Source organism: Gemmiger formicilis (assembly GCF_018784445.1).
Taxonomy (GTDB): Bacteria; Bacillota; Clostridia; order Oscillospirales; family Ruminococcaceae; genus Gemmiger.
On sequence record NZ_WQOH01000045.1, the window covers coordinates 57,672 to 115,342 of the forward strand.

49 protein-coding genes and 1 other annotated feature (1 of these 50 only partly in view) are annotated in these 57,671 nt (G+C 58.6%); of the genes, 23 read left to right on the forward strand and 26 right to left on the reverse strand.

From position 1 onward, the window contains the following. The 4 genes from GPK89_RS11805 to pepF form a co-directional block, all read left to right on the forward strand. On the forward strand, window positions 1-3,588 hold the 3' portion of the coding sequence (locus tag GPK89_RS11805; protein WP_215693384.1) for a DNA-directed RNA polymerase subunit beta. Its footprint begins 237 nt before the window's first position; only the last 3,588 of its 3,825 coding nucleotides appear in the window; the start codon falls outside the window, past its left edge; it ends in the stop codon at window positions 3,586-3,588. A gap of 46 nt (window positions 3,589-3,634) precedes the next feature. After that, window positions 3,635-7,357, forward strand: a complete 3,723-nt coding sequence (gene rpoC / locus GPK89_RS11810) for a DNA-directed RNA polymerase subunit beta' (protein WP_215693386.1) — start codon at window positions 3,635-3,637, stop codon at window positions 7,355-7,357. A gap of 134 nt (window positions 7,358-7,491) precedes the next feature. Then, window positions 7,492-7,842, forward strand: a complete 351-nt coding sequence (locus tag GPK89_RS11815) for an arsenate reductase family protein (RefSeq protein WP_215693388.1) — start codon at window positions 7,492-7,494, stop codon at window positions 7,840-7,842. 46 nt (window positions 7,843-7,888) lie between these two features. Then, a complete protein-coding gene (pepF, locus tag GPK89_RS11820) occupies window positions 7,889-9,691 on the forward strand; it encodes an oligoendopeptidase F (RefSeq protein ID WP_215693390.1) in 1,803 nt (600 codons plus the stop codon). A 179-nt stretch (window positions 9,692-9,870) separates the two neighbouring features. Here the strand turns inward: pepF and GPK89_RS11825 are convergent, their stop codons facing one another. Then, window positions 9,871-10,317, reverse strand: a complete 447-nt coding sequence (locus GPK89_RS11825) for a hypothetical protein (protein WP_215693392.1) — start codon at window positions 10,315-10,317, stop codon at window positions 9,871-9,873. A 482-nt stretch (window positions 10,318-10,799) separates the two neighbouring features. On the opposite strand from GPK89_RS11825, the gene rpsL reads away from it, so the two are divergent. The 8 genes from rpsL (at window position 10,800) to GPK89_RS11865 (ending at window position 18,767) form a co-directional block, all read left to right on the forward strand. After that, on the forward strand, window positions 10,800-11,225 hold the full coding sequence (gene rpsL, locus GPK89_RS11830; RefSeq protein ID WP_078784251.1) for a 30S ribosomal protein S12: 426 nt from the start codon (window positions 10,800-10,802) through the stop codon (window positions 11,223-11,225). 109 nt (window positions 11,226-11,334) lie between these two features. Next, entirely contained in the window at window positions 11,335-11,805 is a 471-nt protein-coding gene (gene rpsG / locus GPK89_RS11835; protein ID WP_147610546.1) for a 30S ribosomal protein S7, read from the forward strand. Window positions 11,806-11,829: 24 nt separating this feature from the next. Continuing rightward, entirely contained in the window at window positions 11,830-13,956 is a 2,127-nt protein-coding gene (gene fusA / locus GPK89_RS11840; RefSeq protein ID WP_215693394.1) for an elongation factor G, read from the forward strand. A 107-nt stretch (window positions 13,957-14,063) separates the two neighbouring features. Continuing rightward, complete coding sequence (gene tuf / locus GPK89_RS11845) at window positions 14,064-15,269, forward strand: elongation factor Tu (RefSeq protein ID WP_215693396.1); 1,206 nt, start codon at window positions 14,064-14,066, stop codon at window positions 15,267-15,269. Window positions 15,270-15,742: 473 nt separating this feature from the next. Then, window positions 15,743-16,402 (forward strand): amino acid ABC transporter permease, encoded by a 660-nt coding sequence (locus GPK89_RS11850; protein ID WP_215693398.1) that lies wholly within the window; start codon window positions 15,743-15,745, stop codon window positions 16,400-16,402. Then, window positions 16,383-17,051: an amino acid ABC transporter permease gene (locus tag GPK89_RS11855; RefSeq protein WP_215693399.1), complete on the forward strand. Its 669-nt coding sequence runs from the start codon at window positions 16,383-16,385 to the stop codon at window positions 17,049-17,051. The genes GPK89_RS11850 and GPK89_RS11855 overlap by 20 nt, the downstream gene beginning before the upstream one ends. A 12-nt stretch (window positions 17,052-17,063) precedes the next feature. Then, window positions 17,064-17,813 (forward strand): amino acid ABC transporter ATP-binding protein, encoded by a 750-nt coding sequence (locus GPK89_RS11860; protein WP_252261654.1) that lies wholly within the window; start codon window positions 17,064-17,066, stop codon window positions 17,811-17,813. A gap of 78 nt (window positions 17,814-17,891) precedes the next feature. Further along, window positions 17,892-18,767 (forward strand): transporter substrate-binding domain-containing protein, encoded by an 876-nt coding sequence (locus tag GPK89_RS11865; RefSeq protein WP_215693400.1) that lies wholly within the window; start codon window positions 17,892-17,894, stop codon window positions 18,765-18,767. Between the two features lie 252 nt (window positions 18,768-19,019). Here GPK89_RS11865 and GPK89_RS11870 read toward each other — a convergent pair whose 3' ends face one another. From GPK89_RS11870 to GPK89_RS11885, 4 genes are read right to left on the reverse strand one after another with little or no spacing between them, the layout of a single operon-like run. Further along, window positions 19,020-19,994: a pectinesterase family protein gene (locus GPK89_RS11870; protein WP_215693401.1), complete on the reverse strand. Its 975-nt coding sequence runs from the start codon at window positions 19,992-19,994 to the stop codon at window positions 19,020-19,022. Further along, on the reverse strand, window positions 19,994-20,821 hold the full coding sequence (locus GPK89_RS11875) for a sugar phosphate isomerase/epimerase family protein (protein WP_215693402.1): 828 nt from the start codon (window positions 20,819-20,821) through the stop codon (window positions 19,994-19,996). Before GPK89_RS11875 ends, GPK89_RS11870 begins: the two co-directional genes overlap by 1 nt. Before the next feature lie 12 nt (window positions 20,822-20,833). Next, window positions 20,834-21,985 (reverse strand): glycoside hydrolase family 88/105 protein, encoded by a 1,152-nt coding sequence (locus GPK89_RS11880; protein WP_215693403.1) that lies wholly within the window; start codon window positions 21,983-21,985, stop codon window positions 20,834-20,836. 3 nt (window positions 21,986-21,988) lie between these two features. Continuing rightward, a complete protein-coding gene (locus tag GPK89_RS11885; RefSeq protein ID WP_215693404.1) occupies window positions 21,989-23,542 on the reverse strand; it encodes a glycoside hydrolase family 28 protein in 1,554 nt (517 codons plus the stop codon). 131 nt (window positions 23,543-23,673) lie between these two features. On the opposite strand from GPK89_RS11885, the gene GPK89_RS11890 reads away from it, so the two are divergent. Continuing rightward, entirely contained in the window at window positions 23,674-24,537 is an 864-nt protein-coding gene (locus tag GPK89_RS11890; protein ID WP_215693406.1) for an AraC family transcriptional regulator, read from the forward strand. A gap of 243 nt (window positions 24,538-24,780) precedes the next feature. Here the strand turns inward: GPK89_RS11890 and GPK89_RS11895 are convergent, their stop codons facing one another. From GPK89_RS11895 to GPK89_RS11915, 5 genes are all read right to left on the reverse strand, one after another. Beyond that, window positions 24,781-25,641: a carbohydrate ABC transporter permease gene (locus GPK89_RS11895; protein WP_215693408.1), complete on the reverse strand. Its 861-nt coding sequence runs from the start codon at window positions 25,639-25,641 to the stop codon at window positions 24,781-24,783. A gap of 13 nt (window positions 25,642-25,654) precedes the next feature. Then, window positions 25,655-26,563, reverse strand: a complete 909-nt coding sequence (locus GPK89_RS11900; protein WP_215693410.1) for a carbohydrate ABC transporter permease — start codon at window positions 26,561-26,563, stop codon at window positions 25,655-25,657. Between the two features lie 121 nt (window positions 26,564-26,684). After that, window positions 26,685-28,073 carry an ABC transporter substrate-binding protein gene (locus tag GPK89_RS11905; protein WP_215693411.1) on the reverse strand — a complete coding sequence of 463 codons (1,389 nt, stop codon included), beginning with the start codon at window positions 28,071-28,073 and terminating at the stop codon, window positions 26,685-26,687. Window positions 28,074-28,533: 460 nt separating this feature from the next. Beyond that, on the reverse strand, window positions 28,534-29,142 hold the full coding sequence (locus GPK89_RS11910) for a thymidine kinase (protein WP_215693413.1): 609 nt from the start codon (window positions 29,140-29,142) through the stop codon (window positions 28,534-28,536). 138 nt (window positions 29,143-29,280) lie between these two features. Beyond that, window positions 29,281-29,922 (reverse strand): redox-sensing transcriptional repressor Rex, encoded by a 642-nt coding sequence (locus GPK89_RS11915; RefSeq protein WP_215693415.1) that lies wholly within the window; start codon window positions 29,920-29,922, stop codon window positions 29,281-29,283. A 249-nt stretch (window positions 29,923-30,171) separates the two neighbouring features. Between GPK89_RS11915 and GPK89_RS11920 the strand changes: the two genes are divergently transcribed. The 4 genes from GPK89_RS11920 to GPK89_RS11935 all read left to right on the forward strand — a co-directional run bounded on the left by GPK89_RS11920 (window position 30,172) and on the right by GPK89_RS11935 (window position 34,481). Then, window positions 30,172-30,879 carry a ClpP family protease gene (locus GPK89_RS11920; RefSeq protein ID WP_215693417.1) on the forward strand — a complete coding sequence of 236 codons (708 nt, stop codon included), beginning with the start codon at window positions 30,172-30,174 and terminating at the stop codon, window positions 30,877-30,879. A gap of 183 nt (window positions 30,880-31,062) precedes the next feature. Continuing rightward, on the forward strand, window positions 31,063-31,383 hold the full coding sequence (locus GPK89_RS11925) for a PadR family transcriptional regulator (RefSeq protein WP_215693419.1): 321 nt from the start codon (window positions 31,063-31,065) through the stop codon (window positions 31,381-31,383). Continuing rightward, window positions 31,380-32,585 (forward strand): HAAS signaling domain-containing protein, encoded by a 1,206-nt coding sequence (locus tag GPK89_RS11930; RefSeq protein WP_215693421.1) that lies wholly within the window; start codon window positions 31,380-31,382, stop codon window positions 32,583-32,585. The genes GPK89_RS11925 and GPK89_RS11930 overlap by 4 nt, the downstream gene beginning before the upstream one ends. A 390-nt stretch (window positions 32,586-32,975) precedes the next feature. Further along, the gene (locus tag GPK89_RS11935; protein WP_215693424.1) at window positions 32,976-34,481 is read left to right on the forward strand and encodes an IMP dehydrogenase; all 1,506 of its coding nucleotides are present in this window, start codon (window positions 32,976-32,978) and stop codon (window positions 34,479-34,481) included. Window positions 34,482-34,786: 305 nt separating this feature from the next. Here GPK89_RS11935 and GPK89_RS11940 read toward each other — a convergent pair whose 3' ends face one another. Together GPK89_RS11940 and GPK89_RS11945 are read right to left on the reverse strand one after the other, a co-directional pair. Next, window positions 34,787-35,563, reverse strand: a complete 777-nt coding sequence (locus GPK89_RS11940) for an HAD family hydrolase (RefSeq protein WP_215693425.1) — start codon at window positions 35,561-35,563, stop codon at window positions 34,787-34,789. 104 nt (window positions 35,564-35,667) lie between these two features. Then, a complete protein-coding gene (locus GPK89_RS11945; protein ID WP_215693426.1) occupies window positions 35,668-36,804 on the reverse strand; it encodes a hypothetical protein in 1,137 nt (378 codons plus the stop codon). A 269-nt stretch (window positions 36,805-37,073) separates the two neighbouring features. After that, window positions 37,074-37,323: a binding site (T-box leader), on the forward strand. An 80-nt stretch (window positions 37,324-37,403) separates the two neighbouring features. On the opposite strand from GPK89_RS11945, the gene GPK89_RS11950 reads away from it, so the two are divergent. From GPK89_RS11950 to leuB, 4 genes are all read left to right on the forward strand, one after another. Further along, a complete protein-coding gene (locus GPK89_RS11950) occupies window positions 37,404-39,071 on the forward strand; it encodes a 2-isopropylmalate synthase (RefSeq protein ID WP_215693428.1) in 1,668 nt (555 codons plus the stop codon). Window positions 39,072-39,212: 141 nt separating this feature from the next. Beyond that, window positions 39,213-40,472 carry a 3-isopropylmalate dehydratase large subunit gene (leuC, locus tag GPK89_RS11955; RefSeq protein ID WP_215693430.1) on the forward strand — a complete coding sequence of 420 codons (1,260 nt, stop codon included), beginning with the start codon at window positions 39,213-39,215 and terminating at the stop codon, window positions 40,470-40,472. A 3-nt stretch (window positions 40,473-40,475) separates the two neighbouring features. Beyond that, window positions 40,476-40,958, forward strand: a complete 483-nt coding sequence (leuD, locus tag GPK89_RS11960; protein WP_215693432.1) for a 3-isopropylmalate dehydratase small subunit — start codon at window positions 40,476-40,478, stop codon at window positions 40,956-40,958. 119 nt (window positions 40,959-41,077) lie between these two features. Continuing rightward, window positions 41,078-42,148, forward strand: coding sequence for a 3-isopropylmalate dehydrogenase (gene leuB / locus GPK89_RS11965; protein WP_215693434.1), 1,071 nt, complete (start codon window positions 41,078-41,080; stop codon window positions 42,146-42,148). Between the two features lie 141 nt (window positions 42,149-42,289). On the opposite strand, the gene GPK89_RS11970 is transcribed toward leuB, so the two are convergent. The 12 genes from GPK89_RS11970 to GPK89_RS12025 all read right to left on the reverse strand — a co-directional run bounded on the left by GPK89_RS11970 (window position 42,290) and on the right by GPK89_RS12025 (window position 54,078). Continuing rightward, complete coding sequence (locus tag GPK89_RS11970; RefSeq protein ID WP_215693436.1) at window positions 42,290-42,985, reverse strand: hypothetical protein; 696 nt, start codon at window positions 42,983-42,985, stop codon at window positions 42,290-42,292. 3 nt (window positions 42,986-42,988) lie between these two features. Further along, window positions 42,989-43,318, reverse strand: a complete 330-nt coding sequence (locus GPK89_RS11975; RefSeq protein WP_215693438.1) for a PadR family transcriptional regulator — start codon at window positions 43,316-43,318, stop codon at window positions 42,989-42,991. Between the two features lie 220 nt (window positions 43,319-43,538). Continuing rightward, window positions 43,539-44,552, reverse strand: coding sequence for an acyltransferase family protein (locus tag GPK89_RS11980; protein WP_215693439.1), 1,014 nt, complete (start codon window positions 44,550-44,552; stop codon window positions 43,539-43,541). After that, window positions 44,549-45,088 (reverse strand): hypothetical protein, encoded by a 540-nt coding sequence (locus tag GPK89_RS11985; protein ID WP_215693440.1) that lies wholly within the window; start codon window positions 45,086-45,088, stop codon window positions 44,549-44,551. Before GPK89_RS11985 ends, GPK89_RS11980 begins: the two co-directional genes overlap by 4 nt. Window positions 45,089-45,091: 3 nt before the next feature. Beyond that, a complete protein-coding gene (locus GPK89_RS11990) occupies window positions 45,092-46,480 on the reverse strand; it encodes a hypothetical protein (RefSeq protein WP_215693441.1) in 1,389 nt (462 codons plus the stop codon). Window positions 46,481-46,498: 18 nt separating this feature from the next. Beyond that, window positions 46,499-48,001: an MBOAT family O-acyltransferase gene (locus GPK89_RS11995; protein ID WP_215693442.1), complete on the reverse strand. Its 1,503-nt coding sequence runs from the start codon at window positions 47,999-48,001 to the stop codon at window positions 46,499-46,501. Window positions 48,002-48,028: 27 nt separating this feature from the next. Next, window positions 48,029-48,388 (reverse strand): DUF2304 domain-containing protein, encoded by a 360-nt coding sequence (locus GPK89_RS12000; RefSeq protein WP_215693443.1) that lies wholly within the window; start codon window positions 48,386-48,388, stop codon window positions 48,029-48,031. Further along, window positions 48,385-49,104 carry a glycosyltransferase family 2 protein gene (locus GPK89_RS12005; protein WP_215693444.1) on the reverse strand — a complete coding sequence of 240 codons (720 nt, stop codon included), beginning with the start codon at window positions 49,102-49,104 and terminating at the stop codon, window positions 48,385-48,387. The genes GPK89_RS12000 and GPK89_RS12005 overlap by 4 nt, the downstream gene beginning before the upstream one ends. Window positions 49,105-49,300: 196 nt before the next feature. Next, complete coding sequence (locus tag GPK89_RS12010) at window positions 49,301-50,518, reverse strand: glycosyltransferase family 4 protein (protein WP_252261655.1); 1,218 nt, start codon at window positions 50,516-50,518, stop codon at window positions 49,301-49,303. A 21-nt stretch (window positions 50,519-50,539) separates the two neighbouring features. After that, complete coding sequence (wecB, locus tag GPK89_RS12015; RefSeq protein WP_215693445.1) at window positions 50,540-51,715, reverse strand: non-hydrolyzing UDP-N-acetylglucosamine 2-epimerase; 1,176 nt, start codon at window positions 51,713-51,715, stop codon at window positions 50,540-50,542. Between the two features lie 105 nt (window positions 51,716-51,820). Beyond that, window positions 51,821-53,020, reverse strand: a complete 1,200-nt coding sequence (locus tag GPK89_RS12020; RefSeq protein WP_215693446.1) for a capsular polysaccharide biosynthesis protein CapF — start codon at window positions 53,018-53,020, stop codon at window positions 51,821-51,823. Next, entirely contained in the window at window positions 53,017-54,078 is a 1,062-nt protein-coding gene (locus GPK89_RS12025; protein ID WP_252261656.1) for a polysaccharide biosynthesis protein, read from the reverse strand. Before GPK89_RS12025 ends, GPK89_RS12020 begins: the two co-directional genes overlap by 4 nt. Before the next feature lie 172 nt (window positions 54,079-54,250). Here GPK89_RS12025 and pepT point away from each other — a divergent pair, with 172 nt between their 5' ends. Together pepT and GPK89_RS12035 are read left to right on the forward strand one after the other, a co-directional pair. After that, complete coding sequence (pepT, locus tag GPK89_RS12030) at window positions 54,251-55,465, forward strand: peptidase T (protein WP_215693449.1); 1,215 nt, start codon at window positions 54,251-54,253, stop codon at window positions 55,463-55,465. Window positions 55,466-55,714: 249 nt separating this feature from the next. After that, on the forward strand, window positions 55,715-56,206 hold the full coding sequence (locus GPK89_RS12035; protein ID WP_215693451.1) for a CarD family transcriptional regulator: 492 nt from the start codon (window positions 55,715-55,717) through the stop codon (window positions 56,204-56,206). Between the two features lie 211 nt (window positions 56,207-56,417). Here GPK89_RS12035 and GPK89_RS12040 read toward each other — a convergent pair whose 3' ends face one another. Then, the gene (locus GPK89_RS12040; RefSeq protein WP_215693453.1) at window positions 56,418-57,083 is read right to left on the reverse strand and encodes an SdpI family protein; all 666 of its coding nucleotides are present in this window, start codon (window positions 57,081-57,083) and stop codon (window positions 56,418-56,420) included. Next, on the reverse strand, window positions 57,070-57,354 hold the full coding sequence (locus GPK89_RS12045; protein ID WP_215693454.1) for an autorepressor SdpR family transcription factor: 285 nt from the start codon (window positions 57,352-57,354) through the stop codon (window positions 57,070-57,072). The genes GPK89_RS12040 and GPK89_RS12045 overlap by 14 nt, the downstream gene beginning before the upstream one ends. Window positions 57,355-57,671: the final 317 nt, after the last annotated feature.

Sequence of the window (57,671 nt, forward strand, 5' to 3'; positions counted from 1 at the left end):
AAAGAATGTAAAGAGCGGGATGCCACGTATGCGGCACCCCTGTACGTCACTGCCCGTCTGTTCAACAAGCAGACCGGTGAGGTGAAGGAGCAGGAGATTTTCATGGGCGACTTCCCGCTCATGACCGATGCCGGCACCTTTATTTCCAACGGTGCAGAGCGTGCGATCGTCTCTCAGCTGGTCCGTTCCCCCGGTGTTTTCTATGGCTCCAGCAAGGACCGTACCGGCAAGGACCTGTTTACCGCCACCATGAACCCCAACCGCGGCGCATGGCTGGAGTATGAGACGGATTCCTCCGATGTGTACTATGTCCGCATCGATAAGAACCGCAAGCTGCCGGTCACCACGCTGCTGCGTGCCCTGGGCCTGTCCACCGATGAGCAGATCAAGCAGTTCTTCGGCGACTCTGAGCCGAAGATCAACGCCTCTCTCGAGAAGGACATCACCCACAACACCGAGGAAGGCCTGCTGGAGGTTTACCGCAAGCTGCGCCCCGGTGAGCCCCCGACGGTCGAGAACTCCCGCGCCCATCTGAACAACCTGTTCTTCGACCCGCGCCGCTACGACCTGGCTCGTTTCGGCCGCTACAAGATGAACAACAAGCTCAGCCTGACCCGTCGCATTGCCGGCTACAAGGCTGCTGAGGATATCATCGCCCCCCTGACCGGCGAGCTGCTGGCCGCCAAGGGCGAGAAGATCAACATGGCCAAGGCTGAGGAAATCGACAACGCCGGTGTCACCCGCGTCGTCATCCTGGTCGAGAAGAAGGGCGAGGAGCCGCGTCCGTTCATCGTCATTTCCAACGGCTGCGTCAACGCCCAGAATTTCTTCAGCTTTGACGTTGAGGCCGAGGCCGGTGTCAACGAGCGTGCCAACTTCGCCGAGATCCGCAAGATCCTCGACACCACCTCTGACGTGGAAGAGCAGAAGGAGCTGCTGCGCCAGAACCACGATGTTCTGATCAGCCGCACCGTCACCGTCGATGACATCTTCGCTTCCGTCAACTACCTGTTGGGCCTGGATCACGGCATCGGCACCACCGATGAGATCGACCACCTGGGCAACCGCCGCGTTCGCAGCGTCGGTGAGCTGCTGCAGAACCAGTTCCGCATCGGCTTCTCCCGCATGGAGCGCGTCATCCGTGAGCGCATGACCTTGCAGAACCAGGAGAACGGCGAAATCACCCCGCAGAGCCTGGTCAACATCCGCCCGGTCGTCGCCGCCATCAAGGAGTTCATCGGTTCCAGCCCGCTGTCCCAGTTTATGGACCAGAACAACCCCCTGGCCGAGCTGACCCATAAGCGTCGTCTGTCCGCTCTGGGCCCCGGCGGTCTGTCCCGTGACCGCGCAGGCTTCGAGGTCCGCGACGTTCACTACACCCACTATGGCCGTCTGTGCCCCATCGAGACGCCTGAAGGCCCGAACATCGGTCTGATTTCCTACTTGGCTACCTACGCCAAGATCAACAAGTACGGCTTTGTCGAGGCCCCCTACCGCAAGGTGGACAAGGCTACCGGCACCGTCACCGATGAAGTTATCTATATGACCGCCGACGAGGAGGACGAGTACATCGTCGCCCAGGCCAACGAGCCGCTGGATGAGAACAACCACTTCGTCCGTACCCGCGTTTCCGGCCGTCACCGCAACGACATTCAGGAGTTTGAGGCCTCTCAGGTCGACTTTATGGATGTTTCTCCCCGCATGATGGTTTCCGTCGCTACGGCCTGCATTCCGTTCCTGGAGAATGATGACTGTAACCGTGCTCTGATGGGCTCCAACATGCAGCGCCAGGCCGTGCCTCTGATGGTCACCCAGCAGCCGCTGGTCGCCACCGGCATGGAGTACAAGGCTGCAACCGACTCCGGTGTCTGCGTCCTGGCCGCCCACGACGGCACGGTTGAGTATGTGGATGCTGAAAAGGTCGTTGTCCGCTGCGCAGACGGTTCTGCCGATACCTACGAACTCATCAAGTTCATGCGCTCCAACCAGGGCAACTGCAACAACCAGCGCCCCATCGTCAACGTGGGCGAGACCGTCAAGGCCGGCGACGTGCTGGCGGACGGCCCCGCGACCCGCAACGGCGAGATCAGCCTGGGCAAGAACGCCCTGGTCGGCTTCATGACCTGGGAGGGCTACAACTACGAGGACGCCGTTCTGCTGAACGAGAAGCTCGTCCGCGAGGATGTCTACACCTCCATCCATATCGAAGAGTACGAGACCGAGGCCCGCGACACCAAGCTCGGACCTGAGGAAATCACCCGCGATATCCCGAACGTCGGCGACGACGCTCTGAAAGATCTGGACGACCGCGGCATCATCCGCATCGGTGCTGAGGTCAAGACCGGCGACATCCTCGTCGGCAAGGTCACCCCGAAGGGCGAAACCGAGCTGACCGCCGAGGAACGCCTGCTGCGCGCCATCTTCGGCGAGAAGGCCCGCGAAGTCCGTGACACCTCCCTGCGCGTGCCCCACGGTGCCTACGGCATCGTTGTTGACGTCAAGGTCTTTACCCCCGAGAACAGCGACGAGCTGCAGCCCGGCGTGCGTATGTGCGTGCGCTGCTACATCGCCCAGAAGCGTAAGATCAGCGTCGGCGATAAGATGGCCGGTCGTCACGGCAACAAGGGCGTTGTTTCCCGCATCCTGCCGCAGGAGGATATGCCCTTCCTGCCCGACGGCACCCCGTTGGACATCGTGCTGAACCCCCTGGGCGTTCCTTCCCGTATGAACATCGGTCAGGTGCTGGAAGTCAACCTGGGCTATGTCGCCAAGGCGCTGGGCTGGAAGGTCCAGACCCCCGTTTTCGACGGCGCACACGAGTCCGACCTGCGTGACTGCTTCGCCGAGGCCCGCGAAAAGTGGCATGGCGAGAACGCCCCCGAGTACCCGACCCACCTCGACCGCTTGATGGGCGAGAAGGGCCACGTCATCGACTTCTCCAAGATCGACCTGACCGACGACGGCAAGACCACCGTTTACGACGGCCGTACCGGCGAGCAGTTCCCCAACAAGGTCACGGTAGGCTATATGTACTACCTCAAGCTGCATCACCTGGTTGACGATAAGATTCACGCACGTTCCACTGGCCCCTACTCCATGGTCACCCAGCAGCCTCTGGGCGGCAAGGCACAGTTCGGCGGCCAGCGCTTCGGCGAGATGGAAGTCTGGGCGCTGGAAGCCTACGGCGCCGCTTACACCCTGCAGGAGATTCTGACCATCAAGTCCGACGACGTCGTGGGCCGTGTCAAGACCTACGAGGCCATCGTCAAGGGCGAGCCGATCCCGCGCCCCGGTATCCCCGAGAGCTTCCGCGTTATGCTCAAAGAGCTGCAGAGCCTGGGCCTGGATATCGTTGTGCAGGATAAGGAAGGCAACGCCGTCGATATGCGTCAGGAGTTTGACGATGATGACAGCAGCTTTGAGAACAATGACTACGACCTGGGCGACAACGTCATGGTCGAAAGTGAGCTGCAGGACGATTACAGCGTCAAGGATGCCGACGAAGGCTTTGACGATGATCTGGACGAGGATGCAGGCCCCACGGCTGACGACCTCGCTGCGATCGAGTCTGATTCCTTCGACGACTGATTGAGAGTGTATCGTGTGTCATATTGAATTTGAGAGGGTTCGCTGAATGGAAAATAAAGAATTCGATTCTATTAAGATCGGCCTTGCCTCCCCGGACCAGATCCGTGCCTGGAGCTACGGCGAGGTCACCAAGCCCGAAACCATCAACTACCGCACCCTGAAGCCGGAGCGCGACGGCCTGTACTGCGAGCGCATTTTTGGACCTACCAAGGACTGGGAGTGCCACTGCGGCAAGTACAAGCGCATCCGTTACAAGGGCAAAATCTGCGACAAGTGCGGCGTTGAAGTCACCCGCGCCAAGGTCCGCCGTGAGCGCATGGGCCACATCGAGCTGGCTGCACCGGTTTCCCACATCTGGTACTTCAAGGGTATTCCCAGCCGCATCGGCCTGATGCTGGACATCAGCCCCCGCCAGCTGGACAAGGTGCTGTATTTCGCCAACTACATTGTCACCGACCCCGGTTTCACGCCGCTGGAGAAAAAGCAGCTGCTGACCGAGCGCGAGTACAAGGAAATGCGCGAAAAGTACGAGGATACGTTTGAAGCCGGCATGGGTGCTGAAGCCATCCAGAAGCTGTTGGCTGAGATCGACCTCGACAAACTGAGCAAAGAACTGCGCGAAGAGTTGGAGCATGCCAACGGCCAGAAGCGCGTCCGTCTGCTGAAGCGCTTGGAGTGCGTTGAGAGCTTCCTCGAGAGCAACCAGCGCCCCGAGTGGATGATCATGACGGTCATCCCGGTCATCCCGCCGGATCTGCGCCCCCTGCTGCAGCTGGACGGCGGCCGTTTTGCGACCTCCGACCTGAACGATCTGTACCGCCGCGTCATCAACCGCAACAACCGCCTGAAGCGCCTGCTGGAACTCGGTGCGCCTGACATCATTGTCCGCAACGAGAAGCGTATGCTGCAGGAGGCTGTGGACGCCCTGATCGACAACGGCCGCCGCGGCCGCCCGGTCACCGGTGCCAACAACCGTGCTCTGAAGTCCCTGTCCGATATGCTGAAAGGCAAGCAGGGCCGCTTCCGCCAGAACCTGCTGGGCAAGCGTGTTGACTACTCTGGCCGTTCCGTCATCGTCGTCGGCCCCGAGCTGAAGATGTACCAGTGCGGTCTGCCTAAGGAGATGGCCCTCGAGCTGTTCAAGCCCTTCGTCATGAAGGACCTGGTCGAGAAGGAGAAGGCCAACAACATCAAGTCCGCCCGCAAGATGGTCGAGCGCGCCCGCCCTGAGGTCTGGGACTCCCTCGAGACCGTCATCAAGGGCCACCCGGTCCTGCTGAACCGTGCACCTACGCTGCACCGTCTGGGCATCCAGGCCTTTGAGCCTGTCCTGGTCGAGGGCCGTGCCATCAAGCTGCACCCCCTGGTCTGCACTCCCTTCAACGCCGACTTCGACGGCGACCAGATGGCTGTCCATCTGCCGCTGTCCACCGAGGCCCAGCGCGAAGCCAAGATGCTGATGCTGGCCTCCGGCAACCTGCTGAAGCCCTCTGACGGCGAGCCCGTCACCGTGCCCACGCAGGATATGATCCTGGGCAGTTACTACCTGACCCTGGTCAACCCCGACGATAAGGGCCACGGCAAGATCTTCCGTGATGAAGCCGAGGCTATGATGGCCTACTCTGAGGGCCTTATCACCCTGCAGGCACCCATCAAGGTGCGCCGCACGATGGTCTTTGACGGCGTGGAGGAGACCGGTCTGGTCGATACCACGATGGGCCAGATCATCTTCAATAACCCCATCCCGCAGGATCTGGGCTATGTCGACCGCACCGACCCGGCAACGAAGTTCGACTACGAGATGAACCCCCGCACGCTGAAGATCGCTTCCGGCGGCAAGAGCGACAAGCTGACGAAGAAGGGCCTGCCCGACATCATCAGCCGCTGCCTGACCAAGCATGGCACCAAGACCTGCGCCATGATGCTGGATCAGATCAAGGCCCAGGGCTACAAATACTCCACCCTGTCCGCTATCACCGTCGCCGTTCCCGATGCTATCATGCCCGAGGAAAAGCCGGAGATTCTGGCTGCCGCTGACAAGAAGATCGAGAAGGTCATGAAGAACTTCAACCGCGGCCTGATCTCCGACGAGGAGCGCTACCGCAAGACGGTCGAGATCTGGCAGGCCGCCACAGAGGAAGTCTCCGAGGCTCTGAGCAACAACCTGAAGAAGAACCACCAGCGCAACCCCATCTATATGATGTCCGATTCCGGTGCCCGTGGTTCTATGGACCAGATCAAGCAGCTGGCCGGTATGCGCGGCCTGCTGGCGAACACGGCCGGTAAGACGCTGGAAATGCCTATCCGCGCCAACTATCGTGAAGGCCTGAATATCCTGGAATACTTCATCTCTTCTCGAGGCGCTCGTAAGGGCCTGGCTGATACCGCTCTGCGTACTGCTGACTCTGGTTACCTGACCCGCCGTCTGGTTGATGTCTCCCAGGAAGTTATCATCCGTGAGGAAGACTGCCACGCAACCGAGGGTATCTGGGTCCGCGAGATCAGCGAGGGCAACTCCGTCGTTGAGAGCTTCAAGGAGCGCTTGAACGGCCGTTACTCCCTGCATGATGTCCATGATCCTGCCACTGGCGAGCTGCTCGTCAGCAAGGACAAGATGATGGATATGTTCGACGCTGAAAAGATCGTCAACGCCGGCATCACCGAGCTGGAGATTCGCTCCGTCATGACCTGCCGTGCGCATGTCGGCGTCTGCGCCCGCTGCTATGGCTCCAATATGTCCAACGGCCAGTGCGTCAAGGTCGGTGAGTCTGTCGGTATCATCGCTGCTGAGTCCATCGGCGAGCCCGGTACCCAGCTGACCATGCGTACCTTCCATACCGGCGGTATCGCATCTGCCGAAGATATCACCCAGGGTCTTCCTCGCGTTGAGGAATTGTTCGAGAGCCGCCGTCCCAAGGCCATGGCTATCATGACTGAGATTGGTGGTACTGTCCACATCGACGACACCAAAAAGAGCCGCCATGCCGAGATTACCGGCGTGGACGAGAACGGCGCCCCTGTCACGAAGAGCTACCTGATTCCCTTCGGCCAGCGCCTGAAGGTCATGGAGGGCGACGAGGTCGCCAAGGGTGCTCTGCTGACCGAAGGCCATGCGTATCCGCAGGATATCCTGGCCGTCCAGGGCCCCATCGCTACCCAAAACTACCTCATCAGCGAGGTTCAGAAGGTTTACCGTCTGCAGGGTGTTGACATCAACGATAAGCATATCGAAGTCATCGTCCGCCAGATGATGCGCAAGGTTCGCCTGGAGGATGTCGGCTCTGCTGATCAGATCATCGCCGAGCTGGATACCCTCAAGAAGAACGGCCAGATCGAGGGCGCTACCGAGACCGCCGTCAACGCAGGCCTCGAGGCTGCCAAGCTGCTGGATTGCCTGAGCACGACCCGCTTCCTGAACGGTGGCGTTGTCAACCGCCGCGATGTGATGATCGTGAACGAGGAAATTCAGAAACGCATCGACGCAGGCCAGACCGACCTCAAGCTGGTCCAGGCCAGCCAGGTGCTGCTGGGCATCACTAAGTCTAGCCTGGCTACCGACTCCTTCCTGTCCGCCGCTTCCTTCCAGGAGACCACCCGTGTCCTGACTGAGGCTGCCATCAAGGGCAAGGTCGACCCGCTGGCCGGCCTGAAGGAGAACGTCATTATCGGTAAGCTCATTCCCGCCGGTACCGGTCTGCCGGAGGTCGAGGAGGAGCTGGTCCAGGCAGAGATCGCCCGTGACGCTGCCGAAGCCGCCTACGACCACTAATCCATAAAAAGTAAAGTGCCCCACCGCTAACCCGCGGTGGGGCATTTTTGGTGGTGCCCATCCGTCCACGATTGACACACACTTGTAAAACGGTTATAATAAATTAACCAGACCATGCAAAGGGAAGTGACACCATGCTGTTCCTGCAATACCCGCCGTGTTCTACCTGCCAAAAGGCCAAAAAATGGCTGGACGACCACGGCATTGCCTACACCGCCCGCCATATCAAGGCGGATAATCCTACCGCCGACGAGCTGCGTGCCTGGATCGCCCAAAGCGGCCTGCCCATTAAGCGGTTCTTCAACACCAGCGGCCTTGTCTACAAAAATCTGGGTCTGAAAGACAAGCTGCCCACCATGACCGAGGACGAGCAGATCGCCCTGCTGGCATCGGACGGTATGCTCGTCAAGCGCCCCTTGCTGGTGGCGGACGACTTCGTCCTGCCCGGCTTCAAACCCGCCGAATGGGAGAAGGCACTTTTGTAAACGCATATCCTCTGTTCTGCAAAACCATATTAATAAGGAGAAAACCATGGCTGAAATTTTAAAAGACCGCAGCGAACTCGACACGCAGTTCCAGTGGGACCTGACCCCGATGTTTGAGAACGACGACGCCTGGGAAGCCACCCTCGCCAGCCTCGACGCGGATATTGAGAGTCTGTCCGCCTTTGCTGGCAAACTGAACGATGCCGTTACCATCGGTGCGTACCTCGATGCCTCCACCGAGGTGGGACGCAAGGTCGAGCGCCTCTACTGCTATGCCTCCCAGCGCCACGACGAGGACACCCGCGACGACAAGGCCCAGAGTATGTATGCCCGCGTCGGCAGCAAGTATGTCAAGATGGCTGCCGCCCTGTCCTTCGCCCAGCCCGAAATCCTGTCCCTGCCCGAGGAGACGCTGACCGCCATCGTCAACGACCCTGCCGTCGCCGACTACAAGTTCAACCTCGAGGATCTGCTGCGCAGCAAGCCCCACACCCTGACCAAGGCTGAGGAAAAGCTGCTGGCCAGCTTTGGCGAAGTCATGTCCGCGCCCTCCGAGGCCTACCACAATTTGGAGGATGCCGACCTGCTGTTTGATGCCGTCAAGAACGGCGCAGGAGAGACTGTCGAGGTCACCGGCTCCAACTTTGTGCCTCTGGAAATGGGCACCGATCGTGTTCTGCGCGAGAACGCTTTCCACAGCTACTACAAGAGCTACCGCGAGCACATCAACACCTTCGCGGCCATGTACAGCGGCGCCATCAAGGCCGCCACCGCCGAGGCTGCTGCCCGCAATTATCCGTCCTCCCGCGCCATGGCTATGGCAGGGGAGAACGTGCCCGCCGAGGTCTATGACAACCTCATTGCGACCGTCCGCAAGCATATGTCCGCCATGCACCGCTATGTCCGCTTGCGCAAAAAGATGTTGGGCGTTGATGAGCTGCATTTCTACGATGTCTACGCCCCGCTGGTCGGCGACCTGAAAAAATCCTACACCTACGAGACCGCGCAGGAAATGGTGCTGAAAGCCGTTGCCCCCCTGGGCGAAGACTACCAGGAAACTGTCCGCAAGGCATACGCTGAGCGTTGGATCGACGTTTACCCCAACCGCGGCAAGCGCGGCGGTGCCTACTCCGGCGGCTGCTATGACTCCAACCCCTATATCCTGCTGAATTTCAGCGGCACGCTGGACAGCGTCTCCACCCTGGCGCACGAGATGGGCCACACCATCCACAGCTGGCGATCCCGCCAGCACCAGCCGCCGCAGTACGCGGACTATACGCTGTTCGTCGCCGAGGTCGCGTCCACCGTCAACGAGAACCTGCTCATTGAGCAGCTGCTCCAGAACGAGAACGACCCCCAGACCCGCCTGTACCTGCTGAACCAGTACCTCGAGAACTTCAAGGGCACCGTCTACCGCCAGACGATGTTTGCCGAGTTCGAGCGCGAGGCCCACGCTATGGTGGAGCGCGGTGAGGCCCTGAACGCCGCCGCCCTGAACGCCCTGTACAAGCGCCTGGTCACTGACTACTTCGGCGACGACATGGTCATCGACGACGAGATCCAGTACGAGTGGGCGCGCATCCCGCACTTCTACCGCCCGTTCTACGTCTACAAGTACGCAACCGGCTACTCCACCGCCGTGGCTCTGTCCGAGGGCATCCTGAAAGAGGGCGAGCCCGCCGTCAAGCGCTACAAGGAGTTCCTGTCCATGGGCGGAAGCGCCTACCCGCTGGACGAGCTGCGCCACGCCGGTGTTGACCTTGCCACCCCGGCCCCCGTGGACGCGGCCCTCGAGAAGTTTGAGCGCATCCTGGATGACGCCGAGGCAACACTGGCGAAGCTGCAGTAAGCCTGTCCCTGCAACCGGGTAGAGATGTAGGGGCCGCACATGTGCGGCCCGCAACCCTCCGGCAGGCACCTGTTCACCTTACATGAGCGGGCCGGGCATGCCCGGCCCCTACAGGCGCAATACACCAAAAAGAGGAGCGCCCTCCGCGGGCGCTCCTCTTTAATAATAGGTATGCGATGTTACTTGCCCAGAACTGCCTTGATGTAGGCGGCCTCACGAGCTGCAATCTGATCCTGATATGCCTTTACGGCTTTGGCGTAGGCAGCCTCACGCTGATCGGCGGAAGCCTGCGCGGCCTTGCCGGCGGCAATTACGGCGGCTACTCTGGCGTCAGCCTGAGCCTGTGCGGCTTTTCCAGCGGCGATGACAGCCAGGCAATCTGCATCGGCTTTCGCCTGGGCAGCCTTGGCGGCCTTCAAAATCGCGGCGCTGTCGGCGTCAGCCTTTGCCTTTGCGTTCTTGGCGTAGGCATCGACCGCCGCCGTGTAAGCGGCTTCTTTGGCGGCGATCTGGGCCTGATAAGCCTTCACGGCGGCAATGTAGTCACTGTTGGCATCTGCAAAAACAGGCACAGCGAGCAGCGATACCATGCACAGGGAAATCAAAACAGCAAGGAATTTTTTCATAATCGATACCTCCTCAAAATATGTGGCAGATAAGTGTCGCCCGGGGACGCCCCGGACTTGTCTGTATCCTCATTATAACAAAACGGGGAACAGGATGCAACAGAAATCGACTCGTCAAAATCATAAATCTGAACGCTGCATTTTGTGCATAATGTATATTTGTCTCTGCGGCATAGACAAAACATACAAGATATGGTGCGCCCGGCACGGCGCAAGGGGAGCGCGGCTGCCCTTATTTTATGCACAGACTTTCCGAAACGTGCCCCGATCGGGCAGACCAGGGCAAGAATTGCACATTTTGCTTCAGAAACGAAAAATTCTCCGTATTGCACGATTTTTTCAAGATTTTTTTGGCAATACTCTTGACAATCCGGTCGGAATGCTGTAATATAATCATTGCGTGAGTTGCGGGGTATAGTGCGGCCATTCGGCAGTACAAACCGCAAAAAAGCGCGTGAATAAGTGAAGAAAGGAGAAAAGAAATGCCTACTTTTAACCAGCTCGTGCGCAAAGGCCGTGAGGTCCTGGTCAAAAAGAGCACTGCACCTGCCCTTCTGAAGAGCTACAACTCCCAGAAAAAGGAGTACACCAACCTGAACAGCCCGCAGAAGCGTGGTGTCTGCACTGCTGTGCGTACCATGACCCCCAAAAAGCCTAACTCTGCTCTGCGTAAAGTTGCCCGTGTCCGCCTCACGAATGGTATCGAGGTCACCTCTTACATTCCCGGTATCGGCCATAACCTGCAGGAGCACAGCGTTGTTCTGATCCGCGGCGGTCGTGTCAAGGATCTGCCCGGTGTCCGTTACCACATCATCCGTGGTACGCTGGATACCCAGGGTGTTGCGAACCGTAACCAGGCCCGCAGCAAATACGGTGCTAAGCGCCCCAAGGCCGGTGCCAAGAAGTAAGGAAACATCTTTTCGCCATAAAATAGGCCAACGCCTTTTTTGTGGCACAACGGGAGTTTCTTAACTTTCGAGTACCGATGATATCATTTATGTGAAGGAGGGAAGAAAGATGCCCAGAAGAGGTAATGTCGCGAAACGCGAAGTTCTGGCCGATCCTATTTACAATTCCAAGGTTGTCACCCGCCTGGTCAACTACATCATGCTGGATGGCAAGAAAGGTGTTGCTCAGGAGATCGTTTACGATGCATTCAACATCGTGAAGGAAAAGACCGGCAACGACCCGCTCGAGATGTTCGAGAAGGCTATGGAGAACATCATGCCTAACCTCGAGTGCAAGACCCGCCGTGTCGGCGGCGCTAACTACCAGGTCCCCCTGGAGGTCAGCCCCGCTCGCCGCGAGACCCTCGGTCTGCGCTGGCTGACTGCTTACAGCCGCGCCCGTGGCGAGAAGACCATGTCTGCTCGTCTGGCTGCTGAGATCATCGACGCCACCAACGGTGTCGGCGGTTCTGTCAAGAAGCGCGAGGATACGCACAAGATGGCCGAGGCCAACAAGGCTTTTGCCCACTATCGTTATTGATTCGCTGTCGAGGAGGTTTAAGCCATGGCTACGCCGAGAGATGTATCTCTTGCAATGACCCGTAATATCGGTATCATGGCCCACATCGACGCAGGTAAGACCACCACCACCGAGCGTATCCTGTACTACACCGGTATCAACCATAAGATCGGTGAAGTTCATGACGGCGCTGCTACGATGGACTGGATGGAACAGGAGCAGGAGCGTGGTATCACCATCACCTCCGCTGCTACCACCTGCTATTGGAGCCATACCGAGACCCAGCACGATCCGGCTCTCTTCAAGAAGAACCGTCATCGTATCAACATCATCGACACCCCGGGCCACGTTGACTTCACCGTTGAGGTTCAGCGTTCCCTGCGCGTTCTGGACGGTTCTGTTACCGTTTTGGCCGCTAAGGGCGGTGTTGAGCCGCAGTCTGAGACCGTTTGGCGTCAGGCTGACGAGTACAAGGTTCCCCGCATGGTTTACGTCAACAAGATGGATACCATGGGTGCCGATTTCTACCGCTGCGTTCAGATGCTCCATGATCGTCTGCACGCAAACGGTGTGCCCATCCAGCTGCCCGTTGGCCAGGAGGATACCTTCAAGGGTATTATCGACCTGATCGATATGCAGGCTGACATCTACTATGATGACATGGGCAATGACGTCCGCGTTGAGCCTATCCCTGAGGATATGCAGGAGAAGGCCCAGGAGTACCATGACAAGCTGATCGAGGCTGTTGCTGAGACCGACGAAGAGTTGATGATGAAGTACCTGGAAGGCGAAGAGCTGACCAAGGAAGAAATCAAAGCTGCTCTGCGTAAGGCTACCATCTCCAACGAGATCGTGCCTGTTGTCTGCGGCTCCTCCTACAAGAACCGCGGCGTTCAGAAGCTGCTGGATGCCATTGTTGACTACATGCCGGCTCCTACCGACGTTGCAGCCATCAAGGGCACCAACCCCGAGACCGGCGAGGAGGAGGATCGTATCTCCTCCGACGACCAGCCGTTCGCAGCTCTGGCCTTCAAGATCATGACTGACCCGTATGTCGGTAAGCTCTGCTTCTTCCGTGTGTACTCCGGTACGCTGGACGCAGGCACCACCGTCTACAACTCTGTCAAGGATAACAACGAGCGTATCGGCCGTATCCTGCAGATGCACGCCAACAACCGTAAGGACATCGACACCGTTTACGCGGGCGATATTGCGGCTGCTGTCGGTCTGAAGAATACCACCACCGGTGACACGCTGTGCGACGAGAAGCACCCCATCATTCTGGAGTCCATGAACTTCCCGGAGCCCGTTATCCGCGTTGCCATCGAGCCCAAGACCAAGGCCGGCTCTGAGAAGATGGGCATTGCGCTGGCAAAGCTCGCTGAAGAGGATCCGACCTTCCGCACCTGGACCGATGAAGAGACCGGTCAGACCATCATCGCCGGTATGGGCGAGCTCCATCTGGAGATCATCGTCGACCGTCTGCTCCGCGAGTTCAAGGTCGAGGCCAACGTTGGTGCTCCCCAGGTTGCTTACCGCGAGACCATTCGCAAGGAAGCCAACCAGGAGACCAAGTACGCCCGCCAGTCTGGTGGTAAGGGCCAGTATGGTCACGTTAAGATCAAGCTGGAGCCCAACCCCGGCAAGGGTTACGAGTTCGTCAACGGTGTCGTTGGCGGCGCTATCCCGAAGGAATATATCCCCGCTGTTGACAATGGTATCCAGGGCGCGATGAAGTCCGGCGTTCTCGCTGGCTATCCCGTCGTTGATGTCAAGGTCACCCTGTGGGATGGTTCTTATCATGAGGTCGACTCCTCTGAAATGGCGTTCTCCATCGCCGGTTCTATGGCATTCAAGGATGCTATGAAGAAGTGCGATCCCGTCATCATGGAGCCCATCATGAAGGTCAACGTTATCGTGCCTGATGAGTACATGGGCAACGTTATCGGCGACCTGAACAGCCGCCGCGGCCAGATCACCAACCAGGAGTCTCAGGACGGTACCGCCCGCGTGACTGCTATGGTTCCTCTGTCCGAGATGTTCGGCTACGCCACCGACCTGCGTTCCAAGACCCAGGGCCGTGGCCAGTACTCCATGGAGCCTGATGAGTATCAGCAGGTTCCCAAGAGCGTTGCCGACAAGATCATGGCCGAGCGCGCTCACAAAGTGTAATTTTTAAGTCATACTTCATAAATTATACTTGCAATTTCTCTTTAAATTTTGTATGATAGTCTTACGCAAGACTACCAATATGTTTTAATTAAAGGAGGACACTTCCAATGGCTGAAAAGGAAAAATTTGACCGCTCTTTGGAGCACGTCAACATTGGTACCATTGGTCACGTTGACCATGGTAAGACTACCCTGACCGCTGCCATCACCAAGACTCTGGCTCTGAAGGGCGACGCCGACTTCATGGATTACTCCAGCATCGACAAGGCTCCCGAGGAGAAGGCTCGTGGTATCACGATCAACACCGCTCACGTTGAGTACCACACCGAGAAGCGTCACTACGCCCACGTTGACTGCCCGGGCCATGCTGACTACATCAAGAACATGATCACCGGTGCTGCTCAGATGGACGGTGCTATCCTGGTTGTCGCTGCTACCGATGGTCCCATGCCCCAGACCCGTGAGCACATCCTGCTCGCCCGTCAGGTCGGCGTGCCCAAGATCGTTGTCTTCATGAACAAGTGCGACATGGTCGACGACGAGGAGCTGCTGGATCTGGTCGAGATGGAGATCCGTGAGCTGCTGAACGAGTACGACTTCGATGGCGACAACACCCCCATCATCCGTGGTTCTGCTCTGAAGGCTCTGGAGTCCACCAGCACCGATCCCAACGCCCCCGAGTACAAGTGCATTTGGGAGCTGATGGACGCTGTTGACAGCTACATCCCCACTCCTGACCGTGCTGCTGACAAGCCCTTCCTGATGCCTGTTGAGGACGTCATGACCATTTCTGGCCGTGGCACCGTCGCCACCGGTCGTGTCGAGCGTGGTACTGCCCACGTCGGCGACCAGATGGAAATCGTCGGTCTCAAGGAAGAGAAGATGACCACCACCATCACCGGCCTCGAGATGTTCCGCAAGAGCCTGGAGTTCGCTCAGGCTGGCGATAACATCGGCGCCCTGCTGCGTGGCGTTGACCGTGACCAGATCGAGCGTGGCCAGTGCCTGTGCCAGCCCGGCTCTGTTCACCCCCACACCACCTTCGACGGCCACGTTTACGTCCTGAAGAAGGAAGAGGGCGGCCGTCACACCCCGTTCTTCAACAACTATCGTCCTCAGTTCTACTTCCGCACCACCGACGTTACCGGCATCATCACCCTGCCCGAGGGCACTGAGATGTGCATGCCCGGCGACAACGTCGATATGCACGTTGAGCTGATCACCCCCGTCGCCATGGAAGAGGGCCTGCGTTTCGCTATCCGCGAGGGCGGCCACACCGTTGGTTCCGGCGTTGTTTCCAAGATCGAGAAGTAATTTCTTGCTCTGAAAAGCAATACTAAGGGCGCTGTCCGTAAGGGCAGCGCCCTTTTTTGTATTGGAAACCGATGCTTGTAGGGGGCGGCGTCCTCGACGCCCTGCGGAGGAGGGCAAGAACCCTCCCTGCAATAGAACACATCCCGCTGCGCTTGTGCACCATCCACAAACGCAGCGGGATTTTTTTGCGGAAAAAGTCAAATAAATCATATAAACCCATTGACATTCTGGGTAAATAGGTATATTATACAGGCATCGGGTTTGAACAAATGCAAACCAAAAACCAGAAAGGGGAACGCTGCCATGTCTGCTATGTGTTGTTGCCGTATGTACTGTCACCGGGCATGGTCTATGGGGCGCACCAGCACCCCTATGTGTTGAACCTGACCTTCGTCCGGGAACTTTCGTTACGAAAGCCCGGATTTTTTTGTACCCAAATTTGTTCATGACCCGATAGGGAAGGGGAGACTTTCGTGGATTGGAATGTGATCGCACAATACCTGCCACTGTACAAAAAGGCCGCGTGGCTGACCCTGCGCCTTGGCCTGGCAGGCATCGTGATCGCAATAGTCGTCGGGCTGGTCTGTGCGCTGGTCCAGTATTACAAGGTGCCTGTGCTGCGCCGCATCGTGGGGGCCTACATCGAGCTCAGCCGCAATACGCCGTTGCTGGTGCAACTGTTTTTCATCTATTATGGCCTGCCGAAAATCGGCATCAAGACCAACGCCGAAATCTGCGGCATTGCGGGTCTGGCGTTCCTGGGCGGCAGCTACATGGCGGAGGCGTTCCGCAGCGGGTTGGAATCCATCGAGCCGATTCAGACCGAGAGCGCCATGAGCCTGGGCATGGACCACGCGCAGACGATGCGCTACATTATCCTGCCGCAGGCTATGTCCATCAGTGTGCCGGCGTTCGTCGCCAACGTCATTTTCCTGTTGAAGGAGACCAGCGTGTTCAGCGCCATCAGCCTGATGGACCTGATGTTCACCGCGAAAGACCTCATCGGCCTGTACTACAAAACCACCGAGTGCCTGTTCCTGCTGGTGGTCTTTTACCTGCTGATTCTGCTGCCGGTGTCGCTGCTGGGCAGTTGGCTGGAAAGGAGGCTGCGCTATGCCGGATTTGGGGCTTAACGTACTGTTCAAGGGCAAAAACGCGGCCCGCCTGCTGGGTGGCCTGTGGGTGGCCCTGCGCATCAGCCTGATTTCCGTCGTCATCAGCATCCCGCTGGGCATCCTGCTGGGCGTGCTGATGAGCGGCAAGAATCCTATCGTCAAAGCCATCCTGTGGGTATACCTCGAAATCATCCGCATCATGCCGCAGATGGTGCTGCTGTTCCTTGTGTTCTTTGGCACCACCCGCGCCTGGGGGTGGGATCTCTCGGGCGAGACAGCGTCCATCATCGTTTTTGTGCTGTGGGGCACAGCGGAGATGAGCGACCTCGTGCGCGGGGCGCTGATCTCCATTCCCAAGCACCAATACGAGAGCAGCGAGGCGCTGGGCCTGACGAAGGGGCAGACCTACCTGTACATCATCATCCCGCAGACGGTGCGCCGCCTGATCCCGCTGAGCATCAACCTTATCACCCGCATGATCAAAACCACCAGCCTGGTGCTGATGATCGGTGTCGTCGAGGTGTTGAAGGTCGCGCAGCAGATTATTGAAGCCAACCGTATGTCCAGCCCGAACGCTGCGTTTGGCATCTACCTGGTGGTGTTCCTGCTGTATTTCCTGGCCTGCTGGCCCATCAGCCTGCTGGCATCGTACTTAGAGAAAAAGTGAAGGTAAAAAACCATGGCAGAACCAATTTTGACTGTGGAGCATCTTGTCAAGGGCTATGGTGAAAATACCGTGCTGGACGATGTCAGCCTGGCTGTCCGCCCCGGTGAAGTCATTGTGGTCGTCGGCCCCAGCGGCTGCGGAAAAAGTACGCTGCTGCGGTGCATCAACGCCCTGGAACCTACCCAGAGCGGCCGCGTGCGGCTGGGCAACGAGACGGTTGCCTACGGCGGCAAGGGACTTACCAGCCTGCGGCAGCGCATTGGCATGGTGTTCCAAAGCTATGAACTGTTCCCGCACCTGACTGTGCTGGACAACGTGATGCTGGCCCCCAAAAAGGTGGCCAAGCGCCCGAAAGCCGAGGCGCAGCAGGAGGCCGAGGCCCTGCTGGACCGCGTAGGTCTGCTGGGCAAGGCCAAGAGCTACCCGCGTGAGCTGTCCGGCGGCCAGAAGCAGCGCGTCGCCATTGTCCGTGCGCTGGCTATGCACCCCGAGATTTTGCTGTTCGACGAGGTGACGGCCGCCCTGGACCCCGAGATGGTTCGCGAGGTGCTGGACGTCATGTTGGATCTTGCGAAGCAGGGCCGCACGATGATCATTGTCACCCACGAAATGCAGTTTGCCCGCGCGATCGCCGACCGGGTCATCTTCCTGGACGGCGGCAAAATTGTAGAGGAAGGCACGCCGGAGGAGTTCTTCGACCACCCCAAGACCGAGCGCGCCCAGAAGTTCTTGCGGACCTTCACGTTTGACAGCGTGAAGTGAAAATCGTTGTAGGGCGGGGTACTCTCACCCCGCCGCATATAGAGGAAAGTATATAAAGGTTAAAAGGAGTGTACCATCATGAAAAAGTTTACCAAAGTGACCGCTGCGGCATTGGCCGCGACCCTCAGCCTGTCCCTGGCCGCCTGCGGCAGCAGCGCCAGCACCGATGCAGCCTCCACCGCATCCGCTGACGGCGCTGTCTACCGCACGCTGGACGAGATCAAGGCCGACGGCACCATCAACATCGGCGTTTTCTCCGACAAGAACCCGTTCGGCTACGTTGACGAGAACGGCGAGTATCAGGGCTACGACATCTACTTCGGCAACCGCCTGGCCGAGGATCTCGGCGTCAAGGTCAACTACGTCTCCACCGAGGCCGCCAACCGCATTGAGTACCTGCAGACCGGCAAGGTGGACGTCATCCTGGCAAACTTCACCGTCACGCCGGAGCGTGCCGAGGAAGTGGATTTTGCGCTGCCCTACATGAATGTCGCGCTGGGCGTTGTCTCCCCGGATTCCAGCGTCGTCACCACGCTGGACAACTGGAACGCCGATGACCAGATGATCGTCATTTCCGGCACCACCGCCGAGACCTATCTGACCCAGAACTACCCCGACATCCCGCTGCAGAAGTACGATTCCTACGCCACCGCCAAGAGCGCCCTGGAGAACGGCGGCGTGGCCTGGGCCAACGATAACACCGAGGTCATCGCCTTCGCAAAGCAGAACCCCGGCTACAACGTCGGCATCCCCTCTCTGGGCAGCCAGGATACCATCGCCCCGGCCGTCAGCAAGGGCAATGAGACGCTGCTGAACGCCATCAACGACGAAATCAAGGCCCTGGGAGAGGAAAACTTCTTCCACAAGGACTATGAGGCTACACTCGTTGACACCTATGGCACCGACTACGAGAGCAGCCTTGTTGTCGAGGGCGGCGTGACGAGCGCCAACTAAATAAGGCTTCTCCCTTGGGAGAAGCTGTCCGCGAAGCGGACTGATGAGGAGCGGGCTTGCCAGGCAACCTTTGAATGGGATGCAGCCGCAAGCTCGCCCCTCATCCGGCCCTGCGGGGCCACCTTCAGTCTACGCGCTAAGAGCCGCCTACGGCGGTTGCGCTCCGACACGCGCCTGCGGGCGCAGCCCCAAGGGGGAAGGCATAAAGAAAAGCGGCAGACTATGCACGGTCTGCCGCTTTTTCTATACAGGCTATTCTACCCCAAATTCAGCCCTTACGCGGGCCAGCATCTCCCGCTGGGCGTTGGCCTCGGTGTCGTTGTCCACGCTGCCAAAGGCACGCTGGGCGGCGCTGCCGGGGCCGGTGGAGCCGTACTCGCCGAAGCGGGCGGTCTTTTCGTTCTCGGGGTCACGCCAGTTGTCCCAGCCGTCGGTGCAGACTTCGTCGCTCAACACGCAGTCCAGCCAGTAGCAGGCCGCGTCAGCCCGCCAGGGACGGCCCAGATAGACGCTGCCGGGCGCGGCGCTGCCCTGTACGGTACAGTTCACAAACAGGTAGCCGGGCTTGCCAGCGGGCGTGCTGGGGGCTGTGATGTAGCAGGTGCCGGTGGCGTGGTGCCACGGCTCAATGCGGCAGCGGTCAAACACCGCGTTCGCGCCGCCGAAGATAAAGTCAATGTTGCCACGGATCGTGCAGTTCTTGTAATACTGCACGGTGTCCAGCCGGGGCGCGTTTTCCCGCGGGCCGCGGAAGCCGTGTTCCTCCCGCTCTTTCAGGGGCAGGGGAGCAGTGAACAATGTATCCTGGTTGCCGTAAAGGTTCACGTCCTCCATCAGCACGCGGCTGGCGTCGGCGTAGACAGCCAGCGCCTGCCCTGCCTTTGCACCATCCCCGGCGTTGTTCTGCACGGTCAGGTTGCGCACAACGGCCCTGCCGCCGCCCAGAAACAGCGTTTCACTGCGGAAGGTTCCGGTCTTACTCTCGCCCGGCCAGGGGTCACGGCCGCCCACAGAGGCTGTGAGTACGGTCGCATTGCGGTATTCGCCCTCGATGATATAGTCGGCCAGTTCAATAAAGGGCCGTTCCTCATAGATGCCGTGCTTGATGTAGAACCGTACCGGCTCATTGGGCGTATCGGCACAGGCGGCCACGGCGTCGGTCAGCGTGCGGTAATCGCCGGTGCCACCATCGTCCACTACCAGTGTTTTTCTCTGAATGTCAGCCATCAAAAGAATCCTTTCATAAATGCAATGTCGCTAGCCGCGCGGGCGGGTACGGCCTCTTCGCGCAGCACCGGCAGGGTGGCCTGGGGCAGTTGGCGCAGCATGGCGAAGGCCCCGGCGTAGTCGGTGCGGCTTTCTTCCAGGCTCGTGTGCAGCAGGCCGCCCTCGGCGTCAAACGCCTGGCCTTTGAAGTGTACGGCGACGATTTCCTCGCCCAGCAGCTCACCCATGTCGTTCCAGATGCGTGCCTGATCGTGCACGTTCTCGGCGTTGACAAGGTTGCTCATGTCAAAGATGACTTTCAGGTTCGGGCTGCGCATCGTGTCCAGAATGTGCCGCGTGGCGGCGGGGGAGTTCATGCTGTGCAGCGTCACAGGCTCAATGCCCACCGTGACGCCCAGTTCCTCCGCCGTGGGCAGAATCTCAGCCAGGCTGCGGCAAAGCAGTTCCTGGGCTTCCTCGCGGGTCGTACCGGCGGGCTGCTTGGACATGGCGGTCGTCTCCGTGCCAATGCACCCGGCCCCCAGCGCCTTGCAGACGGCCAGCTGGCTCTTGAAATCTGCCGCGTTCTGCAAGCGACTCTCATCGTTGATGGCAAGCTCCACATAGGTGCCCAGCACGGCCACCTGGATGCTGTGTGCTTTCTCGGCGGCAATAGTGTCGGCCACCAGCGCGTCGGTCACGTCGGCATAGCTCTTGACTGTTGGCACGCACTTTTTGTAGGCCAGCTGTACGGCGGCAAACCCGTCGGCAGAGACCTTGGCAAACAGTTCGTCGGGCGTGCCCTTGCCGTAGTCATGCAGGCGGGCACCCACGATAAATTTCGGCATACAAACCCCTCCTTACTGCTTTTGGGCGGCCAGGATCTCCGTGTAGGCCAGCAGCAGCGGGCCTACGCCCTTGGCGTCGTTTTCCACGATCGGCTCACTGAAATAGTAGGCCAGGCTGCCGTCACGGCGGGTCGCACCGCCAAGACCTGCCACCAGGCAGATCCCGCTCAACTGCAGCGCACCGTCCGCGCCCACGCCCAGGTGGCGGTCACAGGTGCCGTAGAAGGCCTTCTCACCGTAGGCGGCATAGCGCTTAGGCAGGTAGCCCAGCCGCACGCCCTTGAGCACCGCGTAGGCAAACAGCGCACTGCCGGAGGTCTCCAGGTAGTTGCCCTCGACGCCGGCCTTGTCAATGACCTGCCAGAACATACCGCTCTCGGCGTCCTGGAACGCGATCATCGCATCCACGGCGTCCTTCAGCATCGACATGATGGCGCGATACTCGTAGTACAGCATTTCGTCCATGCGTTCCAGCACATCCACCATCGCCACCAGAAACCACCCCATGGCGCGCAGCCAGAAGTTGGCGCTGCAGCCGGTGACGGGGTCGGCCCAGTACATTTCGCGGCTCTCGTCGTAGCCGTGGTAGTACAGGCCGGTCTTGGAATCCTTCATGTGCTTCTGGATGTTCATGAACTGCTTGTAGCTGTCAATGCAGCCGTGCATCCCGTTGCAGCGGGTCTCGTACTCCATGTAGAAGGGTTGGGCCATGTAGGTGCCGTCCAGCCAGACCTGGTTAGGGTAGATTTTTTTGTGCCAGAAGTTGCCTTCCTTGGTGCGGGGCTGGGTCTCCAACTGGCCGCGTATCGTTTCAATCGCGTCGCGGTAGCGCTGGTCGCCGGTCAGGTCGTAGAGGGTAAACAGGTTCTTGCCCTGATTAACATTGTCCAGGTTGTATTCCTCAGGGTCATAGGTCTCAATGACGCCGTGATCCTTGACGAAGTAATCGAGAAAATTCTTGGAGAAGGTCAAAAACTTCTCGTCACCGGTGGTCTTGTACAGGCTCAGGCAGGCGGTGATCATGCAGCCGTCGATGTAGTTCCACTTATTGGGCTTGCCGCTGCGCACTTTTTCAATGTTCCACAGCGGGGCCTCGGCGGTGGAACCGGCAATCAGGTAGTCCACATAATGGCCCAGGGTGGACAGGATTTCTTCGTGGGTCATGGCTTAGTCCTCCTCATAGCTGTCTACGTGGGTGAACTGCAGGCGCTCGCCCTCGTAGCCGGTGATTTCAACGTTGTGCAGCTCGATCTTGCGCACATTTTCGGCGTGGATGCCCACCTTGCAGCTGGCATCCGCACCGCACATCATGGCAGCCTGGCCCGCCTTGGCGTCGGGCGCAAAGCTGATTTTCACATTGCGCATCTTTACGCCGCCGATGGGCTGCTCCGGCAGGCCGCTGAACCAGCAGCCCGCGTACTGGGCATCGGTGGCAGTGATGTTCTCCATTTCCAGCGTGCCCAGTGTCGGGGTCATCTCATCCACCGGCAGCGGGTCGTGGGTCTGTACATAGTCGCTGCGGCCGTCCGGGTCGCAAAAATAGAACATATTGATGACAAAGGGCGTCAGCACGCCGTCCATAACGACGTCGCGGAACACCAGCCCGTCAATGACGGCATACTTGCCGCGCCCACGGCGGGTCTTGACGCGCAGGCCGCGGTCAGTGTGATCCATCAGGCACTGGGTAACGGTGACATTCTTGACGCCGCCGCTCATCTCACTGCCGATGACCAGGCCGCCGTGGCCGCGGCTCAGGCAGCAGTTGCGGATGACAACATTCTCGCAGGGGATATGGCGCTTCATCCCTAAGAACAGCTTGCTGGATTTCAGCGCAATGCAGTCGTCGCCCACATGGATATGGTTGCCGATGATATTGACATTCTTGCAGCTCTCTGGGTCGATGCCGTCGGTGTTGGGGCTGTTGGAACTGTTGCGGATGCGGATGTTCAGAATGTCCACATTCTCCGAGTAGGTCGGGTGGATGGTCCAAGAGTAGCTGTTGCAGACCTGCACACCGTGCAGCACCACGTTTTTGGCGCCGTTTGTAAAGAACAGACGGGGGCGGTAGGCAATATTCTTCTTCTTCGGGTTCTGGTACCAGTCGCCGTTCTGGGCGTTGGCGTCAATCGTGCCCTCGCCGGTGATGGTCACATTCTCGGCGTTGATGACATTGATAAGCCCCGCAAAGCTGTCCAGGGGGTTGCCCTCCCACAGGGCCAGGTAGTGCTCGTCCCTTTCGTTGTGGCAGGGGAGGACACCGGGCAAAATCGGATAGTCGGTGCGCTTGGTGCCGCCCAGCAGCGTGCAGCCTTTTTCGAGGTAGAGCGTTGTGTTGCTCTGCAAAAACAGGCTCTGGGTGCGGTAAGTACCGGCGGGCACATAGACCGTGCCGCCGGCTGGGCAGGTGGACAGCGCCGCCTGCAATTTGGCAGTGTTGTCGGTCACGCCGTCCGCCACCAGGCCGCAGCGGCTGGCATCCACAAAGAAGCTCTCCTCAGCGGTGGTAAATTCCAGCGTATCGGTCACACCGTCGAGGGTGACGGCTACCGTGTAGCTGCGGCCCGGCTCCAGGGAGTAGAGCGAGAAAACGTTGGTGTCACCATCATAGACAGCATCACCATCCAGGGCAACCGTGTAAGGGGCCGGTGCGCGGTAGCAGCCGGAATTGACCAACTCAAATACCGCACTGCGCGCCATAGAACGTACAAGCGTGATTTTCATGTGAAAACCCCCAAATAATAAAAATTTGTATAAAAATAGTTTGAAAAACAGCAAAAATTGTGCTATTCTAGTAAATAGAACAAGAACCAATCGCCGGGCGCATGGCACCGCGGCAGCAAGGAGCAAGCGTTATGGTTTCGGAATATGTCTACTCGCCCCATGTGGACTTTTTTATTGACCACGTTGACCGCGATACCGGCTACGAGATGCCCAGTTTCCACATCCACCATAAGTATGAGATTTACTATGAGATTGAGGGCAGCCGCCGCTATTTTATCGAGGATGCCGCCTACATCGTCAACGCAGGCTGTGTTGTGCTGATTGGCGAGAACCAGATTCACAAGACTGCCTCGCTGGGGGACACGGCCTCCAGCCGCATTGTTGCGAACTTCAGCCGGGAATACCTGGGCAAAATCACCGACATATTCCCGGAGGTGGATTTCTTCTCGTTCTTGAGCGAAGAGCACAACCATCTGCTCTCCAACATCACGGTCAAGCAGCAGAACCATATTCACAATCTATTGCAGCAGCTGCTGGCTTTGCAGGAAGAAACCTCCCCGGAGTCCGACGCCATGCGCAAAATGCTGTTGGCCACGCTTTTGCTGGAACTCAAGGATCTCTGCCGCCAGCAGCAGGAGCAGGGCGGCGAGAACGGCCGCGTCAGCAACCATATCGTGGACCAAATTCAAGCCTACATCGCCGAGCATTACGCCGAGAAGCTGACCCTGACCGGCATTGCCAGCCAGTTCTATATCAGCCCCTACTACCTGAGCAGACTCTTCAAAAAGTCCATCAACCTGAGTCTGATCGAGTATATCAACGGCGTGCGTATCAAGGCGGCGCAGAATCTCATCGAGAAATCGAACGAGAGCATTTCCGACATTGCGGAAAAGACCGGCTTTATGACCACCGCCCATTTCCGCCGTGTGTTCAAGGATGCCACGGGTCTGTCCCCGCAGCAGTACCGGCAGTATTATAAGAGAGTGAATAAGTAAGGTTTGAAACATCCGCCGCCCTGATATGGGGCGGCCTTTTTGTTTGCACCGTTGCAGGGGCGGATGCCTGCATCCGCCCGCGGGGCGCTGGGGACGCCGTCCCCTGCAAATCTATCAGTAAAACTCCGTCCCCCTGGCAGGGGAGGGGAGTGTCATTTTCAAAAGAAAGGCTGCCCCGTACCCCCTGGTTGTGGTGCGGGGCAGCCGTGGTTTAAGTGGGTTTTCGGGCTGCCAAAATGGCGATTAGCCCTTCACGGCACCGGCGGAGATACCGTCGATGAAAGCATCCTGCGCGCAGAAGAAAACGATCAGCTGCGGGATGATGGAGATGAGGGACAATGCCAGAATACGGTTCCAGTTGAAACCGCTGTCAGCGTCCATGGACAGCTTGACGAAAATGGACATCGGGTATTTGCTGGGGGTCTGGACGTAAAGCAGGGGACCCATGTAGTCGTTGCAGCTCCACATGAACTGGAACAGACCGCAGGCTACCAGAGAGGGGCTCAGCATCGGGGCAATGATCTTGTACAGGATCTTGACCGGGCCGCAGCCGTCGATGGCAGCCGCCTCGTCCAGATCGTGGGGGATGCTGCGCATGAACTGCACCAGCTGGTAGACGAAGTAGGTCTCAGTGGCGAACAGGGTCGGCACCCACAGGGGCAGGTAGAAGGGGCTGTTGATCCAGCCAAAGGAGTTGTACATCAGGTACTGGGGCACGTTCAGAACGACCTGCGGCAGGAACAGGGTGGAGATCATGATGCCGAACAGCATATCGCGGCCCTTGAACTTAAAGCGGCTGAAGCCGTAAGCGGCAATGACAGAGCTGATAACGGTGAAGATGACCTTGGGGATAACGAAGCTGTAGGTGTTGATGAAGGCGCGCCAGATGCTGATGTCGCCGCCGTAGTTCTGGGTCACGGCGTCAATGTAGCCCTGCAGCGTGGGGTTGGCAGTCAGGAAGCCGATGCCGGAGAAGATCTCGGCGTTGGACTTGAAGGTGGCGCCCACCATCCAGACCAGCGGGTAGATCATGATAACGCCGACAAGGATCAGCACAAAGTACTGGAAGAAACGGCCGATTTTATGGGCGGTAGAAAGTTTCATTTTTCGTTCCTCCTTAATCAGCGTAGTAGACCCAGTGCTTCTGGCTGGTGAAAGCAATCACAGTCAGCAGAGCAACGGCGATGAACATGACCCAGGCCAGCGCACACGCCATGCCCATCTCGTTGGACTTGAAGGCGTAGTTGTAAACCAGCAGGGAGACAAGCGTTGTAGCGTTACGCGGGCCGCCCTGGGTGATGATGTAGGGGCCGTTGAATTCCTGGAACGCCTGTGCGATCTGGGTGACGAGATTGTAGAAGATAACGGGGGTGATCATCGGAATGGTGATCGAGAAGAACTGGCGGGTCTTGGTAGCACCGTCAATGGTGGCGGCCTCGTACAGGTCGGCAGGCACGCCCTTCAAAGCGGCCAGGAACAGAACCATGGCGGAGCCGAACTGCCACACACGCAGCAGGCAGATGACGAACAGCGCCCAGGTCTTGTCAGCCAGCCAGTCGGGACCGGCAATGCCAAAGAAGCCGAGAATCGTGTTGACAACGCCGGTGTCCTTGAACAGGGCGCGCCACAGAACGGCGATGGCCACAGAGCCGCCCAGAATGGACGGAATGTAGTAAACGGTACGGAACAGGTTGACGAACTTGATCTTGAAGTTCAGGATGTAGGCGATGAACAGCGCGAACACCAGCTTGAGGGGCACGGTGATGAAGGCATATTTCACAGTGGTCAGCAAAACGGAAACGGTCTTGCGGCTGGTGAAAATCTCAACGTAGTTCATAACGCCGTACTGGCTGATGCCCTTGAAGAAGTTCAGGTCAGTAAAGCTGTATACCAGAGAGCTGGCAAACGGATAGGCTTTGAAAATCAGGAAGCCCAGAATCCACGGAATCAGGAAGAACAGGCCAGTGTTTTCGTCACACCAACGCTTAAACGGTGTGCGCTGGGTCGTTTTGGGTGCAGAGCTCATCCAAAAACCTCCTTGTCACAAATTGCTGCATTGCGTTTTAACATGAATAACCGGCCCCGCCATGCGTGATAACGGGGCTGGGGCCGGCTAAACTTTACTTTTTAAAGGATTTCGATTGCTCTTAGGCGTTGGCGCTCAGCACACCGGAAACGCCGTCCAGCAGGATCTCGGCAGCCTCCTCAGCGTCGTAGTCGCCGTAGCTGAAGCCGTCGAACACATCGGTGTAAACGCCGTCGGTGGTGTCCTTCAGCTTGCTGGACTCGAAGTACGGGTCAAGCGGCATATCGACGAAGGCCAGAACCTTGGTGTTGGCCTCGAGAACCAGAGGCTTCACAGCGTCAGCAGCCTGAGCGGCAGCCAGACCGGCGGTGGAGGCGGGAATGCCGCACTCGGAACCCATGATGGCAGCGCCCTCGCCGTTCCACAGGAAGTCGATCAGGGCAGCAGCCTCAACGGGATGCTGGCAGGAGGAGGTGATGGCCATGCCCATGGAGACCTTGGAGAAGCCGCCGTTGGCCTTGTCGCCGAACTTGATCTCCTCACCAACGGTGAAGCCGGAGTTGTCGGCCAGAGCAGACTGGTACTTGTTGGCGGAAGAATCCCACTCGAAGATGCCGGCGTACTTGCCGTCGATCCACTCCTGAGACTTATCGATAGAGTCGAAGCCAGCAGCGATCATGGTCGGACGGGTGGGGATAACGTGGTTGTCCTCGAGGGACTTGATGAAGTTCAGGCCATCAACGACCTCTTCCTCGCTGTACTGGCACTCGTTGTTCTCGACCCAGGCCTTGCCGTACTTGGACTCGAGGTAGAAGGTCATCAGGATCATGCGGTCATACTGACCGATGGCCAGAGGATAGTAATCATCGCCCAGCTTCTCCTGGAAGGCCTTGCCGGCGGCAATCAGATCATCATAGGAGGCGGGAACCTGCTCAATACCGGCCTGCTTGAAGGTGTTCATGTTCCAGTAGAAGATACGGCCGGTCATCGAGATGGGCACAGCCTGCAGGCTGTCAGCAACGGTGCAGGCGTTCTTGGCGGCATCGCTCCACTGGCTCAGGTCGATGACATCGCTGTACTCGCGCAGGTCGACGAACTTCTCACCCGTGGGGCTGTACTGGTACAGCCAGTTCCAGTTGACCTGCATGACATCGGAACCCTGGTCAGCGGCCAGCGCGGTGGACTGCTTCTCTTCCCAGCCGGACCATGCGCCGTAGGTGGGGGAGACGGTGATGTTGGGGTACTTCTCGTGGAAAGCCTCCAGAGCCTTCTGGTAAGCCTCGTGGCGGGAGTCGCCGCCCCACCAGCTGATGGTCAGCTCGATAGGATCGGTGGTGTTGATCTCGTGGGCCTCGCTGGGGGCAGCCTCAGCGGTAGACTCGGCAGCGGTGCTTTCAGCAGTGGAAGCAGCCTCGCTGGTGGCGGCGGAGCTGCTGGCAGCGGTGCCGCAGCCAGCCAGCAGAGTGGCGGTCATAGCAGCGGCAACGCCAAGGGAAATTGCCTTCTTCATTGTTTTGTCCTCCTAAAAATGCTGTGCGATTTATTTTTGCAGATTGTCGTGTGTGGGTGTAAGCACCACAACATCTGCCATTCGCTTGTCTATATGATAGCAAAACGCACCAACAAAAAAAACAGTCAATTTAGTGCGTTCCACCTCAAAAGCGAACAATTCTTGCTTTGTTGCTTGTAACCGATTTGACACCACCGTCAAAACTTACGAATACGAGCACCTGCATTTGTGCAGTTTAACAAAGGCGACGGAAACCCGGACGGGGATATCCAGGGCAAAGCGCACCGATATTTACCCACTAAAATGCGTTACCAGGGGCAAAATATGCAAGATTGATGCAAAAAACGTGCTATTTCGCAAATATTATTGCATTCATCTATGCACGGTGCAAAATAAGTGCGGCCGAGAGCAAAAAAGGCCCCGCCGGGAGAAATCCCGGTGGGGCCTGCACAAATTATGTTCACTTCTTCGGGTGGCGTGCTAAAAATGCACGGTATTCGCGGTACCAGCATTGGGGGCACAGGCTTTGGTACTCCACATCGTCCACTGTATCAATCGCGACCTGGGCACCCTCAAAGACATATTCGCCGTTGACCTTGCGCCCGTTGCAGATGGCCTTGCGGCCGCAGGCGCAGATGGTTTTCAGTTCCTCGATCGTATGGGCAAGCTCCAGCAGCCGCGTCGAGCCGGGGAACCCCCGCATCATAAAGTCGGCACGCAGGCCGTAACAGATGACCGGAATGCCAAGATCGACCGTGACCAGGAACAGCTGGTCGGCCTGCTGGGGGGTAAAAAACTGGCTCTCGTCGCAGAGAACACAGGCAATCTTGCCATTGGCGGCCTCGTCGGCGCGCACCAGCTCCACCACGTCCATGTCGGGTGTGACGAGCTTGTCAACTTTGCAGGAAATACCCAGGCGGGAAAGGATGGAATCCTGCCCCTTGGTGTCGATGGCGGGCTTTAAAATCAGCACGCGCATCCCGCGTTCTTTATAATTGTAGGCGACCTGCATCAGCGCAGTGGTCTTGCCGCTGTTCATAGCGCCATATCGAAAATACAATTTTGCCATGGTGGCTCCTTATCGGTTTATTGATAACCGTAGGGGCCGGGCATGCCCGGCCCTCAACCTTCCCGCAATCGCGCGTCAACCAGTAGGCTGAGGGCCGCACATGTGCGGCCCCTACAAGGCGGTCTTTTTATAGAGATATCACTTTTCCTGATTTCTCAGCCTGTACCCCAGGCTCATCAGGCTGTCGCCCAGATGGACATTCTCCACCGTGACATCTGGGTACTCGACCGACAGATCGTAGTGGCTGAAATTCCAGAAACCCTTGATGCCCTGGCCCACCAGCTCACCCGCCAGGTCCATAGCGCTCTGGCGCGGCACGCAGAGCACGGCCACCTCGGGATGGTGCTCGGTGCAGAAGGCCTCCAGCTCACTCAGCGGAAGAATGGGCACGCCGCACATTTCCTTGCCGATCAAGTCGGGGTTCACATCAAACACGCCCAGCAGCTTGTAGCCGTTGGCGTCGCGGCTGATGAAGCTGGATACTGCAGAACCCAAACGACCGGCACCGACCAAAATCGTGGGCAGTTTTTCGCCATCGCCGAACAGCAGCTTGCCAATCTCGGCACGCAGCACATCCACCTTGTAGCCGATGCCCTGCTGGCCGAACCCACCAAAGCAGTTGAAATCCTGGCGCACCTGGCTGGCGGTGGTGCCCATCATGTGGGCCAGCTCGCTGGAAGAAATTTTATCCTTGCCGTCGGCGGAAAGGTTGGTCAGATAACGATAATATTTCGGCAGTCGCTTGATGACCGGGAGCGACACCTTATTTTGAACAGCCATGATCGTATCCCTCACATTGCAATACTTGTTTATAGCTTATTATAAAATGAAGCACGGCGGTTGTCAATTTTTTGTCTAAGTTTTTTAGCTGATTTCTCAAATTATTATACGGTTGTACAAAAATAGAACGGGAAATTCTGGCGGTATAGACAAAACAAAACGACACCCCTGGCCCAAACCGCGCATATTTTGCAGGGCCGCAGGACAGACTGTTTTTGTGTATAGTTTGCGCAGAAAAGGAGAGCAATGATGGAAACGAAGGATAAAAAGGTCGGCACCAAGCACAACCCCACCGAAAGCGCCGCCCTGAAGCGGCTGGAGCATGATTTGATAAAGGAAGACGGCATTGTGCCTGCCACCAAGGGCCGCCACGCCATCCACTGCCTGACGGTCATCGGCACGATTGAGGGCCATACGCTGGCGTCCGACGCGCAAAAGACGACAAAATATGAGCACGTCATCCCCCAGCTGGTGGACATTGAGGAGGATCCCGAGATAGAAGGACTGCTGGTGATTCTGAATACGGTGGGCGGTGATGTGGAAGCCGGGCTGGCGCTGGCGGAACTGATTGCGGGCGTCAGCAAGCCCAGCGCCACGCTGGTGCTGGGCGGCGGGCATTCTATTGGCATCCCGCTGGCGGTGGCGGCGCGGCACAGCTTTATTGTGCCCACGGCCACCATGACGGTGCACCCGGTGCGCCACTCTGGCATGGTGCTGGGCGTGCCCCAGACCCTGCGCTATTTTGAACAGATGCAGGAGCGCATAGTCAGCTTTGTGACCGGGCACTCCAAAATCACGGCCCGGCGGTTCACCCAGCTGATGCACAATACCGGCGAGCTTGTCATGGACATGGGCACCGTATTGGACGGCACCCAGGCTGTGGAGGAAGGGCTGATCGACGAGTTGGGCGGCCTGGCGGACGCATTGGGGTATTTATATAAGGAAATAGAAAAGTGAAGGCGGAATCGTAGGGGCGCATTCTATATGCGCCCGGGGAGCTTGCGGCAAGATAAACGTCCACGGGCGGATATGGAATCCGCCCCTACATAATTTTGTTGCGGCAGCCTATTGCAATCTACAATATTATATGCTATATAATATATAACCCTATACACCATACACCCGGAAAGGGGGCACCCTATGGCCATCAACACCACGGCGGGGCTGCTGGATGCCATTGTGCTGGCTGTCGTCGGGCGGGAGGAAACGGGCACCTACGGCTATAAGATCACGCAGGAGGTCCGCACGGTGCTGGACCTGTCGGAATCCACGCTGTACCCGGTGCTGCGCCGCCTGCAAAAGGACGGCTGCCTGACCGTCCATGACGAAGCCTTCAATGGCCGCAACCGCCGCTACTATCAAATCACGCCCGCAGGCCGCGCCCGGCTGGCAGAATTTACCGCCGAGTGGGAAGCCTACACCACAAAAATCAACAAGCTCTTTAAGGGGGAGCCGCAATGAAAAAATACGAGTACTTATCCGAACTGGAAAAGCGGCTGTCTGCCCTGCCTGCTGATGCGCGCCGCGACGCACTGAATTATTATGAGGAATACTTCGACGCCGCAGGCCCCGACAACGAGGACGCCACCGCCGCCGAGCTGGGCGACCCTGCCGAGGCCGCCCGCAAGATCCTGGAAGGGGAGGGCCTGACGCCGGATGCCGACCCTGCCGTACCCGAGAGCGCATGCGGCGGTGCTGTGCCACCCGCCGCCCCGGAGCCGCCCGCCGCCGACCCACAGCCCGCCCAGCCTCAAAAGCACGGTCCCGGGGCAAAAACCATGTGGCTGATTTTCGCCGTTTTCATTGTTGCGGCGCTGATCATTCAGCTGGGCGTCCTTGTGCTGAGTTTTGCAAAGCCCGGCGGCGGCACAGCGTCGATGGTTGTTGAGCAGGCGGAGGAAGAAACTGCTGCATCCGGTCTTGTCCGCACCGAGGACTTTTACAACGGGACCGCCGCCACCGAGTACGCGGACAGCGGCAGCCCATTGGAGAAGATGGATTTCACCACCGGTCTGGCCGACGCCAAAAATATAACCTTCGACATCGACTACGGCGCGGTCACAGTCGTTGTGGACAGTGGTGCGGCGGAGCCGACCCTTTCCTGCACGAACCTGCGTCAGGACTGGTTCACCTTTACCAACACGGGCGACAACACAAGCCCGGTGCGTGTCAGCTACAAGGTGCCCGCCAACTACAACCTCGGCAAAGAGCTGGGGCCCGAGCCTGAGTTTGTCCTGTCCGTGCCGGATGCGAATACCTTCCATTTTAAAAGGCTCTCCATCACTGCCGCTATGGGCGATGCAGAATTTGACAACAGCAATACCATCGCCGCCGACAGCATCGACTTAGACCTGGCGATGGGCTGCTTTACCGGTAGCACCGTGCAGGCAGAGCAGTTTACGGCGAATATCTCAATGGGCGATTTTGATTTGGGGCTGCTGGCGGGCGTTGAAACCGCTAAAGTCGAAGCTGCCATGGGCGATATTGGCCTGACGGTGGACGGCAGGCCCGACGATTACGCGCTTGACCTGCAAACGTCCATGGGGAATGTGATGTTCAACGGCAGGACGATGAGCAGCACCTACACCCAAACAGCCGCCGCGCCCCGCAGCGTGACCCTTACCGCGCCGATGGGCGATGTAGTGCTGACGACGACGCAGTAATCCCGCCCGCGTATAGCAAACGGCCAGAGCCCCTCCGGTCATCGCTGACGCTCGACCACCTCCCCGCAAAGCGAGGAGACTTTCACTCGGGCTTCGCCCGCGCAAAAAGGCTCCTCACGAAGTGGGGAACTGGCCGCGCGCAGCAAGGCCTGAGGGGCTCTTCTACCTCGCCATAGTTGCCGCCCTTATAGGGGGCCAATCCTCGCATCGGCCCGCCCGGCCACCCCAAAGTCATACTACCCGCTCAAACCATTGTTCAAAATCCACAACTTTCCTTTTCGCGGTGCAAGAAAGATTTTCGCCGAATCCTTTGTATTTTGTCCGCGGTTGTGGTACAATCTTTCTAATAAGTAAAAACCGTCGAAAAAAGGAAAGTCAGGAGAGTGTATTATGGCATACTATTTTTCCGAGCCGTCCCGCACCTTTGGTGAGTATCTGCTCGTTCCCGGGTATTCCTCTTCAGAGTGCGTCCCTACGGCTGTCAGCCTGAAAACCCCGCTGGTCAAATACCGCAAGGGCGAGGAAGCCTGCCCGCTGGAAATGAACATCCCGATGGTCTCCGCCATCATGCAGTCCGTCTCCGGTGAGAAACTGGCGATTGCCCTGGCCAAGCAGGGCGGCGTCTCCTTCATCTACGGCTCCCAGACCATCGAGCAGGAGGCCGACATGGTTCGCCGTGTCAAGGCTTACAAGAAGGGCTTTGTCACTTCCGACTCCAACCTGCCGCCGGAGGCTACCTTGGGCGACGTGCTGGACCTCAAGACCCGCACCGGCCATTCCACCGTTGCCATCACCGACGACGGCTCTGCCCATGGCAAGCTGCTGGGCATCGTCGCCTCCCGCGACTACCGCCTTTCCCGCATGACGATGGATCTCAAGGTCACTGAGTTCATGACTCCGCTGGATAAGCTGGTCACGGCCCCCGCCACCACCAGCCTGCACGACTGCAATGATATCATCTGGGACAACAAGATCAACTCCCTGCCCCTGATCGACGAGGAAGGTCGCCTGCAGTATATGGTTTTCCGCAAGGACTACGACTCCCACAAGGAGAACATCAACGAGCTGCTGGACGAGAACAAGAGCTATGTCGTCGGCGCGGGCATCAACACCCGTGACTACGCCGAGCGCGTCCCCGCACTGGTGGACGCCGGTGTGGATGTGCTCTGCATCGACTCTTCCGAGGGCTTCAGCGAGTGGCAGTCCCGCACCATCGCCTGGATCCGCGAGAACTACGGCGACAAGGTGAAGGTCGGTGCCGGCAACGTTGTTGACCGCGAGGGCTTCCTGTTCCTGGCGAAGGCTGGCGCAGACTTCATCAAGATCGGCATTGGCGGCGGCTCCATCTGCATCACCCGCGAGACCAAGGGCATTGGCCGCGGCCAGGCTACCGCGGTCATTGAGGTCGCCAAGGCCCGCGACGAGTACTATAAGGAAACCGGCATCTATATTCCCATCTGCTCCGATGGCGGCATCGTGCAGGACTACCACATCACCCTGGCACTGGCTATGGGCGCGGACTTTGTCATGCTGGGCCGTTACTTCGCCCGCTTCGACGAGTCCCCCACGAACAAGCTGCGCGTCGGCGGCAACTACGTCAAGGAGTACTGGGGCGAGGGCTCCAACCGCGCCCGCAACTGGCAGCGCTATGACCTGGGCGGTGCCCAGAAGCTGAGCTTTGAGGAAGGCGTTGACTCCTATGTGCCTTACGCCGGTCCCCTGGCTGATGGTGTGCAGACGACGCTGTACAAAGTGCGCTCCACCATGTGCAACTGCGGCGCGCTCTCCATCCCCGAACTGCAGGAAAAAGCCCGCCTGACCGTTGTATCCTCCACCTCCATCGTCGAGGGCGGCAGCCATGACGTTATCCTGAAGAACGGCCCCCAGAACCGCTAAGCTATAAACACACAGCCGCCCCGCCGGACATCTGCCCGGCGGGGCGGCTTTTTGCATAACTTGGCAGGATCATACTACTGTGCGGCATGATGCCCCAGCGCAGCATTTATGAGATGGGGGTGTAAAACGTATTGTAGGGGCGGCCATTGGCCGCCCGCGGAACATAGCGACAGCCGCGGCGTCCCCGGGTCGATGACGAGCATCGACCCCTACACCGTAGGGGCGGATTCCATATCCGCCCGGGAACCTTCCGGCAGCTGCCTCCTATCCGCTGGCGACCAATGGTCGCCCCTACTTCTTTTACCTCAAATCAACCCATTCTCCACGCAATACCAATACACCCCGTCCTCGGTCACGGGGCGGCAAACCTCGGTGGCAACAGCTTTCAACTCGTCCGACGCATTCCCCATGGCAACGGCGCTGCCCACAACTTGCAGCATCTCAATATCATTGTTGCCGTCGCCGAACGCCACTGCCTCGGCCTTGTCAAAACCGTAATATTCCAGAATCTTCCCGATGCCTGTACCCTTGCCGCCGCTGGCCGGGATGATATCCACCGCGCGGTCCCACCACGCGGCAATTTTGGCACCGTCCACGCCGCGCAAAATTGCGTCATACTCATCCTTGCGGCCGCCCATCATCAGCTGGTAGATGTCCTCCCGGCAAACAGTGTCGAATTCTTCGGTGATGGGCACAACCATCTTGGCGATGGCAAAATAGTCGGTCAGGTCCGCGTCCGTGCCGTTGGCGGCCAGCCGGTCACGCACCGACACACAGACAGGCCGCCCGATGGCTGTGCCGTTGGCAATAATTTTCTGCACATCCTCGTGTGCAATCGGATTGCTGAAAATCGTCTCGCCGCCTGCCGTGTAACACAGAGAGCCGTTGAAGGTCAAGCAGGCGTCAAATTCCACCCCCGGGAACACCGGCAGTGCCACAGGGGAGCGCCCGGTCGCCAGGCAGATTTTTACGCCGCCCGCCCGCAGGCGCTGCAAAGCCTCCAGCGTTTTCTCGGTGATGCGCTTGGACTGTATATCGATCAGCGTGCCGTCGATATCAAAAAATGCGATTTTCGTCTGCATTCGGGGAGACTCCTTTGTTTTAGAATACACCCAGTATAGCACAAAAATGGCAGGATCGATACCGCATTTCCGCGAAAATGTGATGCGATCCTGCCCAAGAGGGTTCATTCGGTTTGATTTTTGGAATCGGGGCTGCCGAAAAACACCACCGGCAGCATCAGCAAAAACGGATTGGCCGACACCAAAAACGGCTTGTTCTCCATGAAGAGATACAGCGTCAGCGCCACCAGGCAGATGACCTCGGTGGAGCGGTGCTTCTTCGCTAACCGCCACAGCAGCAACAGGAACACGGCGGCCACCAGAATGGCACCGATAATGCCTTTGTTCATCGGCACGGCCAAAAACGTGTTGTCAATGGCGTGGTGCTCGTCGCCGTCGGTGGGCAGGCCGCCCAGCAGCGAGAGCGGGGCCTGCCAGAAAACATTGTGCCAAATCTCAAACCGACCCGACAGTGCAATGCTCAACAGCAGCAGGGCCATCCGTTCATAGGGCCATTCGGGGTTGTAAACGTATCCGGCGTATAGGCTGAACGCTGCCAGCGCCACCGGCAGGGCAATCGAAAACCCGTAGAAAATTTTGTTGTCAAACAGCTTCGGCAGAAATTTCTGCACCAGAAACAGCCCGAACAGCACTGCCATACCGCCGAACGCGCCCCGGCTGCCAGGTACTTTGTAGGTAAAAATCGCCAGTGCGGCCAGCCCGGCCCAGTCGAAAGCTCTCATCCGGTCGTGCCGCAGCCAGCCCCAGGCGAAGAACACGCCCACCAACCGCGCACCGAAACCGTTGTAGTGACCGTAGCCGAAATCCCAGTTGCGGCAGTAGAAATTGTAGGGCATCAGCGGAGTGACAAAGTGCAGCGCCTGCACCAGCAGCAGCCCGGCCACTGCCGTGGCAAGGTAGACCCGCAGGGCCGTCTGCAAATCCACATCCTTGGCCCCCAGCCCGACGAGCGCAGCCAGGAAAAACCACTGGTCGCCGCCGTACCAGGCCGAAAACGCCGTGTAGACCAGCACAACGGCCACGATGATTTTTTGCAGCTGCGTCTCGTACTCGGTCAGCAATACGATTTTGCCCGCCAGCAGCAGTACGGCAAACCCGGTCAGCCCCAGCCGCGCCACCCGGCTGAAAGTCGGCAGCGTAGACTGAAGGTTGGAGCTGAATACCTCGCTCAAAACAAGCAATAACGCCAGCCCCGCACAGTACACGCGGCTGGCCAGCGATTTGTATTTTTGGTAAAGCATAGAAGAATCCTTTCGGGATTAAATAGAAATCATTATAAGTATATCATATAAACGATAAAAAGAAAACCCTGTAAAAACAGCGGCACACGGTAGGGGCCGCGCATACGCGGCCCGCAGCTTTCCCATAAGCGCCTGCTTGTCCTTCACGCGGGGGCTGGGCATACCCGGCCCCTACATAAATAATGTTGATAAACACAAAACACATCCTTGCAAATTTTGCAAAAATAATACTTGACATTCCCCCAAGAATCCGCTAAAATAGAACCATTGCAAATGCAGTGAAGGGGAAAAAGCAGCGTCCATCCCATTGCAGAGAGCCGCCGGTCGGTGCAAGGCGGTATGGCAGATGTTGTATACTGGCCCCGGAGCAGCCGCGCTGACAGGTAGGCGCGGACGGAACCTGACCGTTATCATGCAGGCGCGATTCGCTGAAAAGCTGATCGTACAGAGCGGCCGTTTCAACGGCAATGAGAGTGGTACCGCGGGTACAGCAACGTGAATTTTGCTCCCGTCTCTCAAAGGTCTTTCGCCTTTGGGAGACGGTTTATTTTTACCTCCCCAAAGCGCGAACCGAACGCTTTGAAGGAGGCATTTTTATTATGATGGACGCATCCAAGTACAATGTAGGCTACTATCCGCCGCCGGTCGAACCCGGCCATGTCTATGAGTGGCCCCAGAAAGACCATATCGAGCAGGCCCCGGCCTGGTGCAGTGTGGATCTGCGCGATGGCAATCAGAGCCTGATCGTGCCGATGAACCTGGAAGAAAAACTTGAATTTTACGATATGCTGGTCAAAATCGGCTTTAAGGAAATCGAGGTCGGTTTCCCCGCCGCCAGCGAGACCGAGTACGAGTTCCTGCGCACGCTGATTGACGGCAACCGCATCCCCCAGGATGTGACCGTGCAGGTGCTGACCCAGTGCCGTGACCACATCATCCGCAAGACGTTCGAGGCCGTCAAGGGCGCGCCCCGGGCCATTATCCACTTCTACAACTCCACCAGTGTCGCCCAGCGCGAGCAGGTGTTCAAGAAGTCCAAAGAGGAAATCAAGAAGATCGCCGTTGACGGCGCTAAGCTCGTCAAGCAGCTGAGCGAGGAGTACGAGGGCAACTTCCTGTTTGAGTACAGCCCCGAGAGCTTCACCGGGACCGAGCCGGAGTACGCCGTGGAAGTCTGCAACGCCGTTCTCGACGTCATGCAGCCCACCCCCGACCGCCCCATGATCATTAACCTGCCGGTCACGGTCGAGATGAGCATGCCCCACATCTACGCAAATCAGATTGAATGGTGCTCCAAGCATCTGAAATATCGTGACAGCGTGATTCTTTCTACCCACCCCCACAACGACCGCGGCTGCGGCGTCGCTGACGCCGAGCTGGCTGTGCTGGCTGGTGCTCAGCGCATCGAGTGCTGCCTCTTCGGCAACGGCGAGCGCACCGGCAACGTGGACGCCATCACGCTGGCTATGAATATGTACAGCCACGGCGTGGATCCACACCTTGACTTCAGCAATATGCCCGAAATCTGCGAAGTCTACGAGCGCGTGACCCGGATGCACGTCTACGAGCGCACGCCGTATGCAGGCTCCCTCGTCTTTGCGGCGTTCAGCGGCAGCCATCAGGACGCCATCGCCAAGGGCATGACATGGCGCAAGGAAAAGCAGCTCCACCAGTGGACCTGCCCCTACATCCCCATCGACCCCCACGACATTGGCCGCACCTACGATGCCGACGTCATCCGTATCAACTCCCAGAGCGGCAAGGGCGGCATCGGCTTCCTGCTGCAGCAGAACTACGGTTACAACCCGCCGCCGAAAATGCGCGAGGATCTGGGCTACCGCGTCAAGGACGTCAGCGACCACGAGCACCGCGAGTTGAGCGTGAAAGAAGTGCTGGGCGTCTTTGAGAGCAGCTACCTCAACCACACCCACCCGCTCAATGTGCCGGAAGCGCACTTTATCCAGAACTCAGACGGCAGCATCACGGCAAGCGTCGTCATCACCAGCGGCGGCAGCACGATCAAATGCACCGCCACCGGTAACGGCCGCCTGGACGCTGTGGCAACGGCCATCGAGCAGCAGACCGGGATGCATTTCACGCTTGTGCATTACAGTGAGCACGCCCTCGATTCCGATACGAACTCCCGCGCCTGCTCCTACGTCGGCCTGAAATGGGCCTCCGGCGAGGAGAGCTGGGGCTGCGGCACGCATACGGATATTATCGTGGCGGGCATTAAGGCGCTGGTAAGCGCGATCAACAATAAGTAAACACCCTACAACGCACTGCCGGGTAGGGGCCGGACTTGTCCGGCCCTCACCATAAGGGCAGGCGGCACGTAAAGGCAAGGCCGAGGGCGGGGCATGCCCCGCCCCTACGGTGAGATGATCCTAAAACGGAGGTACACAACCATGGGCATGACCATGACCCAAAAAATCTTAGCGGCCCACAGCGGGGAAGCAGCCGTCACGGCGGGCCAGCTCATCAACGCCAAGCTCGATGTGGTGCTCGGCAATGATATCACCACCCCGGTGGCCATCAACGAATTTGAAAAAGCAGGGTTCGACTCGGTGTTCGATAACACCCGCGTCAACATTGTGCTGGATCACTTTGTCCCCAACAAGGACATCAAGAGCGCGGCCCAGTCCAAGCAGTGCCGCGAGTTCGCCGACAAGTACGATATCCTCAACTTTTTCGACGTGGGCCGCATGGGCGTTGAGCACGCACTGCTGCCCGAACAGGGCATCGTGACCGCCGGCGACTGCATCATCGGCGCGGACAGCCACACCTGTACCTACGGTGCGGTGGGCGCGTTCTCCACCGGCGTCGGCTCCACCGATATGGCCGCCGGCATGGCGAAAGGCATGGCCTGGTTCAAGGTCCCCGCCGCCATCAAGGTCGAGCTGAAGGGTCAGCTGCACAAGCCCGTCACCGGTAAGGACGTCATTCTGCACCTGATTGGTCAAATCGGCGTCTCGGGTGCACTGTACAAGAGCTTGGAATTTGTCGGCGAGGGCGTCAAGACCCTGACGATGGAGGATCGCCTCTGCATCTGCAACATGGCCATCGAGGCCGGTGCCAAGAACGGCATCTTCCCCGTGGATGAAGTGACCGAGGCCTACCTCAAAGGCCGCAGCCAGCGCCCGTGGACCAAGTACGAGGCCGACCCCGACGCCGAATATGAGCGCACCATCGTGATTGACCTCGACGCGCTCGAGCCGACGGTCAGCTACCCGCATCTGCCCGAGAACACGCATCTTGCCAAAGAGGGCAAGGACATCAAGATCGACCAAATCGTAATTGGCTCCTGCACCAACGGACGCATTGAGGACATGGAGGCCGCCTACGAGATCCTAAAGGGCAAGCACATCGCCAAGGGCGTGCGCGGTATCATCATCCCCGCCACGATGGCCGTCTACAAGGAGTGCATCCTGCGCGGCTACACCGAGGCTTTCATCGACGCAGGCTGCATCGTCTCCACGCCCACCTGCGGCCCCTGCCTGGGCGGCTACATGGGTATCCTGGCGGCGGGCGAGCGCTGTGTCTCCACCACCAACCGCAACTTCGTCGGCCGCATGGGCCACGTGGAGTCCGAGGTCTACCTCGCCAGCCCTGCCACGGCGGCGGCCAGCGCCCTGACCGGCTACATCACTGATCCGAGGGAGGTTTGAGCTATGAACGCAAGAGGTCCTGTTTTTAAATACGGCGACAACATTGACACCGACGTGATCATCCCGGCCCGCTACCTGAATACCCAGAGTGCCGCCGAGCTGGCAAGCCACTGTATGGAAGATATCGATAAAACGTTTGTTACCCACGTCAAGGCGGGGGATATCATGGTGGGCGGTGAGAACTTTGGCTGCGGCTCCTCCCGCGAGCATGCCCCCGTTGCCATCAAGGCGTCCGGTATCAGCTGCGTTATCGCCAAGAGCTTTGCCCGCATCTTCTACCGCAATGCCATCAACATCGGTTTACCGATTCTCGAATGCCCCGCCGCCAGCGAGGCAATTAGCGAGGGCGATACAGTCAGCATCAACTTTGACACCGGCGTCATTACCGACGAAACCACAGGCCAGACCTTCCAGGCCGCGCCCTTCCCGCCGTTCATCCAGAACATTATCGCCAAGGGCGGCCTGATGAACAGCTTGAAGGACTGATGCCCTGTAGGGGCCGGGCATGCCCGGCCCGCGGCTTTACGGCAAAAATGCTGTGATGGAAAGGCTGAGGGCGGGACATGTCCCGCCCCTACAATAGCAACGAGAGGGAGAACAGAACTATGCAGAAAAACATCACTCTGATCTACGGCGACTGTTCCAGCCCGGAGATCGTGACCCAGGCGGTGCGCGTACTGGATAAAATTGCAGAAAAGCACGGCCATACGTTTACGTATACCCGCGCCTACATGGGCGGTGAGGCCATTGATAAATTCGGCGACCCGCTGCCCGCTGCGGAACTGGAAAAGTGCAAGAACGCCGACAGCGTCCTGCTGGGGGCCATCGGCGGCCCCAAGTGGGAGGGCCTGCCCGGCGACCAGCGCCCTGAGAAGGGCCTGCTGCGCCTGCGTTCCGGCATGGGACTGTACGCCAACAACCGCCCGGCCAAGATCTGGCCCCAGTTGGCGGATGCCTCCCCGCTGAAAAAGTCCATTGTGGACAAGGGCATTGACTTTATCGTCGTGCGTGAGCTGATTGGCGGCGTCTACTTTGGCGAGCATAAGACGATTGAGGAAAACGGCGAGAAGGTCGCCATCGACGTGATGCCCTACGCCGAACATGAAATTGAGCGCATCGGCCGCATCGGCTTTGAGACGGCCATGAAGCGCCGCAAAAAGCTGACCTGCGTGGACAAGGCGAACGTGCTGGACACCAGCCGCCTGTGGCGCGCCGTCATGCATCGTCTGCAGGCCGAGTACCCCGAGGTCGAGTACAGTGAAATGTTTGTGGACAACTGCGCTATGCAGATCTGCAAGAATCCTGCCCAGTTTGACGTCATCGTCACCGAAAATATGTTCGGCGATATCCTCTCTGACGAAGCCAGCGAAGTGACCGGTTCCATCGGCATGGTGCCGTCCTCCTCGCTGGGCGAGGGCACCTGCGGCCTGTATGAGCCGATCCACGGCTCTGCGCCCGATATTGCCGGGCAGGACGTCGTCAACCCGATTGCCTGCATCCTCTCCGCGGCTATGATGCTGCGGTACAGCTTTGATATGCCGACGGAGGCCGATGAGATCGAGGCGGCTGTCAACGCCGTCCTCGACGAGGACTACCGCACCGCCGACATGATGGCTGACGGCTGCACCAGGGTAGGCTGCACCGAGATGGGCAACAAGATTTTGGCACATATTTAAAAAAGATATTGTAGGGGCCGGGTATGCCCGGCCCGCGCGCGAAGGGTGGACGGCCGTCTGCCAGAAAGCCGCGGGCCGCACATGTGCGGCCCCTACAACACAAAATTCCCCCAACGGCTGTGATGCCGTTGGGGGCACTTTTTATTTCTCCATCACATCCCGCCAGGGCCGTTTTTCGGCAAGCTCGTTGCGGCGGTGGTTGCGCCAGATAAGCAGCGTTGCCAGTGCCGCGCCGAACAGGATGACTGCCGCAAGGTTGGGCAGGCCCACCGCGGGCAGCAGCGGCGTGACCCATTTGTCAACGAGCCAAAACTCCACGAACCACAAAAGCATCATGGCGGCTGTAATGGCACCGTACCGCACACCTTTTTCGGTGGAGGCCGCCCACTCGGCGGGGACAACGCGCTGCAGCAGCCACGCACTGGGCATCATAATGGCAATGCAGAGCACAAGCCAGACCGCGTCATAATAGCAGTCCCACGGGCGGCCCATCACCGTATAGGTCGCGGCGGAGGCCAACGCAAACGAGCACAGCCACACAAGGCTGTCTGCCATGTAATCCGCAAACTTCGGCTTGGGCATGCTTGCCAGCAGATTCCGTTTAAAAACATCTACGTCCCCGATGACCGACGGCAGATAGTCGCGCTGGGCCTCGGCCTGTGCCGCCATGGCAATCAGATCTTTGCGCACCAGTTCGACCTCATATCCGATGCCGCGTGTGTTGTCCACCACGCTGATGATTTCCGTGATGGTGTCGCGGTCATACTCGGCCAGTGTCGAGAAAATCAGGTCATTTTCCTTTTTCAGTTCGCGGTACTCGTTGCGGATGGTTTTCACGGTTCAGCCCTCCTTGTCGTGCAAAATGCGGTTCACAGTGTCGCTGGCCTCCTGCCAGGCGGCCGCAAATTCGGAAAGATACTGCACCCCATCGGGGGTCAGGCGGTAGTATTTGCGGCTCGGGCCGCCGGAGCCAGCGCGGTACTCCGCTGCAATCAGCCCCTTGCGCTCCAGCCGCAGCAGCAGGGGATAGAGTGTGCCCTCGGTTACGGCGGAAAAGCCGCTGTCCCGCAGGGTAGCGGCGATGGCGTAGCCATAGGTTGGCTCCCGGGATATGATCTGCAAAATGCAGCCTTCCAGCGTGCCCTTGCGCAGCTGTGCCTGGTCGAACACGATACCACCTCCTGACTACCTTGCAATGCAATGTTCTGTACCTATATTGTAATGCAAAGTAGTGGCGTTGTCAAGCATAATTGCAGGGGCCGGGTATGCCCGGCCCGCTCGTGTAAGGTGGAGCGTAGGGGGATGCTTGCATCCGACCGTGGGGCGTCGCAGGCGCCGCCCCCTACAACAAAAACGGCAACCCCCTTCCCACGGGGGCTGCCGCCCTTACTTATTTCCTCTTATACCAGCAATTTGCCAGCTTGTCAAACGCGGTCTGCACGGGCTGCCAGTTCAGCAGGGCCAGCGTGGCACAGGCCAGCAGGGTAAACCAGAGCACCACCACTGCCAGCGGCTTGCCGCGCATTAAGTCGTAGAACTTGAACTCGATCAGTGCCGCCAGAATCGGCATATGTAAAAGGTAAATCGCCAGCGTGTGCCGCCCCAGCCCTTCCAGCCGGTGGCGGCTGCTGAACACCACCGCCAGTGCAGCTGTGGTCAGGATGCCCGCTAGGTAGAACACAACGCGGTAGCCCACTGTGTCGCCGCCCGCATAACTCACATCATGGAACAGCTGTGGGCTGTTGTCCAAAATCGGGTCAGCCAGCAGCACGCGCAGGAAATACGCGCCATACCCCACCAACAGCGCAGCCAGGGCCGCCCGCCGCAGGCTGCACTTTTCCGCCGCTGCGGCAGCCAAGGCATCCAGTTGGGGGCGGAACAGCACTCCAAAAGCGTAGAACGGATAGAACGCTACCACGCGTACCAGCGTGAACGGCCACTCCACCAGGCCGCCCGCCAACGCCAGCCCCACGGCCAGCGCCAGCCCCAGGCAGGCCCCGGGCAGCCGCCAGCGGTCCCGCAGCCAGCACAAAACCGGTAGCGTCAGGTGCCAGAACACCAGCGCGTACAGGTACCACATATGCCGCCAGGGCAGCAGCAGCGCGGCCAGGGCGCCGCCGCTCTCGGCAAAATTTTCCCGCAGCACTGCCGCGCGGAACACAAACATGATGACCTGCCCCACCAGATACAGCCACAGCTGCTGCGTGACCAGCTTGCGCGGATTGAACCGCGCCACCAGCCCGCTGCAGGTGCAGAACAGCGCCATGTGAAACGCATAGATACAGAAAAATGACGCACTGACGAAGGAATATCCCATGCGGTACTGTTCCATAAAATGGCCGAACACCACCAGCAGGATACCCAGGCCCTTCAGCTCGTCAATATAATCGCGGCGCTGGGTCATTTGCTCTCCCAGGGGGAGCGGATGATCTCGCCGGAGTCCACCTTGGCGAACTCGGCAACCTCTGCCCCGGCCTTGACGATGCCGCCCGGTGCCACGTGTACGCCGCGCCCCAGTTGGGCGTTGTGGTCCACGATGGCCCCGGCGTTCACGATGCAGCCCACGCCCAGGTGCGCGTCTGCACCCACGTAGGCCTGCGGCAGGATGATGCAGCCCGGCTCCAGCACGGCGCTGGGGCTGACAGACGCGGCATCACTGATAAAGACTGGCGTCGCGTACCCGGCAGCGGCCAGCTTTTGCAGCAACTCCACCCGCAGGGCATTGTCACCCAGCGCCACAAAGGCGGGGCGGCCGCGTTTCAAAATCGCGGGGTCAACGTAGTCCCGCAGGCCGCCCACGGTGCCGGGGGCGTTGTCGTCCAAAAAGTCCGCGCTGCCCCAGCCTTCGTCCATCAGCCAGTCGTTCAGCTGGGTGCCAAAGCCGCCGCGGCCCAGAACCAGCGGTCGCTTTGCGTTAAAACCGATCTCGATGAATGCCATAGATCATCCCTCCTGTGTAGGTGTCTCTCCGTCGGGGGTCTCGCCCTCGGCAGGTTGCGCGTTGGGGTCCTCAAGACTGGTGCGGGGGTGTACGTCCAGCGGGTTCGCCAGTGTACCGTTCTGCAAATCGGCCAATGCCTGTGGGATACCGGGGAAGAACCGGGCAATGCCGGTGCCGCCGCAGTGCAGACCGTCGAAGAAATCCGTTTCCTGCAAGCCCTCGATACATGCGGGGTCATAGCTGCCGTACAGCGGAATATTGTTGTCGGCGCAGTACTGGCGCAGCCAGTTTTCCACCTGGAAGAAACCCTTGTGCATCTCCGGCTCGGTCAGCAGGTAACCGTACAGATAGGGATGCCACGGCGACAGCACCAAAATGACCGTGGTGCCCTGAGACTGGGCGTATTTGATGAAGGAGTCAAACGCCTGAATCTGGGTCTGGCTCATCTCGTCAAAGCCTTCCATATGTACGCTGTTGAAGCTCATGCAGGCTTCGGCAGCCAGCGTGCGGATCTGGTCTTCAGTCTGGCTGCGGAACGCTACATCGTACAAAACGCTGCCGTCAGACCGCTTGATGGTCGTGGGCTGGTTGTAGGGGTCGCCCTCCACCGGGTTAAACTCGATGGTGTTGCCTTCGTCGTCGGTGACGGTGGCCTGGCCGCGGTTCTTGAAATAATAGTCCACGTTGCCCTGGAAGTATGCCGGGTCGGCAAGGGCTTTCCACAGCTCGACCTGGTTCGGCTCTTCATAGTCGGTGGGTACGTTCAGGACTTTTGTCAAAAATTCATTGTACAAATCGGCGTCAGCACGGGCGTCAAAGGCGGCCTCGCTGCCGTAAAAGACCCAGGGATCCAGGCTCCACAATAGCACCTTTGGCGCTTTGCCGTAGGTGACCATTTTGTAGTAGCTCGTCATATTGTCGCGCACATCCGCGCCGGTGACGCCCATGTTGAAGAAGCTCTCCACGCCGGTGTTCTCGCGGTTGAACTGCAAAACGCGGCTGGAGCCAATACCGATAGCCTCGGGCGTCTCGGGCACATCCTGTGCATACAACTGTACCACCTGGCGCTCGTCCATCTGCTCGAAGTTTGTTACATCGTACCCTTGCAGCATCAAATCCACGATGCGGCGGGGGGCCAGCGCACCCTGGAACAGGCCGCTGCGGTCGACGTTATAGCTGAACGCCACCATAAACACAAGCACCGGCACCAACAGCAGGAACTTGAACCCGGTTTTCAGGCCAAAGTAGATGCGGCGGACAAGCCCCTGCAAAAACCAGAGGAAGGGGTTGCGCTTTTTCTTGCGGCGGCGCTTTTTGGCCGGGGCGCGACTGGGGGCACCGCGCTGGATTTTGACCGGCGGTGCGGGGATCGGGGTAGGGGACTTGGGCATAACATACACCGCCTTTCCTTAGTATTGCTGGTAGATGAACGCCGACTGACCGAACGCGGCGAAGAACAAAATCGCCGCAGCCGCGCCGTAGTAGAGCGTCCAGCGCAGCGGCCAGACCTGCTGGCGAATCCATTTGGCGACGCTGCGGCCGCCGTGCTCTGCCGCAAAAACGACAAAGCAGCCGAACAGCAGCACCACCGGCAGACGGCCATCAATGCCGCTGCTGTAAATCAGGTTAGACACCTGTGCCCAGGAGCCAGACAGGCCATCCCAGCCCTGCAGGAGCGAACCGTAGACGGCGAAGGGGTCGGCATTATAGATGGCCGATGCAAAGAACACCAGCGTCAGGCAAAACAGCCCGTCCGTGACAATCGTCTGCCACAGTGCCTTGAACCAGCCCATGCGGTAGAGCGGATTCCAGCGATTGATGCGGCGGCGCAGTTTGGCCGTCATGACGCCGAAGGCCGCCAGAATGCCGGTGAACAGGCCCCAGGCCAGGTAGCGCCAGTCCGCGCCGTGCCACAGGCCGGAGCAGACAAACACGATGACGATGTTTAAGTAGTGCCGCCATGGTGCGCACCGGCTGCCGCCTAGGCTGAAGTAGACGTAATCCCGGAACCAGCTGGTCATCGAGATATGCCACCGCCGCCAGAAATCGTTGAAGGTGCGGGCCTCAAAGGGGGACTGGAAGTTTTCAATCAGGTCGTACCCCAGGATACGCGCCGCGCCCAGGGCGATATCACAGCAGCCGGAGAAATCCATGTACAGCTGCACGGCGAACAGCACGGTGGCGGCAACGAGATTCGGGCCGCTTATGCCGGAAACATCACCGTAGACCAGCGAGACATACTGGCTCAGGTTGTCGGCGATGACCATTTTTTTTGTGTAGCCCCACAGCATACGGAATGCGCCGCCTGCGCAGCGGCCATAGCTGAACCGGCGGCTCTTTTGAATCTGCGGCCGCATCTGGGGGTAACGCTCGATGGGGCCGTTGATGAGCGTGGGGAAGAAGCTGACGAACAGCGCATAGTGCAGCGGGTTCGTTTCGACCCGGCAGCGGCGCTTGAACACATCGATGGTGTAGCTCATGGCCGCAAAGGTGAAGTAGCTGAGGCCCAGGGGGGCCAGCAGATTCTCCCGGTGGGAGAGGAAGCTGCCGCCCAGAGAATCCGCCAGCAGGTTCCAGTATTTGTAGTAAATCAAAATACCGATACCGAACCCTACCGAGACCAGTAGGGCCAGCACACGCACGGCCTTGTTTTTGACCTTGCCGATGATAAGCCCGCACAGCCAGGTAACGACCGTAGCAGCGGCAATGACCCAGACCAGCGGGCGGTTGACCGGGTCATAGCAGAAGAAGCCATAGCTGGCGATCAACAGAAAATACGGCCGTAGCACGCGGGGCAGGGCATAGTTGATGAGCGCCACCGCCGCAAAAAAGGCAAGAAACAACAGCGAGGTGATCGCCATTGACTGATCCTCGCACAAAAAGGCGAGGATTTGCTCCCAGGTTATTGTCATGATTCCTCTCTCCGTTTCGCCGCAGGGTTATTTCTTCAAGGTATCTTCCAGGTCGCGGACACGCTTTTCCAGAATCGCGTTCGCCTGGGTCAGCCGCTTGCACTTGTCGGCCAGCTGGCTGATGGCAATGCTCAAGGACAGCAGTACCACCAGTACAAAGCAGAACATCAGCAAAAATACCAGGTTGACCGGCATTTCAATGTCCAGCAGGTCCCGCAGAACATACACCACATAGGGAAACGCCGCGGCAATTACCAGCCCCACGGCCAGCAGCAGCCACAGCAGGCTGTACTTTACGCTCATCAGCCCGCGCTTTAAAAGGGCAAAGATGATGAGCAGCAGCACCACTGCGCCCAGAATCATAAACAGCTGCAAGTGTGCGGTCATGCGCAGCCCCCTTTCTCCTTGCGGATGGACAGTCGGTCAATGATGAGCGCCAGCGTGACTTTGATCATGTAGTAGGCACTCTTGAAGCTGTGGATGCTGGACACGCCGCCCTGTCGCTCCCGCATGATGACCGGGGCCTCGCCCACATGGTAGCCCGCCAGGCTGGCAGCCAGAATGGCTTCCGGCTCGGGGTAATCGGCAGCGTAATGCCGGGAGAAAAACGCGGTCATGCCGGCGTTGGTGGCGCGGAACCCGCTGGTCACATCCAGTACCCGCTTGCCGCACAGCAGATAGATCATCCCACTCAGCCAGCGGATGCCGACCCGGCGCATAAAGCTGGTCTGGAATCCTTCCTTTTTAATAAAACGGCTGCCGATGCACATATCGCATTCGCCGTTCAGCACCGGCTGCACAATCTCCATCAGGTAGGCGGGGTCGTGCTGGCCGTCGCCGTCCATCTGCACGGCAACATCATAGCCATGATGTACGGCATACAGGTAGCCGCACTGCACATTGCCGCCTATCCCTAAGTTGACCGGCAGGTCGAGGAAGGGATAGTGGTGCTCTTTCAAAATTTCCGCACTGCGGTCGGTGGAGCAGTCGTTGACCACAAGATAGTCCACCTCCGGGCAGACCGCCCGCAGATTTTCCACCGTGTTGACGATGTTGTCTTCCTCATTATAGCAGGGGATAATGACAAGAATTTTTTTATCCAAAATGGGTGTACCTCTCAATTTTGGGTGTGTTGCGTTTTTGTGGGATAGAGGCGGTAACGGCAAGGCTGCGGGCCGCACATGTGCGGCCTCTACAACTCTGCCTGACGGCTTGTAGGGGGCGGCGTCCTCGACGCCCCGCGGAGGGGTCAAAACCCCTCCCTACAAAGCTACTCGAAAATGGGCTGCGAGGGCTTCCTTATTTTCCTTCCACCGTAAATTCCTCCAACCGCTTCAGCAGCTCGGCCCGGCGGTAGTGCGCGGCGTAATACGCGTAGGCTTTCTGCCCCAGCGCCGCCCGCTCGTCGTTACTCATGCGGTACAGCGCCAGCATATTATCCGCCAGCGCCCTGCGGTCACAGGCCGGGCTGACCAGCCCGCCGCCGCTCTCTTTTACTGCCGCATACCCTGCGCCGTTCATTGAGGCCAGCACCGGCTTGGCGGCGGCCATATAGCTAGCCAGCTTGCCGGGCACGGTCAGCCCCAGATCGGGCGAGTCGGACAGGGAAATCAGCAGCGCGTCCGCCAGCGCCGTGAACTTCGGCACATCGGTGGCAGGCACGCTGCCGTAGAATGTCACGGCGTCCTCGGCGCGCAAATCAGCCACCTGCTTTTGCAGGGCCTCGCGGCTCATGCCGTCGCCCACCAGCAGCAGGTGCAGTGCTTCCGCCCCGGCGGCGCGGGCGTCCAGCACGGCGTTAATGACCATGTCCAGGCTCTGCGCAGGGGTGAAGGTGCCGGTAAATACCAGGTTGAACCGCCCGGCAAACCGTTCTTCCAGCGCCGGATCAGGCTGCGGCACGGCGTAGAAATCCTCGCAGTACTGCGGGATGATCGCCACTTCCGCCGCCGTTTTCCCGGTGCGGGCGCACAGCCGTTTTTGCAGCGGCTCGCTCATGGCAATCAGCCGGTTGCACCGCTTGTACAGGCCGTCGCTGACCGCCTGGGCCACAAAACGCATAAACTTGTTCTTGACCGGAAGCACACTGTACAGATTTTCCGGCCACAAGTCCAGCACATAATTTATAAACGGAACACCGTGCTTTTTCGCGTATTTGATGGCGGGCCAGCACATCAGCACCGGGCTGGTGTTGAAGCAGAAAACCGCGTCATACCCGCCGGGCAGGCGTTTCAGCGCCCCTGCCGCATACAGCGGCCAGCTGACGTAGTTCAAAAAAATCGTCTTGCCGGTGTTGCCCTTGCGCGGTATCTCCCGCGCCCGGAACACCCGCGCACCCTTGTACACTTCCTCAAAAGGGCCGTCGGCGCTGTATCCGTCGAACCATTCGCCTTTGGGATAGTTGGGCAGACCGCACAGCACGTCCACGGAGAGGCCGTCCTGCACAAAGCCCTCGACAATATCATTGATGCGGAAATTTTCCGGCCAGAAATGCTGGGTCACTACCAGTATGCGCATAGGTATCGTGTTCCTGTCGTTTTAGTATTTGCGCCACACCATCTTGTTTACAACGCCGGTGTAGCTCTGGATGATCTTTACCACCTTGTCCGAGACATTCTCGTCGGTGTAGTCGGGCACAGGCGTACCTAAATCACCGTTGCGGTTCATCTCGACGGCCACGTCAACAGCTTGCAGCAGGTGGTCGCCGTCGATGCCCGCGAGAATAAAGTCCGCCTTGTCCAGCGCCTCGGGCCGCTCGGTGGAGGTGCGGATGCAGACCGCGGGGAAGGGGTGCCCGACGCTGGTGAAGAAGCTGGATTCCTCGGGCAGCGTGCCGCTGTCGCTAACGACGCAGAAGGCGTTCATCTGCAAACAGTTGTAATCGTGGAAGCCCAGCGGTTCATGCTGAATGACCCGCTTGTCCAGCTGGAACCCGCTCTGCTCCAGTCGCTTGCGGCTGCGCGGATGGCAGGAGTAGAGAATCGGCATATCGTACTTTTCGGCCATCTTGTTGATGGCGGTGAACAGCGAGGTAAAGTTTTTCTCGGTGTCGATATTTTCCTCGCGGTGGGCGGAAAGCAGGATGTACTTGCCTTTCTCAAGCCCCAGACGCGCGTGAATGTCCGACGCCTCGATTTTCTCGAGATTCTGGTGCAGCACCTCAGCCATGGGGGAACCGGTCACATAGGTGCGCTCCTTCGGCAGGCCGGTGTCGGCCAGATAGCGGCGGGCGTGCTCGGAGTAAGCCATGTTCACGTCGGAGATGATATCCACGATGCGGCGGTTCGTTTCTTCGGGCAGGCACTCGTCCTTGCAGCGGTTGCCGGCTTCCATGTGGAAAATGGGAATGTGCAGCCGCTTGGCACCGATGACAGACAGGCAGCTGTTGGTATCGCCCAGCACCAGCACGGCGTCGGGCCGGATGGCGGCCATCAGCTTGTAGCTCTCGGCAATGATGTTGCCCATCGTCTCGCCCAGATCCGCGCCCACGGCGTCCATGTAGACCTCGGGATCGGCCAGCTCCAGGTCATGGAAGAACACACCGTTCAAATTGTAGTCGTAGTTCTGCCCGGTGTGGGCCAGGATGACGTCAAAATATTTGCGCGTCTTGTTGATGACGGCGGCCAGCCGGATAATTTCCGGCCGCGTGCCGACGATAATCAGCAATTTCAGCTTGCCGTTATTTTTAAAAGAAACATTGCTGTAATCAGCCATAGGTTCCTCCCTTAGTATTGTTGAATGCTGCCACACATGGCATTGCAGGGGCCGATGCCTGCATCAGTCCGGGGGTTCGGGGACGCCGCGCCCTGCAACGCGGTGTCACACCTTCTCAAAAAACGTATCCGGTCTCTGTGCGTCAAACGGTTCGTTCGCCCACATCAGCGTGACGAGGTTTTCCGTCTTGCTCAAGTTGATGATATTATGGGTGTACCCGGGCAGCATATGGATGGCCTGGGGCTTGTCGCCGGTCACTTCAAATTCCAGCACGTCCTCACTGCCGACGCGGCGCTCCTGAATCAGCCCATGCCCCGCCACCACAATGAAAAATTCCCACTTGGTATTGTGCCAGTGCTGGCCCTTCGTGATGCCGGGCTTGGAAATATTCACGCTGAATTGCCCGCAGCTCTCGGTTTTCAGCAGCTCGGTAAAGCTGCCGCGGGTGTCCTCGTTTTTCTTCAAATCGAAAATGACTTTCTCTTTCGGCAGATAGGAAAGATAGGTCGAGTACAGCTTCTTTGCAAAACTGCCCGCCGGGATTTCCGGCACCACCAGCGTTGCAGGCTGTGCCTTGAACTTTTCCAGCAAGTCTACAATCTCGCCCAACGTAACCTTGTGCGTCACAGGCGCGGCACAGTAGCGGCCCCCTGCACAAAAAACAGGCGTCAGGCCGTCGTAATTGCAGTGGTGGGGATGGCCTTCCAGTGCATCGAGCATTTCCTCGACCAAATCGTCAATGTACAAAAGCTCCAGTTCGGTGGCGCGGTCGTTCACCGTGATGGGCAGGTCGTTTGCCACGTTATTGCAGAACGTCGCCACGGCGCTGTTGTAGTTGGGGCGGCACCATTTGCCGAACAAATTCGGGAAGCGGTAGACATACACCGCCGCGCCGGTCTGCTTGGCATAATCGAAGAACAGTTCCTCGCCCGCCAGCTTGCTTTTGCCGTAATCGCTGCCCGCATAGCGGCCAAGCAAAGTTGCCTGTATCGAACTCGAAAGCATGACCGGGCAGGTGTTGCCGTGAGATTTGAGCGTGTCCAGCAGGGTGGAAGCAAAGCCAAAGTTGCCCTGCATGAACTCATCGTTGTCCTTCGGGCGGTTGACGCCCGCCAGGTTGAACACAAAGTCGGCTTCTGCACAAAAGCGGTCCAGCTCTGCGGGCGGCGTGTCAAGGTCGTACTCAAACACTTCCTCAATCGTCAGCGCCGGGCGGGTGCGATTTTTGCCGTCGCGGATGTTCTTCAAATTTTCGCAGAGGTTGCGGCCCACAAAGCCTTTTGCCCCTGTTACAAGGATTTTCATGCCTTTTTCTCGGCCTCCATCTCTTTCAGGGCGTTCTGCACGTACTCGGTGGTCAAAATCTTCTTCACGGTGCCCTCCACGTCCAGGCGGTTCGTGTTGTGGCTCGTGTAGGAGTCGTCGGCCATCGTGTGGACCTCGCCCTTCACGACGAACTTATCGTAGTTCAGGTCGCGGTTGTCGGCGGCGACGCGGTAGTAGCCGCCCATATCCTCGCTGCGCAGCCGCTCCTCGCGGGTCATCAGCGTCTCAAACAGCTTCTCGCCGTGGCGGGTGCCGATGATGTTCGTGCCGGTGTCGCCGAACAGCTGCTGCACGGCCTTGGCCAGGTCGCCGATGGTGGAAGCGTCGCTCTTCTGAATGAACAGGTCGCCCGGGTTCGCGTGCTCGAACGCGAACATGACCAGGTCAACGGCCTCGTCCAGGTTCATCAAAAAGCGGGTCATGTTGGGGTCGGTGATGGTGATGGGGTTGCCTGCCTTGATCTGGTCGATGAACAGCGGAATCACGCTGCCGCGGCTGCACATGACGTTGCCGTAGCGGGTGCAGCAGATGGTCGTTCCGCCGCGCTCGGCCGCCACGCGGGCGTTGGCAAAGATGACGTGCTCCATCATGGCCTTGGAAATGCCCATGGCGTTGATGGGGTAGGCGGCTTTGTCGGTGGACAGGCAGACGACACGCTCAACGCCCGCGTCAATGGCGGCGTGCAGCACATTGTCGGTGCCGATGATGTTCGTCTGCACAGCCTGCATCGGGAAGAACTCGCAGCTGGGCACCTGTTTCAGCGCCGCTGCGTGGAAAATGTAGTTGACGCCGGGCATGGCGTCCCGGATGGACTGCGGGTTGCGCACATCGCCGATGTAGAACTTGACCTTGCCCGCGTACTCAGGGTACTGGGCCTGCAGCTCGTGGCGCATATCGTCCTGCTTCTTCTCGTCGCGGGAGAAAATGCGGATTTCGCCGATATCGGTGGAGAGAAAATGCTTGAGCACGGTATGGCCGAAGCTGCCGGTGCCGCCGGTGATGAGCAGGGTCTTATCCTTAAAAATGCTGTTTGCCATGATGGCCTCCTTATATTTGACTGCGCACAGGGCGCAGTTTGCCTTTATAATCCTATTTATTCTAGCACAAAAATCGCGTCTTGAAAAGGCCGCAGGGTTGGAAAATGCTGCTTTTTGTGGTATAATGACAAAGAAATCGCTATTAAATGCTTTTTTGAAGGAGGACACGCCCATGCGCGCCTATGAACGTCTATTAAAATATGTAAAGGTCCACACGACCTCCGACCCCAACAGCGGCACCCACCCCAGCACGCTGCGCCAGTTTGACCTGGCCAAAATCCTCGTCGAGGAGCTGAAAGAACTGGGCCTGACCGATGCCCATGTGGACGAGCACTGCTATGTCTACGCCACGCTGCCCGCCACCCCGGGGCAGGAGAACGCCAAGCCCCTGGGCTTTATTGCCCACATGGATACGGCGGACGACGCCAGCGGTGAGAATGTCCAGCCGCAGATCCACGAGAATTACGACGGTGAGGCCGTCGTCCTGCCCGCCACCGGCACGGTGCTGGACCCAGAGGTTTTCCCCTTCCTGCGCACGATGAAGGGCCAGACCCTCATCACCACCGACGGCTCCACGCTGCTGGGTGCGGACGATAAGGCCGGCGTGGCCGAGATCATGACCGCACTGGAGCGCATCATTGCCGAAAACCGTCCCCACGGCAAGCTCTGCATCGGCTTCACCCCCGATGAGGAGATCGGCGAGGGCGCGAGCCTCTTCGACGTGCCCGGCTTCGGCGCGGCCTACGCCTACACCGTTGATGGCGAGGACGTCGGCGAGATCAGCTATGAGAACTTCAACGCCGCCGCCGCGGTCGTGACCGTCCACGGTTTCAGCGTTCACCCCGGCAGTGCCAAAGACACGATGATCAACGCCCAGAATGTGGCGATGGAGTTCCACGCCGCATTGCCGGCCTTCTCCCGCCCCGAGCACACCGAGGGCAGGGAAGGCTTTTTCCACCTGACGAGCATGCAGGGTGACGTGACCACAGCGCATCTGGGCTACATCGTGCGCGACCACGATGCCGCCAAGTTTGCCGCCCGCAAAGCCCAGATGCAGCACATCGCCGACTGCCTGAACGGCCGTTACGGCGCGGGCACGGTGGAGTTGGACATCAAGGACAGCTATTACAATATGCTGGAGAAGATTCAGCCCCACTTCCACCTGGTGGAGAATGCCCGCAAGGCCATCCGTGCGACGGGGCTGGAACCCATCGAAAGCCCGGTGCGCGGCGGCACTGACGGCGCGACCCTGAGCTATATGGGCCTGCCCTGCCCGAACCTCGGCACAGGCGGCTTCAACTTCCACGGCCCGTGTGAGTGCATCACAGCCGAAAAGATGGACCAGGGCGTGGAAATTCTGCTGAACCTGGTCGATCTGTATAAGTAAAACCTAAGGCAACACCGCACAATTCCCGCCTGACGGCTTAAGCACCGCTCCGGCGGCTGCCGCACCTCGCTCACCGTATCGGCACTTAGAATTATGCGGTATTGCCCTAACCCCGGCGCAATCTCGTACATTTTGTACAAAACTGCGCCGGGGCATTTTTGTCCAAATCGCCTATGACATTTTTTGACGAAAAGGCGTATACTTGTATAGGAAAGAAATCATTTCATGAGAGAAAAAGGAGTATGCGTCATGTTTAAAGCAGGGGATACGGTCAGCTATGGCACCAGCGGCGTCTGCACGATTGCCGAGCAAAAGCGTGTCACGCTGGGCGGCCAGCCCCACGATTGTTTTATCTTAAAACCGGTCTACGATGCCAGTATGAAAATCTGTGTGCCCTGCGACAGTGCACCGCTTTTGGAGCGAATGCGCCCATTGCCCACCCGGGACGACCTGCTGGCCCTGCTGCGGGAACCGTTGCCCGACCACGACCCGGACCCCGACGCCCGCAAGCTGGCCTACCGCGAGGCACTGAAAAGCGGCAATCTGCACGCGCTGGTGCGCATGGTGCGGGATATCCGCACCGAACAAGCCCTGCGCCGCGCCAAGGGAAAGCAGCTTTCCGCCTATGAGGACAGCGCCCTGCGCGACGCCCAGAACGTCCTGCACAGTGAGTTCGCCTATGTCATGGGCATAGAACCAAACGAAGTGCCGGAGTTCATTGCAAAAGAATTAGGGGAATAAAAAACAGCCCGCGCTTCGATTTGAAGCGCGGGCTGCGTTTTATGGTAGGGTAGGGAGGGGGATTGCCCCCTGCGTGGCGTTGAGGCCGCCGTCCCCTACAAACCGTAAGGCAGAGGTGTAGGGGCCGCACATGTGCGGCCCGCAGCCTAACGGGAAACGACTGTCTGCCTTACACGGCCGGGCCGGCATGCCCGGCCACTGCATAGCAAGTTTACTTCATCTTTCCAACATACACCAAATACGAGTACAAATAAATCCACGCACTGCCGCCTAAAACAGCAACCAGCAGCACAGCCAGCGTTGCAATGTCGCCCAACAGTCCGCCAAAGAAAGCAAGCACCAGAAGCACAATGCCCATTACAATAAAGGTATACCCGCCCATGCGCTGGGTGCGCTGCCAGTTGTGCGCGTCGTTCAGCGCCCAGGGCGTGCGGCAGCCGAAGGTGTAGTTCTGCTTGACCTGCGGCATAAAGTTCCCCATAATGATGAACAACACGCCGATGCCGCCGCAGACCAGAATGCTGACGAGGTTGCTGCTGTCCGGCAGCTTGCCGAACACAGCCAATTCACTCAGCCAGCTGAACATAGCCATCATCACGGTGAACAGCACCACAAACAGGTTCCATACCTTGCCGAACTTCTCAAAATTCTGGTGCTTGGGGTCGATTTTGCGGATGACCTCAAACAAAATCAACATCGCAAACGGCAGCGCGGCCAAAATCAAAACCGTGGATTTCGGCCCCCAGCCGTTGACCTGCCCGCTGGCTCTCCAGTGGGTGGGCACAATGTCCGGCAGGGAGGGGTAGAAGTACAGGTGCGCGGCAAAATTCAGCACGCAGATTACGGTTAAAATCCAGAACAGCTTATTCTTTTTCATTGCTATCGTCTCCCTTTACAAGGCCGCAGTCATAAAACCACTTCATCAATTCCTGAAATACGGTCAGATTCACACTGTACACAATGTTCTGGCCGCGGCGCTCATCGGTAATAAGCCCTGCGCTTTTTAAAATGTTCAGATGGTGGCTGACGGACGGCTTTGTCATATCAAAATGTACGGCGATCTCCCCGGCAGTCAGATCGCCCTGTGCCAGCAGTTCTAAAATGCGCCGCCGCGTCGGGTCGGCCAGCGCTTTAAAAACGTCTCCCAAATATGTCGGCTCCTTTCTTGCAGACAATTAGATAAACGTCTAACTGTCTGCGCCCCCACTATACACCTTGCGGCTGCCTTTGTCAATAGACATTTAGAAAAATATCTAACTATCGCTGCCCTCCTACTGTTCATCCAGCTTTTTCCATTGATTTTCTCTGCAACTTCACAATTTGTTTGCAATTTTCCTATTGACATGGTGGGCGAATGTGCTACAATATTAGCAGTCGAACGGATAGAGTGCCAAAGAAAATAAAACACGCAGAATTTGCGAAAGCAAACTCGTAAGCCGAAAAAAACTTAACACTTAATAAGTTA

Excerpts from the sequence above, each read along its gene's own strand:
- GPK89_RS11885 (WP_215693404.1), bottom strand. The coding sequence starts at position 23,542 with ATGAAAATCACGCTTGTACGTTCTATGGCGCGCAGTGCGGTATTTGAG.
- GPK89_RS11880 (WP_215693403.1), bottom strand. The coding sequence starts at position 21,985 with ATGACCCACGAAGAAATCCTGTCCACCCTGGGCCATTATGTGGACTAC.
- GPK89_RS11815 (WP_215693388.1), top strand. The coding sequence starts at position 7,492 with ATGCTGTTCCTGCAATACCCGCCGTGTTCTACCTGCCAAAAGGCCAAA.
- GPK89_RS11910 (WP_215693413.1), bottom strand. The coding sequence starts at position 29,142 with ATGGCAAAATTGTATTTTCGATATGGCGCTATGAACAGCGGCAAGACC.
- GPK89_RS11860 (WP_252261654.1), top strand. The coding sequence starts at position 17,064 with ATGGCAGAACCAATTTTGACTGTGGAGCATCTTGTCAAGGGCTATGGT.
- leuC (WP_215693430.1), top strand. The coding sequence starts at position 39,213 with ATGGGCATGACCATGACCCAAAAAATCTTAGCGGCCCACAGCGGGGAA.
- GPK89_RS11985 (WP_215693440.1), bottom strand. The coding sequence starts at position 45,088 with ATGGCATTCATCGAGATCGGTTTTAACGCAAAGCGACCGCTGGTTCTG.
- GPK89_RS11890 (WP_215693406.1), top strand. The coding sequence starts at position 23,674 with ATGGTTTCGGAATATGTCTACTCGCCCCATGTGGACTTTTTTATTGAC.
- GPK89_RS11930 (WP_215693421.1), top strand. The coding sequence starts at position 31,380 with ATGAAAAAATACGAGTACTTATCCGAACTGGAAAAGCGGCTGTCTGCC.
- wecB (WP_215693445.1), bottom strand. The coding sequence starts at position 51,715 with ATGGCTGATTACAGCAATGTTTCTTTTAAAAATAACGGCAAGCTGAAA.
- GPK89_RS11905 (WP_215693411.1), bottom strand. The coding sequence starts at position 28,073 with ATGAAGAAGGCAATTTCCCTTGGCGTTGCCGCTGCTATGACCGCCACT.
- GPK89_RS11825 (WP_215693392.1), bottom strand. The coding sequence starts at position 10,317 with ATGAAAAAATTCCTTGCTGTTTTGATTTCCCTGTGCATGGTATCGCTG.
- GPK89_RS11995 (WP_215693442.1), bottom strand. The coding sequence starts at position 48,001 with ATGACAATAACCTGGGAGCAAATCCTCGCCTTTTTGTGCGAGGATCAG.
- GPK89_RS12000 (WP_215693443.1), bottom strand. The coding sequence starts at position 48,388 with ATGACCGCACACTTGCAGCTGTTTATGATTCTGGGCGCAGTGGTGCTG.
- GPK89_RS11865 (WP_215693400.1), top strand. The coding sequence starts at position 17,892 with ATGAAAAAGTTTACCAAAGTGACCGCTGCGGCATTGGCCGCGACCCTC.
- GPK89_RS11900 (WP_215693410.1), bottom strand. The coding sequence starts at position 26,563 with ATGAGCTCTGCACCCAAAACGACCCAGCGCACACCGTTTAAGCGTTGG.
- rpsG (WP_147610546.1), top strand. The coding sequence starts at position 11,335 with ATGCCCAGAAGAGGTAATGTCGCGAAACGCGAAGTTCTGGCCGATCCT.
- GPK89_RS11935 (WP_215693424.1), top strand. The coding sequence starts at position 32,976 with ATGGCATACTATTTTTCCGAGCCGTCCCGCACCTTTGGTGAGTATCTG.
- leuD (WP_215693432.1), top strand. The coding sequence starts at position 40,476 with ATGAACGCAAGAGGTCCTGTTTTTAAATACGGCGACAACATTGACACC.
- GPK89_RS11925 (WP_215693419.1), top strand. The coding sequence starts at position 31,063 with ATGGCCATCAACACCACGGCGGGGCTGCTGGATGCCATTGTGCTGGCT.
- rpsL (WP_078784251.1), top strand. The coding sequence starts at position 10,800 with ATGCCTACTTTTAACCAGCTCGTGCGCAAAGGCCGTGAGGTCCTGGTC.
- GPK89_RS11870 (WP_215693401.1), bottom strand. The coding sequence starts at position 19,994 with ATGGCTGACATTCAGAGAAAAACACTGGTAGTGGACGATGGTGGCACC.
- GPK89_RS12010 (WP_252261655.1), bottom strand. The coding sequence starts at position 50,518 with ATGCGCATACTGGTAGTGACCCAGCATTTCTGGCCGGAAAATTTCCGC.
- GPK89_RS11945 (WP_215693426.1), bottom strand. The coding sequence starts at position 36,804 with ATGCTTTACCAAAAATACAAATCGCTGGCCAGCCGCGTGTACTGTGCG.
- GPK89_RS11990 (WP_215693441.1), bottom strand. The coding sequence starts at position 46,480 with ATGCCCAAGTCCCCTACCCCGATCCCCGCACCGCCGGTCAAAATCCAG.
- pepF (WP_215693390.1), top strand. The coding sequence starts at position 7,889 with ATGGCTGAAATTTTAAAAGACCGCAGCGAACTCGACACGCAGTTCCAG.
- pepT (WP_215693449.1), top strand. The coding sequence starts at position 54,251 with ATGCGCGCCTATGAACGTCTATTAAAATATGTAAAGGTCCACACGACC.
- GPK89_RS11915 (WP_215693415.1), bottom strand. The coding sequence starts at position 29,922 with ATGGCTGTTCAAAATAAGGTGTCGCTCCCGGTCATCAAGCGACTGCCG.
- rpoC (WP_215693386.1), top strand. The coding sequence starts at position 3,635 with ATGGAAAATAAAGAATTCGATTCTATTAAGATCGGCCTTGCCTCCCCG.
- tuf (WP_215693396.1), top strand. The coding sequence starts at position 14,064 with ATGGCTGAAAAGGAAAAATTTGACCGCTCTTTGGAGCACGTCAACATT.
- fusA (WP_215693394.1), top strand. The coding sequence starts at position 11,830 with ATGGCTACGCCGAGAGATGTATCTCTTGCAATGACCCGTAATATCGGT.
- GPK89_RS11875 (WP_215693402.1), bottom strand. The coding sequence starts at position 20,821 with ATGCCGAAATTTATCGTGGGTGCCCGCCTGCATGACTACGGCAAGGGC.
- GPK89_RS12025 (WP_252261656.1), bottom strand. The coding sequence starts at position 54,078 with ATGGCAAACAGCATTTTTAAGGATAAGACCCTGCTCATCACCGGCGGC.
- GPK89_RS11950 (WP_215693428.1), top strand. The coding sequence starts at position 37,404 with ATGATGGACGCATCCAAGTACAATGTAGGCTACTATCCGCCGCCGGTC.
- GPK89_RS11980 (WP_215693439.1), bottom strand. The coding sequence starts at position 44,552 with ATGACCCAGCGCCGCGATTATATTGACGAGCTGAAGGGCCTGGGTATC.
- GPK89_RS11855 (WP_215693399.1), top strand. The coding sequence starts at position 16,383 with ATGCCGGATTTGGGGCTTAACGTACTGTTCAAGGGCAAAAACGCGGCC.
- GPK89_RS11895 (WP_215693408.1), bottom strand. The coding sequence starts at position 25,641 with ATGAAACTTTCTACCGCCCATAAAATCGGCCGTTTCTTCCAGTACTTT.
- GPK89_RS12035 (WP_215693451.1), top strand. The coding sequence starts at position 55,715 with ATGTTTAAAGCAGGGGATACGGTCAGCTATGGCACCAGCGGCGTCTGC.
- GPK89_RS11920 (WP_215693417.1), top strand. The coding sequence starts at position 30,172 with ATGGAAACGAAGGATAAAAAGGTCGGCACCAAGCACAACCCCACCGAA.
- GPK89_RS12020 (WP_215693446.1), bottom strand. The coding sequence starts at position 53,020 with ATGAAAATCCTTGTAACAGGGGCAAAAGGCTTTGTGGGCCGCAACCTC.
- GPK89_RS12040 (WP_215693453.1), bottom strand. The coding sequence starts at position 57,083 with ATGAAAAAGAATAAGCTGTTCTGGATTTTAACCGTAATCTGCGTGCTG.
- leuB (WP_215693434.1), top strand. The coding sequence starts at position 41,078 with ATGCAGAAAAACATCACTCTGATCTACGGCGACTGTTCCAGCCCGGAG.
- GPK89_RS11940 (WP_215693425.1), bottom strand. The coding sequence starts at position 35,563 with ATGCAGACGAAAATCGCATTTTTTGATATCGACGGCACGCTGATCGAT.